This window comes from Streptomyces sp. LN549, assembly GCF_043203805.1.
GTDB lineage: Bacteria > Actinomycetota > Actinomycetes > Streptomycetales > Streptomycetaceae > Streptomyces.
In genome coordinates, this window is record NZ_JAZHRI010000002.1 from 8,185,369 (window position 1) to 8,241,799 (window position 56,431).

The 56,431-nt window shown below is 69.7% G+C and carries 54 protein-coding genes, 1 tRNA gene and 2 pseudogenes (1 of these 57 cut by a window edge); 40 read left to right on the forward strand and 17 right to left on the reverse strand.

The window, feature by feature from the left end; all coding sequences use genetic code 11:
- The 5 genes from SH922_RS36365 to SH922_RS36385 all read left to right on the forward strand — a co-directional run.
- Positions 1-1,158, forward strand: the 3' portion of a protein-coding gene (locus SH922_RS36365; protein WP_393062801.1) for an ATP-binding protein. It extends 783 nt beyond the left edge of the window; 1,158 of the gene's 1,941 nt are visible here — the last part of the coding sequence; its start codon lies off the left edge, out of view; the stop codon is at positions 1,156-1,158.
- 7 nt (positions 1,159-1,165) lie between these two features.
- Positions 1,166-1,600, forward strand: a complete 435-nt coding sequence (locus SH922_RS36370) for a roadblock/LC7 domain-containing protein (protein WP_350994283.1) — start codon at positions 1,166-1,168, stop codon at positions 1,598-1,600.
- 2 nt (positions 1,601-1,602) lie between these two features.
- The gene (locus SH922_RS36375; protein WP_148017001.1) at positions 1,603-1,974 is read left to right on the forward strand and encodes a DUF742 domain-containing protein; all 372 of its coding nucleotides are present in this window, start codon (positions 1,603-1,605) and stop codon (positions 1,972-1,974) included.
- A gap of 124 nt (positions 1,975-2,098) precedes the next feature.
- Complete coding sequence (locus SH922_RS36380) at positions 2,099-2,749, forward strand: ATP/GTP-binding protein (RefSeq protein WP_393063791.1); 651 nt, start codon at positions 2,099-2,101, stop codon at positions 2,747-2,749.
- A complete protein-coding gene (locus SH922_RS36385) occupies positions 2,746-3,336 on the forward strand; it encodes a GAF domain-containing protein (protein WP_393062802.1) in 591 nt (196 codons plus the stop codon). The genes SH922_RS36380 and SH922_RS36385 overlap by 4 nt, the downstream gene beginning before the upstream one ends.
- A 22-nt stretch (positions 3,337-3,358) precedes the next feature.
- Here the strand turns inward: SH922_RS36385 and SH922_RS36390 are convergent, their stop codons facing one another.
- The 5 genes from SH922_RS36390 to SH922_RS36410 form a co-directional block, all read right to left on the reverse strand.
- On the reverse strand, positions 3,359-5,296 hold the full coding sequence (locus SH922_RS36390; protein WP_393062803.1) for a DUF2264 domain-containing protein: 1,938 nt from the start codon (positions 5,294-5,296) through the stop codon (positions 3,359-3,361).
- Between the two features lie 33 nt (positions 5,297-5,329).
- Positions 5,330-7,741 carry a polysaccharide lyase 8 family protein gene (locus SH922_RS36395; RefSeq protein ID WP_393062804.1) on the reverse strand — a complete coding sequence of 804 codons (2,412 nt, stop codon included), beginning with the start codon at positions 7,739-7,741 and terminating at the stop codon, positions 5,330-5,332.
- Between the two features lie 21 nt (positions 7,742-7,762).
- Positions 7,763-9,112, reverse strand: a complete 1,350-nt coding sequence (locus tag SH922_RS36400) for a M60 family metallopeptidase (RefSeq protein ID WP_393062805.1) — start codon at positions 9,110-9,112, stop codon at positions 7,763-7,765.
- 158 nt (positions 9,113-9,270) lie between these two features.
- Positions 9,271-10,365, reverse strand: coding sequence for a LacI family DNA-binding transcriptional regulator (locus SH922_RS36405; protein ID WP_393063792.1), 1,095 nt, complete (start codon positions 10,363-10,365; stop codon positions 9,271-9,273).
- A gap of 62 nt (positions 10,366-10,427) precedes the next feature.
- A complete protein-coding gene (locus tag SH922_RS36410) occupies positions 10,428-11,414 on the reverse strand; it encodes a hydroxyacid dehydrogenase (RefSeq protein WP_393062806.1) in 987 nt (328 codons plus the stop codon).
- Positions 11,415-11,753: 339 nt separating this feature from the next.
- Here SH922_RS36410 and SH922_RS36415 point away from each other — a divergent pair, with 339 nt between their 5' ends.
- From SH922_RS36415 to SH922_RS36435, 5 genes are all read left to right on the forward strand, one after another.
- The gene (locus tag SH922_RS36415) at positions 11,754-12,767 is read left to right on the forward strand and encodes an ABC transporter permease (protein ID WP_393062807.1); all 1,014 of its coding nucleotides are present in this window, start codon (positions 11,754-11,756) and stop codon (positions 12,765-12,767) included.
- 82 nt (positions 12,768-12,849) lie between these two features.
- Positions 12,850-13,710: a carbohydrate ABC transporter permease gene (locus SH922_RS36420; RefSeq protein WP_393063793.1), complete on the forward strand. Its 861-nt coding sequence runs from the start codon at positions 12,850-12,852 to the stop codon at positions 13,708-13,710.
- A gap of 57 nt (positions 13,711-13,767) precedes the next feature.
- On the forward strand, positions 13,768-15,441 hold the full coding sequence (locus tag SH922_RS36425; RefSeq protein ID WP_393062808.1) for an extracellular solute-binding protein: 1,674 nt from the start codon (positions 13,768-13,770) through the stop codon (positions 15,439-15,441).
- Positions 15,441-16,916 carry a M1 family metallopeptidase gene (locus SH922_RS36430; RefSeq protein ID WP_393062809.1) on the forward strand — a complete coding sequence of 492 codons (1,476 nt, stop codon included), beginning with the start codon at positions 15,441-15,443 and terminating at the stop codon, positions 16,914-16,916. The genes SH922_RS36425 and SH922_RS36430 overlap by 1 nt, the downstream gene beginning before the upstream one ends.
- Positions 16,913-19,111 carry a right-handed parallel beta-helix repeat-containing protein gene (locus SH922_RS36435; protein WP_393062810.1) on the forward strand — a complete coding sequence of 733 codons (2,199 nt, stop codon included), beginning with the start codon at positions 16,913-16,915 and terminating at the stop codon, positions 19,109-19,111. Before SH922_RS36430 ends, SH922_RS36435 begins: the two co-directional genes overlap by 4 nt.
- A 227-nt stretch (positions 19,112-19,338) precedes the next feature.
- On the opposite strand, the gene SH922_RS36440 is transcribed toward SH922_RS36435, so the two are convergent.
- From SH922_RS36440 to SH922_RS36450, 3 genes and pseudogenes are all read right to left on the reverse strand, one after another.
- Complete coding sequence (locus tag SH922_RS36440; RefSeq protein ID WP_393062811.1) at positions 19,339-20,007, reverse strand: carbohydrate-binding protein; 669 nt, start codon at positions 20,005-20,007, stop codon at positions 19,339-19,341.
- A 159-nt stretch (positions 20,008-20,166) separates the two neighbouring features.
- A pseudogene (locus tag SH922_RS36445) lies at positions 20,167-21,071 on the reverse strand (transketolase family protein).
- A gap of 60 nt (positions 21,072-21,131) precedes the next feature.
- On the reverse strand, positions 21,132-21,833 hold the full coding sequence (locus tag SH922_RS36450) for a transketolase (RefSeq protein ID WP_393062812.1): 702 nt from the start codon (positions 21,831-21,833) through the stop codon (positions 21,132-21,134).
- A 128-nt stretch (positions 21,834-21,961) separates the two neighbouring features.
- Here SH922_RS36450 and SH922_RS36455 point away from each other — a divergent pair.
- From SH922_RS36455 to SH922_RS36540, 18 genes and pseudogenes are all read left to right on the forward strand, one after another.
- A tRNA-Pro gene (locus tag SH922_RS36455) sits at positions 21,962-22,035 on the forward strand.
- A 230-nt stretch (positions 22,036-22,265) separates the two neighbouring features.
- Positions 22,266-22,952: a HemK2/MTQ2 family protein methyltransferase gene (locus SH922_RS36460; RefSeq protein ID WP_393062813.1), complete on the forward strand. Its 687-nt coding sequence runs from the start codon at positions 22,266-22,268 to the stop codon at positions 22,950-22,952.
- Positions 22,936-23,214: a CDGSH iron-sulfur domain-containing protein gene (locus SH922_RS36465; protein WP_393062814.1), complete on the forward strand. Its 279-nt coding sequence runs from the start codon at positions 22,936-22,938 to the stop codon at positions 23,212-23,214. Before SH922_RS36460 ends, SH922_RS36465 begins: the two co-directional genes overlap by 17 nt.
- Complete coding sequence (locus tag SH922_RS36470; protein ID WP_393062815.1) at positions 23,195-24,235, forward strand: iron-containing redox enzyme family protein; 1,041 nt, start codon at positions 23,195-23,197, stop codon at positions 24,233-24,235. The genes SH922_RS36465 and SH922_RS36470 overlap by 20 nt, the downstream gene beginning before the upstream one ends.
- Positions 24,236-24,367: 132 nt before the next feature.
- Positions 24,368-24,806, forward strand: a pseudogene (locus SH922_RS36475) (VOC family protein).
- Between the two features lie 6 nt (positions 24,807-24,812).
- On the forward strand, positions 24,813-25,778 hold the full coding sequence (locus SH922_RS36480) for an LLM class F420-dependent oxidoreductase (RefSeq protein WP_393062816.1): 966 nt from the start codon (positions 24,813-24,815) through the stop codon (positions 25,776-25,778).
- A gap of 139 nt (positions 25,779-25,917) precedes the next feature.
- On the forward strand, positions 25,918-26,709 hold the full coding sequence (locus SH922_RS36485; protein WP_393062817.1) for a hypothetical protein: 792 nt from the start codon (positions 25,918-25,920) through the stop codon (positions 26,707-26,709).
- 295 nt (positions 26,710-27,004) lie between these two features.
- Positions 27,005-27,325, forward strand: coding sequence for a gas vesicle protein (locus SH922_RS36490; protein WP_393062818.1), 321 nt, complete (start codon positions 27,005-27,007; stop codon positions 27,323-27,325).
- 32 nt (positions 27,326-27,357) lie between these two features.
- A complete protein-coding gene (locus SH922_RS36495; protein WP_393062819.1) occupies positions 27,358-27,813 on the forward strand; it encodes a gas vesicle structural protein GvpA in 456 nt (151 codons plus the stop codon).
- A gap of 2 nt (positions 27,814-27,815) precedes the next feature.
- Positions 27,816-28,565: a GvpL/GvpF family gas vesicle protein gene (locus SH922_RS36500; RefSeq protein WP_393063794.1), complete on the forward strand. Its 750-nt coding sequence runs from the start codon at positions 27,816-27,818 to the stop codon at positions 28,563-28,565.
- Position 28,566: 1 nt separating this feature from the next.
- Positions 28,567-28,821 (forward strand): gas vesicle protein GvpG, encoded by a 255-nt coding sequence (locus SH922_RS36505; protein ID WP_393062820.1) that lies wholly within the window; start codon positions 28,567-28,569, stop codon positions 28,819-28,821.
- A 7-nt stretch (positions 28,822-28,828) separates the two neighbouring features.
- Positions 28,829-29,830, forward strand: coding sequence for a histone protein (locus SH922_RS36510; protein WP_393062821.1), 1,002 nt, complete (start codon positions 28,829-28,831; stop codon positions 29,828-29,830).
- A 6-nt stretch (positions 29,831-29,836) separates the two neighbouring features.
- Positions 29,837-30,967 carry an SRPBCC family protein gene (locus tag SH922_RS36515; RefSeq protein WP_393062822.1) on the forward strand — a complete coding sequence of 377 codons (1,131 nt, stop codon included), beginning with the start codon at positions 29,837-29,839 and terminating at the stop codon, positions 30,965-30,967.
- A complete protein-coding gene (locus SH922_RS36520) occupies positions 30,960-31,301 on the forward strand; it encodes a gas vesicle protein (RefSeq protein WP_393062823.1) in 342 nt (113 codons plus the stop codon). The genes SH922_RS36515 and SH922_RS36520 overlap by 8 nt, the downstream gene beginning before the upstream one ends.
- A 26-nt stretch (positions 31,302-31,327) precedes the next feature.
- Positions 31,328-32,143 carry a GvpL/GvpF family gas vesicle protein gene (locus SH922_RS36525; protein WP_393062824.1) on the forward strand — a complete coding sequence of 272 codons (816 nt, stop codon included), beginning with the start codon at positions 31,328-31,330 and terminating at the stop codon, positions 32,141-32,143.
- A 3-nt stretch (positions 32,144-32,146) separates the two neighbouring features.
- Positions 32,147-32,374: a gas vesicle protein gene (locus tag SH922_RS36530; RefSeq protein WP_393062825.1), complete on the forward strand. Its 228-nt coding sequence runs from the start codon at positions 32,147-32,149 to the stop codon at positions 32,372-32,374.
- A complete protein-coding gene (locus SH922_RS36535) occupies positions 32,371-32,649 on the forward strand; it encodes a gas vesicle protein K (protein ID WP_393062826.1) in 279 nt (92 codons plus the stop codon). The genes SH922_RS36530 and SH922_RS36535 overlap by 4 nt, the downstream gene beginning before the upstream one ends.
- A 162-nt stretch (positions 32,650-32,811) precedes the next feature.
- Complete coding sequence (locus SH922_RS36540; RefSeq protein ID WP_393062827.1) at positions 32,812-33,267, forward strand: Asp23/Gls24 family envelope stress response protein; 456 nt, start codon at positions 32,812-32,814, stop codon at positions 33,265-33,267.
- Between the two features lie 233 nt (positions 33,268-33,500).
- On the opposite strand, the gene SH922_RS36545 is transcribed toward SH922_RS36540, so the two are convergent.
- Positions 33,501-33,656 (reverse strand): DUF6131 family protein, encoded by a 156-nt coding sequence (locus SH922_RS36545; RefSeq protein WP_393062828.1) that lies wholly within the window; start codon positions 33,654-33,656, stop codon positions 33,501-33,503.
- A 210-nt stretch (positions 33,657-33,866) separates the two neighbouring features.
- On the opposite strand from SH922_RS36545, the gene SH922_RS36550 reads away from it, so the two are divergent.
- The 3 genes from SH922_RS36550 (at position 33,867) to SH922_RS36560 (ending at position 36,351) form a co-directional block, all read left to right on the forward strand.
- Positions 33,867-34,541, forward strand: a complete 675-nt coding sequence (locus SH922_RS36550) for an HAD family hydrolase (RefSeq protein ID WP_393062829.1) — start codon at positions 33,867-33,869, stop codon at positions 34,539-34,541.
- Positions 34,542-34,745: 204 nt separating this feature from the next.
- Positions 34,746-35,105 (forward strand): hypothetical protein, encoded by a 360-nt coding sequence (locus SH922_RS36555; protein WP_393062830.1) that lies wholly within the window; start codon positions 34,746-34,748, stop codon positions 35,103-35,105.
- A gap of 358 nt (positions 35,106-35,463) precedes the next feature.
- Complete coding sequence (locus SH922_RS36560; RefSeq protein WP_393062831.1) at positions 35,464-36,351, forward strand: GH25 family lysozyme; 888 nt, start codon at positions 35,464-35,466, stop codon at positions 36,349-36,351.
- Positions 36,352-36,616: 265 nt separating this feature from the next.
- On the opposite strand, the gene SH922_RS36565 is transcribed toward SH922_RS36560, so the two are convergent.
- Positions 36,617-37,555 carry an LLM class F420-dependent oxidoreductase gene (locus tag SH922_RS36565; RefSeq protein ID WP_393062832.1) on the reverse strand — a complete coding sequence of 313 codons (939 nt, stop codon included), beginning with the start codon at positions 37,553-37,555 and terminating at the stop codon, positions 36,617-36,619.
- Between the two features lie 197 nt (positions 37,556-37,752).
- Here SH922_RS36565 and SH922_RS36570 point away from each other — a divergent pair, with 197 nt between their 5' ends.
- A complete protein-coding gene (locus SH922_RS36570) occupies positions 37,753-39,198 on the forward strand; it encodes a glyceraldehyde-3-phosphate dehydrogenase (RefSeq protein ID WP_393062833.1) in 1,446 nt (481 codons plus the stop codon).
- Positions 39,199-39,265: 67 nt separating this feature from the next.
- On the opposite strand, the gene fusA is transcribed toward SH922_RS36570, so the two are convergent.
- The gene (gene fusA / locus SH922_RS36575) at positions 39,266-41,365 is read right to left on the reverse strand and encodes an elongation factor G (RefSeq protein ID WP_393063795.1); all 2,100 of its coding nucleotides are present in this window, start codon (positions 41,363-41,365) and stop codon (positions 39,266-39,268) included.
- Between the two features lie 1,087 nt (positions 41,366-42,452).
- Here fusA and SH922_RS36580 point away from each other — a divergent pair.
- Positions 42,453-43,550 carry a tetratricopeptide repeat protein gene (locus SH922_RS36580; RefSeq protein ID WP_393062834.1) on the forward strand — a complete coding sequence of 366 codons (1,098 nt, stop codon included), beginning with the start codon at positions 42,453-42,455 and terminating at the stop codon, positions 43,548-43,550.
- Here the strand turns inward: SH922_RS36580 and SH922_RS36585 are convergent.
- Complete coding sequence (locus tag SH922_RS36585; protein WP_393062835.1) at positions 43,535-43,840, reverse strand: hypothetical protein; 306 nt, start codon at positions 43,838-43,840, stop codon at positions 43,535-43,537. The genes SH922_RS36580 and SH922_RS36585 overlap by 16 nt on opposite strands.
- A 105-nt stretch (positions 43,841-43,945) precedes the next feature.
- Positions 43,946-44,851: a DUF2510 domain-containing protein gene (locus tag SH922_RS36590; protein WP_393062836.1), complete on the reverse strand. Its 906-nt coding sequence runs from the start codon at positions 44,849-44,851 to the stop codon at positions 43,946-43,948.
- A 333-nt stretch (positions 44,852-45,184) separates the two neighbouring features.
- Here SH922_RS36590 and SH922_RS36595 point away from each other — a divergent pair, with 333 nt between their 5' ends.
- The 7 genes from SH922_RS36595 to SH922_RS36625 all read left to right on the forward strand — a co-directional run bounded on the left by SH922_RS36595 (position 45,185) and on the right by SH922_RS36625 (position 51,504).
- The gene (locus tag SH922_RS36595; protein ID WP_393062837.1) at positions 45,185-45,964 is read left to right on the forward strand and encodes a crotonase/enoyl-CoA hydratase family protein; all 780 of its coding nucleotides are present in this window, start codon (positions 45,185-45,187) and stop codon (positions 45,962-45,964) included.
- A gap of 89 nt (positions 45,965-46,053) precedes the next feature.
- Positions 46,054-46,431, forward strand: coding sequence for a DUF4440 domain-containing protein (locus SH922_RS36600; RefSeq protein WP_393062838.1), 378 nt, complete (start codon positions 46,054-46,056; stop codon positions 46,429-46,431).
- 65 nt (positions 46,432-46,496) lie between these two features.
- The gene (locus SH922_RS36605) at positions 46,497-47,540 is read left to right on the forward strand and encodes a S66 peptidase family protein (protein ID WP_393062839.1); all 1,044 of its coding nucleotides are present in this window, start codon (positions 46,497-46,499) and stop codon (positions 47,538-47,540) included.
- A gap of 116 nt (positions 47,541-47,656) precedes the next feature.
- Complete coding sequence (locus SH922_RS36610; RefSeq protein WP_393062840.1) at positions 47,657-48,388, forward strand: FadR/GntR family transcriptional regulator; 732 nt, start codon at positions 47,657-47,659, stop codon at positions 48,386-48,388.
- Positions 48,389-48,572: 184 nt separating this feature from the next.
- Positions 48,573-49,340, forward strand: a complete 768-nt coding sequence (locus SH922_RS36615) for a (Fe-S)-binding protein (RefSeq protein WP_393062841.1) — start codon at positions 48,573-48,575, stop codon at positions 49,338-49,340.
- A complete protein-coding gene (locus SH922_RS36620) occupies positions 49,337-50,875 on the forward strand; it encodes a LutB/LldF family L-lactate oxidation iron-sulfur protein (RefSeq protein ID WP_393062842.1) in 1,539 nt (512 codons plus the stop codon). The genes SH922_RS36615 and SH922_RS36620 overlap by 4 nt, the downstream gene beginning before the upstream one ends.
- Entirely contained in the window at positions 50,872-51,504 is a 633-nt protein-coding gene (locus SH922_RS36625) for a lactate utilization protein C (RefSeq protein ID WP_393062843.1), read from the forward strand. The genes SH922_RS36620 and SH922_RS36625 overlap by 4 nt, the downstream gene beginning before the upstream one ends.
- A 91-nt stretch (positions 51,505-51,595) precedes the next feature.
- Here the strand turns inward: SH922_RS36625 and SH922_RS36630 are convergent, their stop codons facing one another.
- From SH922_RS36630 to SH922_RS36645, 4 genes are all read right to left on the reverse strand, one after another.
- Complete coding sequence (locus SH922_RS36630; protein ID WP_393062844.1) at positions 51,596-52,831, reverse strand: ROK family protein; 1,236 nt, start codon at positions 52,829-52,831, stop codon at positions 51,596-51,598.
- Between the two features lie 37 nt (positions 52,832-52,868).
- Positions 52,869-54,149, reverse strand: coding sequence for a sugar ABC transporter permease (locus tag SH922_RS36635; RefSeq protein WP_393062845.1), 1,281 nt, complete (start codon positions 54,147-54,149; stop codon positions 52,869-52,871).
- On the reverse strand, positions 54,146-54,922 hold the full coding sequence (locus tag SH922_RS36640; RefSeq protein ID WP_393062846.1) for an ATP-binding cassette domain-containing protein: 777 nt from the start codon (positions 54,920-54,922) through the stop codon (positions 54,146-54,148). Before SH922_RS36640 ends, SH922_RS36635 begins: the two co-directional genes overlap by 4 nt.
- 93 nt (positions 54,923-55,015) lie before the next feature.
- The gene (locus SH922_RS36645) at positions 55,016-56,110 is read right to left on the reverse strand and encodes a sugar ABC transporter substrate-binding protein (protein WP_393062847.1); all 1,095 of its coding nucleotides are present in this window, start codon (positions 56,108-56,110) and stop codon (positions 55,016-55,018) included.
- Positions 56,111-56,431 lie beyond the last annotated feature (321 nt).

Genomic DNA, 56,431 nt, shown 5'->3' on the forward strand with positions numbered 1-56,431 from the left:
GTCACCATGACGGAGGTGCTGCGCTCGGCGATCGCCGAGGTCGAGCAGTACCCGCGGGTCAAACTCGTACCCCCGATCGACGGCACGCTCCGCGGGCACGCGGTGGCCGACGTGATCCACCTGCTGGCCGAACTGGTGGAGAACGCCACCGTGTTCTCCGCCCCGCAGACCCAGGTCCTGCTCCGCGCCCAGCGCGTCACGGCAGGTCTCGCCCTGGAGGTGGAGGACCGAGGTCTCGGCATGCCGGGCGACGAGCAGAAGCGGATGAACACCCTGCTGGCCGACCCCGACCAGGTCAATGTCGCCCGTCTGCTCCAGGACGGCCGGATCGGCCTGTTCGTCGTGGCGTCCCTGGCCCGCAGGCACGGCATCGCCGTGCGGCTCCAGAGCAACATCTACGGCGGCACCCAGGCCGTGCTCGTCCTCCCGCAGTCCCTGCTCGGCGCCGACGACGACGGGTCCGGCGAGGCCACCGGCGCACCGGTCCCACCCCTCGGCCCCGTGCACCGTCCGCCACCCCCGGACGGCACCGCAGGACGCCGCAGCCCGGCCCCCGCCCCCGACCCGGAGCGTCGCCCCTACGTACCGCAGCAGCAACTCCGGCTCCACCAGGCACCGCAGCAGACGCCGCGCCAGGGCGAGGGCCCCCCGCTCCCGCTGCGCGCCGAACGCCTGGACCGGCCCACCCCCGCCGATGCCTCTTCCGGCATCCGTTCCACGGACGACGAGGTGCCCGCACTCCCTCAGGAGACCGGTGTCGTGCGCGGCACGATGGGCAGGCCCCAGCTCCCCCGGCGGGCCAACCAGGAACACCTGGTCCCGCAGCTCAGAGAGGCTCCCGCACCGCGCACCGAGGAGGAGCCCACCCTGCACGACCCGGGTCTGGTGGCGGCCTTCCGGCGCGGCATCGACCTCGCCGAGGCGCGTGAGGAGTCCGAGGCGGAGAGCGCACCGGACGCCGACCCAGGATTCGTGACGTCGCCGGACTCCGGCGGGCCCGGAGACGTGCGGACCGGCCGGGGAGCTCCGGCACCGGTCCGGGCACCGCTGGACCCGCTCCCGGTCCGCGGCGCCGCTCCCGTGGAACTCCTCCGGGCCGGCTCGTACCACAGCGATCAAGACCCACTCGAAGCGCACGTGAACACCACCAAGGAGTAGATGCACCATGGCGACCGATATGCCGTCCGGTCAGGTCTCGGACCTCGACTGGCTGCTGAGCGGGCTGGTACAGCGGGTGCCGTACACGCGCAGCGCGGTCCTGCTCTCCGCCGACGGGCTGGTGAAATCCCTCCACGGCATGGACGCCGACAGCGCCGACCACATGGCCGCGCTGGCTGCGGGCCTGTACTCGCTCGGCCGCAGTGCGGGGGCCCGGTTCGGGGACAACGGAGAGGTCCGCCAGGTGGTGGTGGAGCTCGACTCGACGCTCCTGTTCGTCGCCACCGCCGGCTCCGGCACCTGTCTGGCCGTGCTCGCCGGGCGGAACGCCGACGCCGCCGTGCTGGGTTACGAGATGACGATGCTGGTCAAGAGCGTCCGGCCCTATCTGATGACCCCGACCAGACAAGCGGCCGGGGTGCCGGGCGCCACGGGGCTGTGACCGTGCCGGCCACGCAGGACGGGCCGTTGCTCGACGATGCGGCAGGCCGCCTCATCCGCCCCTACACCGTGAGCAACGGCCGCACCCGTCCCACGACCGTGCTCGATCTGCTCTCCCTGGTGATGGCCACCGGGACCGTCCCGCAGACCCACCTCGGACCCGAGCACTCCGTGGCGCTCGGGCTGTGCGGGGGTCCCACCTCGGTGGCCGAGATCGCCGCGCACCTGCGGTTGCCCGCGGTCGTCACCAAGGTCCTGCTCTCGGACCTCGTCGACTGCGGCGCGGTCACCGCGCACCCGCCCGCCTTCCATGACATGCCCACCGACCGATCCCTGCTGGAGGCAGTGCTCGATGGCTTACGACGACAGCTCTGACGGCTTCGACGGCTCCGACCCGTACGCGGGGACCGCAAGCCCCGGACACGTCGGATACGCGGACGCCCCGGGCGGCGGATACACGGTCCCGCCGGGCGGCGGATACTCGGTCCCGCCGGGCGACATGGGGTACGGGGACCAGGCCGGCACGTCCGGATACGAGGAGGCCCCCGGCAGCCCCGAGGGATTCCCCGTCGCGCTCAAGGTGCTGGTGGCGGGGGGTTTCGGCGTCGGGAAGACGACGTTCGTCGGCGCGGTCAGCGAGATCGCGCCCCTGAGTACGGAGGAGCTGCTGACCCAGGTCAGCGCGGCGACGGACAGCCTCGAAGGCATCGAGTCCAAGACCTCCACCACGGTGGCGATGGACTTCGGCCGCATCACGCTGGACGAGCAGCATGTGCTCTATCTGTTCGGTACGCCCGGACAGGAGCGCTTCTGGTTCATGTGGGACGAACTCTCCCAGGGCGCACTCGGAGCGGTCGTGATCGCCGACACCCGGAGACTGGAGGAGTGCTTCGCGGCCGTCGACTTCTTCGAACGGCGCGGGATCGGATTCATCGTCGCCGTCAACGAGTTCGACGGTGCTTTCCGGTACGGCCCGGAGGAGGTGCGGGCGGCCCTCGACCTCGCGCCGGCGGTCCCGGTCGTCCTCTGCGACGCACGCATCGCGAGTTCGGGCACGGGCGCGCTGGTCACCCTGGTTCAGCACCTCATCAACGCCACCGCCGAACCCGCCCCGCTGACCGGCTACGGAAGTTACGGAGCCCATCCGTGACGACCCCGCACGCCCTCGGGCGGCTGCTGCTGACGCCCGTCGACAGCGACGCCCAGGTCCGGACCCAGAGGCTGCGCAGCCTCGGCCTGGGCGAGCGGTCCGACGCCTCGTTCGACAACTTCGACGCCTTCGCCGACCGGGTGGCCGAAGTGACCGAGGTGCCCTTCTCGATGGTCAACTTCATCGACGGGAACCGTCAGTTCTTCGCCGGGCTGCACACCCCGGCGGGCACCTGGAAGGGCTCCGACCTGGGGGCCGCGGCAGCCGGAAGCGGCCGCAGGGGCCGCTATGTGGCCATCGATCACGGTTTCTGCCCGCACGTCGTCGTCCGGCGCAAGGCGCTGGTCCTGGAGGACGTGTGCGACTACCCGCGCTTCGCCGGGAATCCGGTCGTCGACGACATAGGCATCCGTTCCTATCTAGGAGCGCCCCTCATCGACCGCACGGGCATCGCCCTGGGCGCCGTCTGCGCTGTCGACATCGTGCCCCGCCCGTGGGGACGGGCGGGGCTGGACACGATCAAGTCCCTGGCGCAGGAACTCGTCGGGCACATTCACCAGCGGGAGGAGAACATCCTCGGGCGCTGAACGCCCGACAACAGGTCCGCGGTCAGGCCTCGACCGTGCGGCCGTCCAGGAAGGTGAGCACGACCGAGTCGCCGTCCACCCGCACCCGCACGGCCGTGCGCAGCGCCTCGGGATGAACACTGTCGCGGGACAGCACGACGAGCGAGACATGGACGCTGCGGCCGCCCGCCTGCGGTGCGCTGCGCAGATACGGGACCGCCGAGTGCGGGCCGTGGGCATTGGACTCGACGTCGCGCGCCACCGCGGCGCCCTCCGCACCCCCGTCCCAGCCGTACAGTGCGACCAGCGCGCTGCTCAGCCCCTCCGCCGTGCGCGCGAGGGCCCAGTCGGGCCCCGACGAGGCGAACGGACTCTGCGTGTCCGCGACCGCGTGGCCGCCCTCCCTGACCACCGCTCCCTCGGGCGCCTCGACCCGGTGCACCCGGATCTCCCACGGGCCGTGCAGCACACTCGTCGTCTCGATGCGGTAGGCGCGCTCGTCACCGGGCAGCCGCGCCGCCGACCACGAGGCCGCGACGCGGTCCTCGCAGCGCAGCGGATGGATCCGGCGGCGCCGGGACGGGGTGCCGTCCGGGGCGATCAGCGCCAGATGGCCGTCGACGGTACGGGCCAGGGCGTGCGGGGCGGACTCGGGTGCCGTCGCCGTCGAGTAGGCGAACTTCGCGTAGTGCGGATCGTCCTCGCCCGCGTCCTTGTCCGGGTCGGCGCCCGCCTCGATGTCCGCGGGTCCGGGTCCGGGCGGATTGTGGTCGCTGCCGTGGTTGACGAGCCGGACGATGCCGTCGTGCCGGGTACCGTGCAGCAGCCAGCCGGGTGCGGGCAGCGCGGTGTACGTGTCGGACTCCTCCACGGGCAGCGGGAGTTCGCGCGCGGTCCACACCTCGTGGTCCGGGGGAAGCAGCAGGCCGAGGAATCCCTTGCTCGCCCAGTACGGCGACGCGGGACCGGAGTACGGCTGGGTGGAGGGCAGGAAGGTGTCGTACCAGCCGAGTGTCAGCAGTCCACGTTCGTCAGGCACCCCGCGCTCCGCGAAGTGGCGCAGGGTGCCCGAGGCGAGCCGGCGGGTCAGACCGGGCGCGAGCGGGGTGCAGTCGGACAGCGCGCCCATCCACACCGGGCCGAGTGCGGCGAACCGGTAGGCGAGGGAACGGCCCTGGTGGACGGGGGCGCCGTCGGCCCCGAAGAAGTGCTGGTAGTCCTCCAGGAAGCGGCCGAGCCGCTGCCGGTAGACCGCGGCCCGGCCGCCGTCGCCGTCCGGGCCCGCGATCCGGGCCCACAGCAGCGGGTACAGATGCATGGCCCAGCCGATGTAGTAGTCGAAGTTGCGGCCGTCCCCGTCGGTGTACCAGCCGTCACCGACGTACCAGTCCTCGATCCTGTCCAGCCCCTCCTCGATGTCCGAGGCGCTGTACGGGGCTCCCACCGAGGCGAGAAACTGCTCGGACACCACCTGGAAGAGCCGCCAGTTGTTGTCCCAGGTGCGGCCGCCGACGAATCCGGAGAACCAGTCGACGACCCGCTCCTGGACCTTCGCGTCCAGCCGGTCCCAGATCCACGGCCGGGTCTCGTGCAGCGCGACGGCGACCGACGCCGCCTCCACCATCTGCTGCGAACAGTCCGTCAGACGCGGCCAGGCCTCGCCGCTCGCGGGGTTCGTGCCGGCCGCGAGACCGGCCGCGTACCGCTCGGTCAGCGCGGGGTCGACGGCCCCGCCCGCGCCCGCGATCCGGCAGGCGGCGAGCAGGAACGACCGGGCGAACCCCTCCAGCCCGTCGGACACGACCCCGGACCAGCTGCCCCGGCCCGGCAGGCGGTACTGCGCGAATCCGGGGGTCGCGTACGGCGTCAGCGCGTCCAGCATCCGGTCGGCGGTCGCCTCCCAGTGCGCCCGGGTCCAGCCGGTACGTGACGACAGGATCCGGTCGGTCGGCGGCAGATGCAGATGCGGGGCGACGGACATGGTGGTGCTGCTCCCAGGAATCGGTGTGAGTGGTTACCGGACGAGTTCGGCGCGGTGCGTATGGCCCCGGGACCCGCCGACGGCGACGGTGAGGACGGGCCGGGGTCCCGGAGCGAGGGTCACGGTGTCGTCGGAGGACGCCACCGACCCGACATGGAAGGGGAGTTCGAACGAGACCACGGTCTGTGTCCGGCCCGGGTCGGCGACCGCGACGGACACCTGCGCGCCCCGTCGCCGCACGAGGATCGTCGCCGGACCGGATGAGGTGATCCCGGCCGCCGAACCGGCGCCCCAGAAGTGCACCGCGGTCAGTCCGGTCCTGCGGTCCTCCACAGCCTGCGCGGTGGCGTCGTTCGCGACGATCCGCACCGGCTGCGAGTGCGACCACACCGCGGTGGCCGCCGCCGACGCGCCGGGCAGCAGCACATAGGCGTAACCCGCGTCGGTGGGGGAGATCCCGTGGTCCACCCACAGCGTGACGTAGCGCCGGGTGACCGGATCGGTGCTGCCCCCGGTGTCCGCCCCGGTGTTGATCGACCGCCAGGTCCCGGTGCGCTGCTCGCGCAGGGTGCGCAGGGCGGTGGTGCCGGGGAAGACGTAGCCGCCGGTGCCCTCGAGATGCGCCCATCGGGCCGGGGCGAACGCGGCCGCGCGGCCCTGGTCCACGGGCTGCGGCACACCGTCGACCAGCAGGCGGTGGCGGCCGTCCGCGCCGAGGTTGCGGTTCTCGATGACCGTCTCGACCGTCCGGCCGTCGCTCGCGGTGATGCCCGACCCGAGGGCGACCACCGCATTGTCGAGGAGGAACCACGCCTTCCTGGTCCGCAGGGTGCTGCCCTGGGCACCCCTCACCTCCATCGCGGCGGCCCCGTACCGGCCGTCCAGCACCGCACCGCCCGCGACGGCGTTCGCCGGCCGGTAGGTGGAGGTCCCGCCGCCCGTGCCGAGGTCGGCGCGCTCACGCGTGTCGACCGTGGTGCCGGGGAGCCGGTACGGATCGACGGTCGGCCAGAACCCGTCGTTGAACTGCCCCAGGTCGTCGCCGTCGTACAGGTACGTCATGCCGTCGCCGGTGTACCAGCCGTGCAGGTTCTCGCCGTTGCCCGCCTCGTACGCGGAGATCCGCTTGGACGACAGCGACAGGGCGCAGGCCCAGCCGGGGCGGCGGTGCACCACGCGGTCCATGTCGGCGAAGACGAAGCTGCCCGTCGTACGGGTCTCGGCCGGGATGTCCGGGGCGTCGAGTACGGCCTTGGCGAGGGCGAGTTGGGGAAGTGTGGCCAGGCCGGTGAACGGGGTGGCGCGGTTGCGGGTCAGCCAGCCCTTGGCCAGCGCCCGCCAGCGGTCCGCCCGGTCGGCCGGTGCACCGGCCGCGAGGAGCAGGATCGCCGCGACGGCCGTCGCGCCGTCCCGGTGGTCGCCGGCGCGCTGCCGGGACACGGCGCGTCCGCGCACCGCGTCCATCATGAGTCCGTCGAAGATCACCGGTGCGAAGCTGCGCTCCACGGCGTCGTACATCACCGAGACCTTCGGGTCGGCGACCGCCCACGGAGAGCCGGCGAGGAGGGACAGCAGATAGGCGGCGCCGCCCAGCAGCACGGTGCCGTACGAGCCGGTGTACGCGACCACGTCGTGCTGGACGAACGAGCCGTCCTCGTAGAACCCGTCACCCGAACTTGTATAACGGAAAAGGCTGTTGCGTCCGGAGTCTCGTACGTCGGAGAGCGCGTCGCGGGCGGACGCCACCTTGGCCGCGTCCTTGCCGAGCAGCCCGCGCAGCGCGACGATCACGGCCTTGTCGGTGCGGTTCGCGCCGGTTTCGGAGAGGGTGGGGGAGTTGGTGCGGCGGTCCGCGTCCGGGCAGAAGCGGTCGACGACCGCCAGATAGTCCGTGAGGTCGCCGGCCGGCAGACGTCCGCGCAACAGGACGCAGGCGTCCATCAGCGCTCGAGGCGCGCCGATCTCCCAGAACCACCAGTTGCCGCTCTCCCGGGCACTCGGATGGTAGGCGGTGTCGTACGTGAACCGCAGCGCGGAGATCAGGGCGTCGGCCGTCTCCGTACTGCCCGACAGTGAAGTGCCGGGGGTGGCCCACGCGGTCGCGAGCGTGCGCAGCCGCGTGTAGCTCTGCCCGAAGTTCCCCGGATCGGTGAGGGGGGTGAGATCGGTCCACAGCGTGGTGCGGCCCGCGCTGCGGTCCAGGGTGTCCCAGAGTCCCTTCGCCGTGCCGTCCAATGCGGCGACGCCGGCGGTGAAGTCGGGGTCCGACGGGTCGAACGCGCCCCCGGTCAGCAGGGTTTCGGCCCGGACCAGCAAACCGTCGAAATCCACCTCGGCGCTCTGCGGCGCGCGTTCCGGCTCCGCGGCCCGCGCCGCACCCGCCGTCAGGACTCCGGACATGGTGGCGCCGCCCGCGGCCAGGAGGGTCCTTCTGCTCAGCTCCATGGTGACTCCTTCTCCGCGCGGTCAGTCGGTGAGCGTGCTCGGGTCGACGGGCGGCTGCGGCAGGTTGAGGGCCGCCAGTTCGGCCTTGCCGACGGCGTCGACCGGGAACGCCCAGGTGTTCACGAAGAAGTCGGTGAGGTCGTAGCCCGCGATCCGGCTGGAGTAGGTGGCCAGCGCCCGGTACCGCTTGGCGTTCTCCGTGTAGTCCGACTGCGGGTTCTCCTCGCGCACCAGCTTGTGCAGCCGGGGCCAGAAGTCGTCCCCGAAGGCGAGCTCCAGCTGCCGCAGCGGCACGAGCTTCTCGTACGCGCCGAAGGACTTCTCGTACGTCAGCCCGGCAGTCCCGAACTTCGCCCGTGAGGTCTGGAAGGCGGTGAGTCCTGTCACCGGGTCGACGGTGAGCAGATTGGACGGCTGCTTGAGCGTGCGCTGCGCGGCCAGCGAGTAGATGTTCACCGTGACCTCGGTCAGGCCGCCCGGCTTGTACGCCATCTGCTGGTGCAGGTGGCCCAGTTCGTGGTAGAGCCCCCAGCCGCGCGTCCGCAGACCCTCGACGGTGGTGGCCCGGTCGAGATAGGCCCTCGGGAAGCCGTTGTAGCCGTGCGTGGCGTAGGCGCCGACTCCGGTCGGGACCTTGCTGACCTCGGTGAAGTGGTACGGCCCCGCCTTGCGGCGGTGCACCGGCTTCGAGCCGTCCAGCCCGCTGATCCGGGCGTGCGAGTCGATGATCGTCTCGACCAGCCGGAGCAGCGCGGCGTGGTCCTCGCCGCGGTACAGCAGGGCGCCTTCGCGGGTCAGCGTCATGATGGTGTTCGGCCCGTGGAGCTCCACCCAGGGCGAGGCGGTCAGGGTGTCGAGCCGGTGCTGGTACTCGGCCTCGGTCGTGCGGCCCAGAGTGAAGACGGGCATGGCGGCGGTGCCGGAGCGGAAGACCACGCCCGCCCGTTCGCCGCGTCCGGTGAGCGTCAGATAGACCGGTCCGCCGTGCGGGTCGGTCACGGTGTTGGCGCCCGGAGTGAGCGGGTAGCCGCGTGGTTCGGTGATCTCGCCGTAGTAGTCCCAGGCGCCGATCCAGAGCGTGGGCACCAGATCGTCGTACGCCTGGACGGTGAGTGAGAGCGGGGCGCCGGCGGGGGCGTACAGACCGGTCGGCTGGAACTCCGAGCCGCGCAGGGCCTGCCCCAGCCGCAGCCGCTCGGCCTCGGCGGCCGGACGGGCGGTGACGGTCAGCGAGACCGGTCGGCTGCCGGCTGCGGCCTGAGCGGAGGTGGCGGTGGCGCCGAGTGCGACCACCGCTCCCGCGCCTGCGGCGAGTACGGTGCGGCGGCCTACCGAGGGGGAGACAGGGGTGGAGGAGCTGAACTTACGCATGCGGAACTCTCCCTGCAGAAACGAAATGAGGGGCGGAAGCGTGCGGAGCGGGGTGGGGCGTCCGTCAGCATGTAAGCGGTTGCTGTCGAGTCGCAAGGGAAGTCGGGAAGTTACTGCGATTTTCTATGGCCAACTGCGGACAGGAACGAAGTAACCGGTCACATACGGCTGGACCTACCTGCCCGGGGTGCCACGGAATCGCGTACCACGATGTGGGTGCCGAGCCGCAGTGCACCCGTGGTCGGCTCGCGCCAGTCGTCCTCGTCCCCGCCCGATACGGCGAGCCGCACGGCCTGGCGGCCCATCTCCTCCAGCGGCACATGCACGGTGGTCAGCCGGGGACGCAGTTCCTGGGCGACCGGGATGTCGTCGTACCCCACCAGCGAGATGTCCTTGGGCACCCGCACGCCGGCCTCCTCCAACGCCTGCGCGGCACCCGCCGCCACCATGTCGTTGGCCGCGAAGACCGCGGTGAACTCCGGCCCGTCCCGCAGTAGTTCGGCCATCCTCCGGTAGCCGAAGTTACGGCTGAAGGCGCCGGGCTGGGCCAGCTCGGGATCGATTGCGATCCCGCGCAGCTCCAGGGCGCGACGGTGGCCGGCCAGCCGGTCACGGGTGGTGGAGAGCTTGGGCGGACCGCCGAGGTAGAGGATCCGCTCGTGGCCCTGCATCAGCAGATGGTCGGTGATGGCGAAGGCGCCGCCCTCGTTGTCGTACTCGACGGCCGCGGTCGGGGCACCCTCACCCAGGGGAGGCCGTCCGCACAGCACCAGTTTGGAGCCGCCCGCGTCCAGCTCGCGGGCCCGGCGGGCCAGCTCGGAGGTGTAGCCACGGTCGGCGATGGACCCGCCGACCACCACCACCGCGTCCGCCCTGCGCTCGTGCATGAGGTCGATGAAGGCCAGCTCGCGCTGGGGGTCGCCCTGGGTGCAGCAGACCAGGCAGAGCCGTCCGCCGAGCGCCGCCTCCCGCTCCACACCGCGGGCGATGTAGGCGTAGAAGGGGTCGATGACCTCGTTGACGATGATGCCGACGGTGCGGTTGGAGACGCCGGCCAGCGCGCGGGCGTGCGCGTTGACCACGTAGCCGAGCTCGCGCATGGCCGACTCGACCCGTTCCCGAGTCGCCTCCGCGACGGGGTAGTTGCGGTTCAGGACGCGGGAGACGGTGGCCGTCGAGACGCCTGCGCGCCGTGCGACGTCGGTGACCGTCGCCCGCCGCTGTCCGTCCGCGGCCGTGCTCTGCCGGCGCATCCGGCTCACCCCCTGGTGGCTGTTGTGTGACGCCGAGCCTAGAGCCTGCCCGGGGACGGTGTTCATGCGATCCTCCCCAGGTCCGCCCGGTGCACCGGATGGCCGAACGGCTCGCCCCGTGCGTACCGCGCGAGCTCGTCGACGGCGAGCGCCCCGAGCCGGCCCACCTCGTTGCCCTGGGCGCCCGCGAGATGCGGGGTGAGGAAGACGTTGGGCAGGTCCCACAGGGGGTGGCCCGGGGGCAGGGGTTCGGGAGACGTGACGTCCAGGACTGCGTCGAGCCGCCCGCTGACCAGGTGGCCGGTCAGCGCCTCGGTGTCCACCAGGGTGCCGCGTGCCGTGTTGACGAGCAGCGTGCCGGGGCGCATCAGGCCGATCCGGCGCGCGTCGATGATGCCCCGGGTCTCGGGGGTGTCCGGGGCGTGGACGGTCACCACGTCGCTGGTCGCCACGAGGGTGTCCAGGTCCGTGCGCGTCACCCCGAGGAGCTCGGCCTCGGCTGCGCTCACATACGGGTCGTACAGCAGCACCTGGGCGTCCAGGACCCGCAGCAGCTCGATCACCCGGCGGCCGATCCGGGACGCGCCCACGACTCCTACGGTCAGCCCGTGAGTGCCGAGCCAGTGCTGCCGGTCGAGGTCGGCCCCGGTGCGGTGGGTGCGGCGGGCACGGTAGAGCCCCGCCAGCGGGAACACCCGCTTCGCGCCCATGATGATCGCGGCCAGGGTGAACTCGGCCACCGGCACGGCGTTGGCCGCGGCGGCCGAGGAGACCACGATCCCGCGGTCGAACGCGGCCGGTGACAGAAACGTTTTCACCGTGCCGGCCGCATGGATCACGGCCCGCAGTCGCGGTGTCCGGTCCAACAGGCAGGCGTCCACAGGCGGGCACCCCCAGCCGGTGAGCAGTACCTCTGCTTCGGCCAGTGCCCGCACGGCGCCGGGGGAGTCGAACTCGCTGATCAGGGACGGATCGAGGAGCTCTGCGGTCTCCTCGAGGCGTGCCCGGACAGAGGGCGGGAAGACGTCGTCCAGCAGCCCGTGGCTCATGACCAGGACCGTGCGCGGGCGCCTTTCGGGCGGGGCCGCAGCATCGGTACCGGAACGAGCCGGCGCCTCTTCGGTGGTTCGCACCCTGCCTCCGGACAGTAATCGCGTTCTATGGAATGACCGGCACGCTAAGGAGCGTGATGGGTGACCGTCAAGCTCTCTCGCTGCAGAACTGCACCATTTGCGTAGATGTGCAGGCCTTCGTGGGCCCGGATTTCCTCTCCGAGGGAACGCGTAACAAAGACGTTCGCCCGGATCTCTTGACGCTTGGGTTAACCGCTTACTAACTTGCGGCCGCAGAAGGCTCACCACGCGCCACCCAGCCGAACAGGACGCACCATGGCTGACACAGCACCCCCGCTGCCGCGGGAAAAGCGGCGGAAGCGGGTCGACGAACCCGCTCCGCCGGTCGACCGGGCCCTTGTCGCCCCACGCCGGCTGACGCTCGGGCAGCGGATCAAGCGCGACCGGGTGATGCTGCTGCTCACCCTGCCCGGCCTGCTCTACTTCGTCGTCTTCCACTACGTCCCGCTGCTCGGGTACGTGGTGGCGTTCCAGGACTACCAGCCGTACCTCGGATACATGCACAGCGTCTGGGTGGGCTTCGCCAACTTCTCCGCGGCCTTCAGCGAACCCGCCTTCTGGAGCGCGACGTTCAACACGCTGGAGATCGCACTCGTCCAGCTGGTCTTCTTCTTCCCGGTGCCCATCGCCCTGGCCCTGCTGCTCAACAGCATCGCCAGTGACCGCATCAGGCGCTTCGTGCAGAGCGTCGTCTATCTGCCGCACTTCATCGGCTGGGTGATCATCGTCTCGATCTTCCAGCAGATCCTGGGCGGCGCCGGTGTGCTGCCCGACGTCCTGGGCGGTCTGGGGCTGCCGCGTTACGACATGATGAGCGATCCCGACGCCTTCCCCTGGCTGCTGACCCTCCAGGTGGCCTGGAAGGACGCCGGCTGGGGCACGATCATCATCCTCGCCGCGCTGCTCAACATCGACCGGCAGCAGTACGAGGCCGCCGCGATCGACGGCGCCGGACCCCGGCGCCGCCTGTGGCACGTGACGCTGCCGGGCATCGCCCCCGTACTCATCCTGCTGCTGATCCTCAACCTCGGGCAGATCCTCTCCGTCGGCTTCGAGCAGATCCTGCTCCAGCGCGACGCGGTCGGCCCGGACGCCGGTGAAGTCCTCGACACCTACGTCTACTACCACGGCATCAAGGACAACGACTGGGGCGTCGCCGCCGCCGTCGGACTCGTCAAGGCGGTCATCGGCACCGCACTCGTGCTGGGCGCGAACAAGTTCGCCCACCGGCTCGGCCACGAAGGGGTGTACCGCGGTGCTGACCGCTGAGAAGACGCGCGCCAAGACCCGGAGCACCGCACCGGCGCCCCGCCCCGCTCCCGTACGCAAGTCCGACGGCCGGCCCCCGTGGATGGAGCGTCCGACCCGCATCGGCCAGACCGCCAAGGCGGTCGCCGTCGTGGTGGTCGTCCTCGCCGTCGCCTACCCGCTCGTCGGCGTCATCGGCACGAGCTTCGCCTCGCAGACCGACATCATCAAGAGCTCCGGCCTCGTCCTGTGGCCGGACCACCCCACCCTGGACGCATACCGCACGATCTTCACCGGGGGCGTCGTCACCCGGGCGCTGCTCGTCTCCGTCGGCATCACCGTGTTCGGCACCCTCGCCAGCCTGCTCGTCACCGTAGGCATGGCCTACGGCCTCTCCCGCCGGGACGTCACCGGGTCCCGCTTCATCCTGATGACCGCCCTGTTCACGATGCTGTTCAACGCGGGCATCATTCCGAACTTCCTGCTGGTCAAGGGACTCGGCCTGTACGACACGTACGCGGCACTCGTCATGCCCACCCTGGTCAGCGCCTTCAACCTGGTGGTCCTGCGGTCCTTCTTCATGAACCTGCCGGAGGAGCTGTACGACGCGGCGAAGGTCGACGGAGCCGGTGACTTCCGCATCCTGGTGCGGATCGTCCTGCCGCTGTCCAAGGCAGTCCTAGCCGTGATCAGCCTCTTCTACGCGGTGACGTACTGGAACGCCTTCTTCAATTCGCTCCTGTACCTCAATGACACCGACAAATGGCCGCTGCCGATGGTGCTGCGCACCTACGTCCTCCAGGGACAGAGCCTGAACGCCGCATCCGCCGGCGAGGTGCTCGCCCCGCAGCAGGCCGTCCAGATGGCGGTTCTCGTGATCGCCGTCGTCCCGATCCTCTGTGTCTACCCGTTCCTCCAGCGCTACTTCACCAAGGGCGTGCTCACGGGCGCCGTCAAGGGCTGAGCGCAGCCACCGCCCCCCACTCCTTCCTTCCCCTCTCCCACTTCCAAGGAGATTCAGGTGTCGAGCTCCACCCCCATCAATCGCAGAGCACTGTTCCGCATGGGCGCGGGCGTCGGTCTGGGACTGGCCGCCGCCCCGCTGCTCGCCGCCTGCGGCGACGGCGGCACGACGGCCAAGGCGGAGGCCAAGAGCGCCTCGCTGCTCCCGGACAGCGCGGTCCGCAACATCGGCCTCAAGCCCGATCTGGCCGGCACGGCCGCCGGTGTCCCGCAGGGTTTCTTCAGCTACCCGGCCAAGCCGCTGCGAGCCACCGGGAACACCCCGCTCAAGGGTGCGAAGCCGATCAGCGCGACGATGGAGACCTTCTCCCCGCCGCCGCCCTCGCGGGGCAAGAACGCCGCCTGGCAGGAGATCGAGAAGCTCCTCGGCGGTCAGGTGAACATCACCGCCGTGCCCGCCGACGACTACGGCACCAAGTTCTCCACCATGGTGGCCAGCGACAGCCTTCCCGACCTCTTCATGTACCCCGAGGTCGGCGGCGTCGACAACAAGTCCGGCTTCCTCCAGGCCACGTGCGCCGACCTGACCCCGTACCTCGCCGGTGACAAGGTCAAGGACTACCCGAACCTGGCCGCGATCCCCAAGGGCGCCTGGCAGGCGGCGATCTTCGGCGGAAAGCTCTACGGCATCCCGATCGCGCGCACCGGCACCGGCGGCGCCGGTTTCTACCGGCACGACCTGTTCGAGGAGATCGGCATCACGAGCCTCGACCAGATCACCGGCCTCGACCGGTTCGTCGAGGCGTGCAAGGAGCTGACCCGGCCCAAGAAGGACCAGTACGCGATCATCGCGGGCGCCACCAACGTCCTCGCCATGTCGGCCGGCGCACCGTACTCCTGGCGGATGGACGCCACGACCGGGAAGTTCACCACCGACCTGGAGACACCGGAGTTCCGCAAGGCGGTGGAGACCGCCCGGTCGCTCTACAAGGCGGGCTGCTTCTACCCGGGCACCCTCCAGATGTCCGGGGCACAGAAGGCCCAGTACACGGACATGTTCAAGAACGGCAAGGGCGCGTACGTCTACGACGGCATGCCCACCTATCTGGCACCCGGTGTCGGCTACATCGCCGCCATGAAGGCGATCGACAAGAAGTACGACCCGAGGCCCTTCGTGCCGTTCGGCTCGGCGCCCGTCGCCTGGATGGACAACGTCAAGCTGGAGAACACCCACATCAAGAAGGCGTCCGCAGACCGTGTGAAGCAGGTCCTCGCGCTGGCCGACTTCGCCGCCTCGCCGTTCGGCAGCGAGGAGTACACCCTCATCAACTACGGAGTCGAGGGCAAGGACTTCACCCGCGACGCCAAGGGCAACCCCGCGCTCACCAAGCAGGGCACCCAGGACGTCACCGTGCCCTGGAAGTTCATGGCCTCCGCCGTTCCCGCGATCTTCAGCGCCGACTCGGAGCAGGGCGTCCGCCATGTGCACGAGGCCTTCACCAAGATGATCCCGATCATGGAGCCGGACCCGACGCTCCAGTACTCCTCGCCCACCTGGGACTCCAAGGGTTACGGCAGCCTCTACACGTTCAAGCTGGACGGGCTCAAGGACATCATCGCCGGCCGCAAGTCCATGTCGGCCTACGACCAGCTCGTCAAGGACTACCTGGCCAAGGGCGGCGAGCAGGCCCGCGGCGAGTTCGAGGAAGCCTTCCAGAAGGGCAAGAAGTGATGACCGCTCCCACCAGCAGGCGCACGGCGCTCAGACTCGGCGGGGCGGCGGTCGCCGCGGCCGTCGCGGTCCCCGTACTCGGCTCGTCCGCCTTCGCGCAGCCGCACGGATTCGACCCGAAGCCCGGCGCGGACGGCGTGGGCGACCCGCTCTTCCCGACGCTCGGGAACGGCGGCTACCAGGTCGTCCACTACGACCTGACCTTCGACTTCACCCCGGTCACGTACGACTTCACCGCGACGGTGAAGATCAGCGCCAAGGCCACCCAGGACCTCTCCGCGTTCAACCTCGACACCGACGGTCACACCATCGACTCCGTCACCGTCGCCGGCCGCCCAGCGACCTGGGCGCTCACGCCCGGCAAGAGCGGCCAGGAGCTGACCGTCACGCCCGCCCGGCCGCTCCACAGCGGGCAGGCGTTCACCACCGAGATCCACTACCGGGGCAACGGCAAGGCGCCCCGACTGGGCCTCACCGGCTGGAAGTTCGGCACCGACGGCGGCTTCGCCTCGGCCGCCCAGTCCTCCCGCGCCGACACCTTCCTGCCGTGCAACGACACCCCGTCCGACAAGGCGACGTGGACCTTCCACATCAGCGCCCCCGAGGGCTTCGTCGCCACCGCCAACGGCGAGCTGACGCACAGGACCCCGCGCTCCGACGGCTCCACCGTCTGGCACTTCGCCCTCCGCGAGCGCATGGCGACCGAACTCATCGGGATCGCCGTCGTCAAGGGCACCTACCTGTACGGCAGCAGCCACCGCGGCCTGCCGCTGCGGCACATCGTTCCGCAGGGCCAGGAGGACAAGTACGGCCCGATCGTGGCCCGTACCGCCGACCATCTCGCCTGGCTGGAGGCGAAGTTCGACCGCTATCCGTTCTCCGTCTACGGACTCCACATCTACGACGGGTACACCGACGCCCTGGAGAACCAGACCCTCTCCCTCTTCTCCACCAACTGGTTCAAACTCAACGCCGGCGGACAGCCGGGCTACGAGACCACCATGGTCCACGAGCTCGTCCACCAGTGGTTCGGCGACTCCGTCACCCCGGACGACTGGCAGCAGGCCTGGCTCAACGAGGGCCCCGCGGTGTACTACGCCGGCCTGTACGGCGAGGAGCGCGGCTGGTCCGTCTTCGCCGACAAGATGAAGGCGACGTACGAGAAGCTCGACGCGGTCCGCGCAGCCGACGGCCCGCCCGGACTGCCCAAGGCGCTCGGCGGCACCAACATCTACGACGGCGGCGCGCTCGTCCTGTACGCACTGAACCAGCGGATCGGCGGGCGGGCGTTCGACAAGGTCATGCGCGCGTGGGTGAAGAGGTTCAAGGACTCCACCTACACCAGCGAGGCCTTCATCCGCCACACCGTCGACGTCACCGGCGACCGGTCCGTCGACCCGTTCCTGCGTGACTGGCTCTTCGGAGCCGTCAACCCTCCCATGCCCGGCCACCCCGACTGGAAGGCCTCTGCGTGAACCGCCCCATGAACGTCGTACGAGGAACCGCCGCTGCCGCCACCGCCGCCGTCCTGACCGCCCTCCTCGCGGCCCCGACCGCCCAGGCCGCGACCGGCACCCGCATGCTGTACGCGGCACCGGACGGCCACGGCACCTCCTGCACCGTCGCCCGCCCCTGCACCCCGGAAGGGGCCCGCGACCTGGCCCGCACCGTGACAGGACGCGAGGTCCGCGTACTCCTCAAGGACGGTACGTACCGGCTGGACGAACCCCTGAGGCTCGGCGCCGCCGACTCCGGCGTCTCCTGGGCCGCGGCCCCCGGCGCCCGTCCCGTCCTCTCCGGCGGGCAGGACATCACGGGCTGGCGGCAGAACACCGACGGCACCTGGAGCGCCGACGTCCCCGCCGGTGTCACCCCGCGTCAGCTCTTCGTCGACGGCAAGCGCGCGACCCGCGCCCGCGGGGAGGCCTGCGCGGCAGCCACGTGCGACGCGACCAAGACCGGCATGACGGGCGCCACCGCCACCGGAATCGACCAGTGGCAGCGCCCCACCGACGCCGAGGCCGTCATCCGGGTCCGCTGGCGCAACTACCACTGCAGGATCGCGGGCGTCAGCGGCGACACCATGACCTTCGCTCAGCCCTGCTGGACCAACTCGGCCAGCGGCACCGAGCGCACCGGACCCGCCTGGGACTCCACCACGGTCGACTCCAACCGCTACAGCGGCGTCGCCTTCTTCGAGAACGTCCCCGAACTCCTCGACGAGCCAGGCGAGTTCGTGTGGAACTCGAAGGACCGCACCGTCACCTACCTGCCGCGCAAGGGCGAGAACATGCGCCACGCGCAGGCCCTCACTCCGCACACCGAACAGCTGCTCGTCGTCGACGGCGCCCACGACGTCACCGTCGGCGGGATCGGCTTCGCGTATGCGGCGTACCGCCAGCCCGGCACCGACGAGGGCTATGCGGGAATGCAGGCCGGTCTCACCCTGACCGGAGCCACCGGCCCCGTCGACCACGCGGGCCGTTACTACACCAAGCCGTCCGCCGCGGTCACCGTCCGCGGCGGACGGGGGGTGAGCATCGACAGCACCCGGTTCACCCATCTCGGCGGGGCCGGCGCGATCCTGGAAGCCGGCACGAAGGACAGCTCCGTGACCCGCTCGTCCTTCACCGACCTGTCCTCGGGCGCGGTGTACGTCGGCGACACCGAGCCGATGCCCGGGGCGCAACTCACCGGGGAGCGCAACACCGTCGCGTACAACACCATCAGCCGCACCGGCGTCGAGTACACCGACGCGGTGGGCATCTGGGCCGGTTACGAGGCGGAGCTGACCGTCGACCACAACAGCCTGGACCACCTCCCGTACTCCGGGATCTCCGTCGGCTGGGGCTGGAACCAGACCGTGGCCCAGAAGTCCGTGCTGCGCGACAACAAGGTGACGAACAACCGCATCACCGACGTGATGGAGGTGGCGCAGGAGCAGCACGACGGCGGCGCGATCTATACCCAGGGGGCCCAGCCCGGCACCGTCCTGAGCGGCAACTACATCAACCGTTCCGCGTACGGCAACACCGAGCGCGACGGCAACGGCATCTACCTCGACGAGCAGTCCTCGCACATCACCGTCGAGAAGAACGTCATCACCCGCATCGGCTACAAGTGGGTCTCCAACTGGGCGGACTACGGCGTCGAGAACACCGCGCGGGGCAACTGGACCGACACCGCCGCACCCGCACTCGCCGGCCGCGGCTCCGTCATGACGGACAACCTCACCGGGCTGGACCGGCTGCCCGCCGAAGCGCTCGCCGTAGCAGCCGGGGCGGGTTCTCACGGCGGCCCGGTCGAGCAGCTGCGCACCGACCTCGCGCGCACCGGCACGGCCACCCAGTCCTCCACCGAGGGCACGGCCACGGCGGCACTCGCCCTGGACGCCGACACCAACACGGACACCCGCACGCTCTCCGAGGCGGGTGCCTGGTGGCAGGTGGACCTCGGCATTGTCCGGCACATCCGGCAGGTGGAGGTCTGGAACAACTCCGCCTCCGCCACGGCCGACTTCGACATCGTGACGGACGACGGCACGGTGCACGTCAGCGGGAAGGCGCTGCGTCCCACGCTGGTGAACCTGGACAGCCGGACCCGAACGGTGAGGATCGTGGCCTCCGGCACGGGCCGGGTGGCTCTCGCGCAGGTGCTCATCCACTCCTGACACCTGCACGGCACACGGAAGCCGGACCGCCATTCAGGCCGGTCCGGCTTCCGGCGTTTCGCCGCGCGCCCCGGCTCACGCGAACGTGATCGCGAACGCGTCCGCCGGCATTCCGGTCTGCGCGGCCGGCAGCGTGTCCCCGTCGTGGCCCGTCCCCGTGAACCGACCCGCCGCTTTCAGGCACACCGAGCCGTGCGGCCAGGGCCTCTCGTCTGGATCAGGCCGGATCAGGGAGCGGGCTGATCCGAACGAAAGAGCCTAGGCCCACGGGACGCCGTCCATCCGCCGCCGTCCGTCGGGCCGTCGAAGCGGAACCAGTCGATGGCGAACAGGTCTGCCGCCCCCGCCCGCCATGCCGGATTGGTGAACACGACGAACAGCCGTACCCCGCCCCCGCCCCCGGCACCCGTCAGCCTGGCTGTCGGCGACGCGGGGTGGTCCCAACCGCCGGTGAACGGGACGGCGAGGCTCCCCAGGAGCGGCCCGGCCGGTGACCCTGCCCGGAACTCGACGGCGCCGCCGATGCCGCCGGAGGCGGCGCGGACCGTCACCGAGTCGACGTTTCCGGCTGATATCGCGCCGAGATCGATCCAGTCGCCGTCCTCGATCTCCGTGATCCGCCTCCCGCCGGAGTCGTCGGCGCGGTTCTCCGCCACCGCCCCGCCGTGTGCCCCGCCGGTGGTGGTGAACCACTCCGCCTCGCGGAAGGCGGGCTGTGGCCAGGTGACCGGGACCAGGACAGGGGCCCGAGAGGGGGCGGCGTGCGCCTGGGGAGGCGAGCTCGCCAGAAAGCAGAGGGTGAGTGCCGGACAGAGGGCGAGGGCGGCCAGCGGAATCAGGTCGCGCGGAGGGAACAGGCTCCGTAAGACACCACGGATCAAGGGGCGGCAGTTCATTGGGCGCTCCCTGTGCGGTAGGTTCCGAGGGGGGTAGAAAGCGCTTTCCAGATGCGTTGCTCAGCGTAGGTTCACGCCCTCCGCGGGTCAATGGGCCGGTACGGCCCACGCCCCCCGCCTCACCCGCCCCGTGCCGCCTCCCGCCCCTCCCGTGCCGCCTCACCCGCCCAGCAGGAAGCCACCGATCCGCTCCCGCAGACCGCGCGGGTCCAGACCGTGCGCCACCAGGTGCTCGTCCATCTGCCCGTACCGCCGCAGCTCCTCGCGGGCCACGCCGAGTCCCAGGATCCGGTGGGGGACGGCGGCGAGTGCGTCATTGGCGGCGCGCGTCGAGGTGCCGGCCAGATACGGCTCGACGATCACGACATCGGCGGCGGTCCGGTCACCGACCGCCCGGCGCAGTCCGCCGCCGTCGAACGGCCGAACGGTGGTCGCGTACAGCACCGTCACGTCGAGTCCCTCCGTCGCCGTGAGCACGTTGTCGAGCATCGGTCCGACGGCGATCACCACGCCGCCCGTTCCCTCGCGCACGCTGGTGAACCCGCCCGCCCCGCCCACCGGGCGTCCCCTGTCGTTGGACTGCAACGACAGGCGCACATAGACCCTGCCGTCCCCGGCGGCCGCCTCCCGCAGCAGCGTCTCGGCTTCGTCGGGATGGCCCGGAACGTGCACGGTCCAGCCGTCCAGGGTGTCCATGAGAGCCACGTCCCCGGGCGCCATGTGCGTGAATCCGCCGGCCGGCCAGTCGTACGATGCCCCGGCGCTCACCAGCACCCCGCCGACCCCTGGTGGCCGAAGTCCAGCTTCACCTGCTCGAACGGCCGCTCCACCAGGAAGCTCGCGAAGGTGTGCAGGACAGGCCGCATCCCCGTGAGCGCCATCCCGGCCCCGGCCCCGATGAGCAACTGCTCCCGGATGCCCACGTTCACGACCCGGTCGGGATGGGCCCGCTCGGCCCGGTCGAATCCGTCCCGGCTGATCTCCGCGAGTACGAGCGCCAGGCGGGGGTCCTCGTCGAGCAGCCGTGTGGTGGTGGCGATGAAGCGGTCACGCATCGTGTCCATGGAGGTCTTCCTCTTCTGCTTCGTTCAGGGGGTTTCGGTGGGCGCTTCGTGACGCTTCGCTCAGCGTTTGGGGGTAACCCGCGCCACCACGGCCCGGGGCTGTCCGGGGTGCGGTGCGGTGAAAGCCGCGTACAGCGCAGCGTGATCCCGCCCGTCAACCTCCTCGACCGACCAGCCCGCGGTGGTGAACCGGTCGGCGATCCCGCCGGGGCGGCCGTACGTCGCCGAGGCGTTGTCGATCACCACGGTGTGCAGTTGCTCCAGGCCGGCCGGACCGGCGTAGGCGATCGCCTCGTGGTTGCTGCCCTCGTCCAGTTCGGCGTCGCCCGTCAGCACCCACACCCGCGGCCCGGTCAGCCCCTGGGCCCGCAGCCCGAGCACGCTGCCCACGGCCAGTGGGAGCCCGTGCCCCAGGGACCCGCTGCCGATCTCGGCGCCGGGCACCAGCAACCGGTCGGGGTGGTGGCCGAGCGGCGACCCGTACGAGCCGAAGCCCGCCAGTAGCTCTTCGTCGAGAAATCCGTGCGCGGCGAGGACCGCGTAGTACGCCATCGGCCCGTGCCCCTTCGACAGCAGGAAGCGGTCGCGGTCCGGCGCGTCGACGGTCCCCGGTGTCACCCGCAGCACGCGGTCGTACAGCACCCACAGGGCGTCCAGCGTCGAGGTGGCGGCGGGGCCGTGCTTCTCGTCGCCGGTCATCAGGCTCATCAGCCGGGGAAGATCGCGGTACGTGCGCGCCGGTGCGGCAGTCGTGTTGGTCATGTCGCCCAGCGTTCAACATCAAGTGCGCTTGAGGTCAAGGACGGAAAGGTGTTCGTGACCACCCGTTGAAGTGCGGTATTGTTCTCATGCGCGTTCGGCCAGGGGGAAACCCCAGGTCAGGCGGGTATCGGGACGTGGCGCAGCTTGGTAGCGCACTTGACTGGGGGTCAAGGGGTCGCAGGTTCAAATCCTGTCGTCCCGACTGGAGACAGTCGTAGATCAGGGCGGGTTTCGGAGTCATCCGAAACCCGCCCTGATCGTTTTTCGGGGCCTGTCCGTGACCGGCGTCCCGACAATGTGGCGTCGGCCACCGGGTAGAAGGTCGGTGCCCCCACTCGAGTGGCGAGCGGCGGCGGGTGCGCGGAGTCTGGATGAGGTGGGATCCGCGTTGTCGAGGTGATGAGTCCGTTCGTGTCTGCACGGAGGTTCCGGATGACGACCGCCGCAACACAGCCCGCTGACCTCGGGACGGTGTGGGCCCTGCCGGGCGTCTACGCCCCTCAGGCCGACACCCGTCTGCTCGCCCGGGCGCTCAGGGCGGAGGGGATCACGGCGGGCATGGACGTCCTCGACGTCTGCACCGGAAGTGGCGCGCTGGCCCTGCTGGCCGCGCGGAGAGGGGCTCGGGTGTGGGCGACCGACATCTCCTGGCGGGCGGTGATGACCGCTTGGATGAATGCGGCACGGGCCGGGCACCGTGTGCGGGTGAGGCAGGGCGATCTCACCGGACCGGTCGGCGAGCAGCGTTTCGACCTCGTGATGAGCAACCCTCCGTACATGCCCACCCCTCGCGCGCGCAGCCGGAACAGCCGGCGTTCCGAGGTCGCCTGGAACGCCGGGTACAGGGGACGGGAGACGGTCGATCGGATCTGCGCCCATGCCTATGGGGTATTGCGACCGCGCGGTGTGCTCCTTCTGGTGCAGTCCAGCCTGTGCGGTGTCGGCGCGACGCTGGCACAGCTGACCGAGGCAGGGTTGTCATGCTCGGTCATCGACCGGTCCTACGTCCCCTTCGGCCCCGTCATCACCGAGCGGCTGGCGTGGCTGCGCGCTCAAGGTCTGGTCGGCGCCGACCAGGACGAAGAGGAACTGGTGGTCATCCGTGCCACACGAGACTGAACGCCCCAGGCGGGTCCACGTCGAGCGGGACGGGCCGGTGCTGATCGAGGGGCCGGTCGAGATCGTGGGGGAGGACGGCACGATCACCACCTCGAGCCGGTTCGTCGTAGCTGTCTGTACCTGTCGGCGCAGCCGCACCTACCCGTTGTGCGACACGAGCCACCGAGGGCACAAAAGGCCCCCGGACGTCGAGCGCGGAGCACATGACGGCCGACGTGCCGGCAACGATCCGGAGGTCACCCATGACGGCGACCAGCGCTGACCGAGATCGCACCGGCCCGGCTCTGCCGGCAGCCAGGGGACCGCTCTCCGGCGGCCTGCTCACCGCACTTACCGCACCGCACCCGGCGGCTGCGCCCCTGCCCGGCACGAGTGCAGCAGCATCGGCAGATCCGTACGGGGAGGACCTGCACCTGGCCCTCTACACGCTCTACGAACTGCACTACCGCGGATTCGACGGCGTCGGGGACGACCGGGAGTGGGACCCCGCGATCATGCCGCTGCGCCACGCGCTCGAGCAACGCTTCCTCGCCGCGCTGCACGCCGATGCGCCCTCGGGCAGATGCGCGGGAGAGGTGTTCGACGATCTGCTACTGGAGTCGACCGACCACGGCGGAAGTGTCGCGCACCATCTCGAGCACGAGGGGGAGTTGTGGCAGATCAGGGAGTACGCGGCGCTGCGCTCGCTCTATCACCTCAAGGAGGCAGATCCGCATGTATGGGTCATTCCTCGCCTGAGCGGCCGGGCGAAGGCCGGCATGGCTGCCATCGAGTACGACGAATTCGGCGCCGGCCGAGCCGAGAACGTACACGCCCGGCTCTTCGCCGATCTGATGGCCGGCCTGGGGCTTGAGACGCGGTACGGCCACTATCTCGACGCGGCGCCGGCGCCGGCACTCGCCGTTGTCAACGTGATGACACTGTTCGGGCTGCACAGGGCGCTGCGGGGCGCTCTGGTCGGTCACTTCGCCTGCGTCGAGGTGACCTCGTCCCCCGGCTCGCGCCGACTGGCCGCGGCCATGCGGCGAACCGGGGCGGGCGGGGCCGCCGAGAGGTTCTACACGGAGCACGTGGAGGCGGACGCCGTGCATGAACAGGTCGTACGCCGAGAGGTGATCGCCGGCCTGCTGGCCGACGAGCCCCATCTGGATGCGGACGTGGCTTTCGGCGCGGAGGCGACGGTGTACTTGGAGGACCGGTTGGCCGCTCACGCCCTGAAGGCGTGGCGTGCAGGGGAGTCAGCGCTGCGTGACGCCTCCGGGCCCCTGACCTCTGACCTTTGACGCCGAGCGTCGTCCGCCTGCTCATCCGTTTGGCCGCCGTGTGCTCGCACCCTGTGGAGCCCCCGCATCAGATGAGACCAACGGATCCACGCCGCCTGGTGGCGGCCGACTGCGCAGAGGCACGCACACGCAATGCTGAAACTCGGGTTCCCCGTCATCGGTGTAGCCGATCTTCCCCGAGCTGTGGCCTTCCGGACCGCGGCTCCGAACCTCGTTCCCACCGAGGAGTGGCACAGCGGGACATGGCGGACCCTCAACCACGCCGACGGCTCCGGCCGGGCCCCTCGGCCTGATGCGCAGCGGCTCTGCGCCCGAGCCGCGGCCTCGCCTCCACTTGGATCTGTTCACGGATTCGGCGGAGGAACAACAGGCGGAGGTTCGACGCCTGACCTGCCTCGGCGCCAGGGTCGACGGCTGGGACCTGGATCCGGACGACCCGGACTTCGTCGTCATGGCCGACCCGGGCAGCAACGTCTTCCGTGTCGTGGATCTGAGCCACGCGCCCAGCGGTGGCCCTAGCCGAAGCCGTACTGACGGGCTTCCCGAACGCGGTCTCCGCCGCGAGGAGTAGAGCGACATGCTGCACATCGGATACACGATGATGACCGAGCAAGCCGGGCCACGTGAGCTCGTTGCCCATGTGGTGGGGGCGGAGCGGGCCGGCTTCGACTTCTCCGTCACCTCGGACCACTACTTCCCCTGGCTGGGTTCCCAGGGACACGCCCCCTATGCCTGGAGCGTGCTCGGGGCCGCAGCCCAGGCCACCGAACGCATCCCGCTGATGACCTACGTGACCTGCCCGACCAAGCGCTACCACCCGGCAGTCGTCGCTCAGAAGGCGGCCACGATGCAACTCCTCTCGCAGGGGCGCTTCCGTCTGGGACTCGGTTCCGGGGAAAACCTCAACGAACACGTCACCGGCGATGGCTGGCCTGCCGCACAGATCCGTCTCGAGATGCTGGAAGAGGCACTGGAGATCATCCGTGCCCTCCTCGCCGGGGAGAGTGTCAACCACCACGGCACTCACTTCGACGTGACGAATGCCAAACTGTGGGATCTTCCCGATTCGGCCCCGCCGATCGGCGTCGCCGTTTCCGGGGACCGCTCCTGCGAGCTCGCCGGTCACTACGCCGACCTGCTGATCGCGACCGAACCCAAGCAGGAGCTGATCACCGCCTTCGAGCGACACGGTGGCGGTGGTAAGCCCAAGGTCGCTCAGCTGCCCATCTGTTACGACACCGACCGCGAGGCGGCGATCGCACGCGCCCACGACCAGTTCCGTTGGTTCGGCGGCGGATGGCCGGTCAACTCGGAGCTGCCGTGCCCGACAGCGTTCGCCGGTGCCACGCAGTTCGTTCGGCCCGAGGACGTGGCCGAGTCCATTCCGTGTGGCGAAGACGTCGAAGCAGTCGTGGAGGCGGTACGGCCTTACGCCGAGGCCGGCTTCACCGAAGTCGCCCTCATTCAGATCGGCGGCGATCAACAAGAACCGTATCTGAGGTGGGCGGAGCGCAAGCTGCTGCCTGCTCTCCGGGAACTGTGAAGAGGTTCCGGGGCCGGCAGAAGGCAGTCCGTGGGCAGACGGGTGCAGAATGATGTGCCGCGCCCCGTGTGAGCAGCAGCTTTCCGGGAAGCGGCACTGAGGCGATTTCAACCACCTCAGCCGCCTCGGGAGTACCACGGTGACGTTCAAGGAAGACCGCGCGCAGCAAATGAGGGACGACCTCGAAGCGGCCATAGGTCACTACATGGTGGCTGTCGCGAACAAGCTTCTCGGCGAAGGCCTCCCAGTGGCCTCCATTTCCTCGTACGGCGCGTACGACGACGCCGGCCAGGACGCGTTCGGCGGGGATGTGGAGGGGAGCGTGGAGTTCGCGAGCGCTTTCAGGCGAAGACTGTTCGGCGACAGCCGGGACGCGGGCCTTCTCTGGTGTGGAGTCTCGGGGTGGTGCTTCTTCTGCATACCTGAGGAATCCGGTCAGACGCTGCTGCAATCGGCCCGCTGGATGGGGGGCGGGCTGATGCCCGACCCCGGCCGGGTTGCCGCGTTTCGCTCCGAGGTTCAGCTGGACGCGGATGACGCGGGTAGCGACGAGCGACCGTTCTATCGCGCTCCGCACAGGGCACCGGGGGCACTGCTCCAACGGCTCGCCGTCTTCGACGTCGACGACGAGACCGCGGAATCGTGGGACTACGAGAGCCGATTCGCCTGCTTGAGGAACGACGCCTATCAGAGGCGTGTCGTGAATGCGTTGACAGCGGACAAGCAGGACGTCGTCGAGGTGGCCCTGCACAGTGGTGAACTACGGGCTTTGACGGAACTTCTGGAGTACGTCGAGGGTGCGGCGCCGCGCGATGACGCACGAGAGCTGGCACGGAGGCTGTCCTCGGACCTGTCGTCGAGGGCACGGGACGGCCGGGGAAGTCTCCACGAGCACCGCGAGGCGTATACGTACGCGTGCGAAAGGCGCTAAAGGGCTGTCCCGCCGGGAATTGTGGGACAGCGACAGCCACCAGATGCTGTTCTCGATCCAGTACTGCCGGGATGCACCCCGAATCCGGTATCCGCGTCGGCGATGACGCGGAAGGACCGGAGATGCCAGTCGCCTGACGGCTTCGGTTCACGCCGGCCTCCACGTCGCTCCCGGGGCTCGGCGACAGGTCGGCACCGACCTGCCTGCGACCTCTGCGGACTTGCCGGGTGACTGCCATGCGCTCCGATGGCACCGCTCAAGATGCGCGGCGGACAGGAGTCGCGAAACTGGCTTTATGGCAGAACAACGTCGCACACACGCCGGGAACTCGAAGACGGCGACCGCTCACCGCGCCCGATCGGCGCGGGGACCGGAGCACGCGGCCCGTGCTGCCTGCAAGAGTCTGGAAGGGCTGATCGGCCACCCCGCTGAGGGCGTGTCCGCGGTCCGGCGCGAGGACGACGGTTGGTCTGTCGTGGTGGATGTCCTCGAAGTGCCACGGATTCCCGATACCACAAGCCTCCTCGCTTCCTACGAGGTGCAGCTTGACCAAGCCGGTGAACTCCTGGAATACCGCAGGGTCCGGCGCTACCGCCGTGGTGCAGCCGACGAGTGAGTCGCGCTTCGCCCCTGCTGGAAGGACGTTTCATGACCGCGACCACCTACTCGGACGAAGTAGTGGCCTGCCCGCCCCGCGCCGGCACGTTGTACGACGTGCTGGAGCTCATCCTTGACCGTGGCATGGTCATCGACGTGTTCATCCGGGTCTCGCTGGTCGGCATCGAGATCCTCAAGATCGATGCGCGCATCGTCGTCGCGAGCGTGGACACCTACCTGCGGTTCGCGGAGGCGTGCAACCGGCTCGACCTGGAGCGTGACTCCGGCAGCACCACCATCCCCGAGCTGCTCGGTGGCGGTGCGGCGAAGGCCGTGGGCAAGCGCAAGGTGCGAAGCGCCGCCGAGAACGTGGGAGACACAGTCCGCAAGGCGGTGGGCGGTGGTGACGACAAGTCCGATGAAGAGGACGAGCAGCACGAACGGCCGAAGAAGCGGCGTGCCCCGGCTCGCAGCAGCGAGAGTCGGCGACGACGCGTGGAGGCATGAGCGTGGCAGCCGACGGTGTCTACGTCTACGCGATCGTGCGGGCCGGAACGGCGCTCCCGAAGGATGTCGGCGGCGTGGGAACACCGCCCGCGGCCGTCAGGACCATCGGACAGGGCCTGCTCGACGTGGTCATCAGCGATGCGCCGCCTCAGCTGCGCGCACGCCGCCGGGATCTGCTGGCCCACCAAGAGCTTCTGATGCGCCTGGCTGACGAAGGACCGGTCATTCCCATGAGGTTCGCGATGGTCGCGCCGGACGAGCAGACGGTCCTCGCGCAGCTGGCCGCTGACGAATCCGGGTATGCCGACACTCTGGACCGGCTCGCCGGCCGCATCGAGATCAACGTCAAGGCGCTTCCCGCGCAGAACGCGCTGGCGGCACTCGTCGCCGAGGAGAAGAGCGTGCGGCAGCTCCGTGAAGCCGCGCGGCGGAACCCGGGCTACGAGGCCAGCGTACGGCTGGGCGAAGCCATCGCCGGTGCTCTCACCCGGCGGGCGGCCGCGGCAGGGCAGCGAATCCAGCGCGAGCTCGCGCCCCGGGCCCGCGCGGTGGCCGCAGGGCCCGCGGTCTCGGGGTGCGCGCTGAACTTGTCGTTCCTCGTCGACCGCACCGAGAGCGACGCCTTCCTCTCCCGCGCCCAGACCTTTGCGCAGGCTCACCGGGAACATGCGGAGATCCGGCTCGCCGGCCCGCTTCCCTGCTACAGCTTCGTCTCGTTCGGTTCCCGTCCCGTAGCCGTAGGCCGGAACTGACATGGGACTGATCACCAGCTTGCTCACGCTTCCGATCGCGCCCGTGCGCGGGGTGGTCTGGGTGGCGGAGAAGCTCAATGACGCTGCCGAGCGCGAGCTGCACGATCCCGCCGTGCTGCGCGCGCAGTTGGCGGTGCTCAACCAGGAACTCGAGTCCGGAGACATCACTCTGGAGGAGTTCGAACGTGAAGAGGAGCGGCTGCTCGAGCGGCTGCACGCCGCGCGGGTCAGCTCGGCGCAGATCGATCGAAGGTGACGTGCTCATGGAAGACCAGACGAAGTTGACCCTAGCGGTAGCAGTAGTCGGCGGCTATGTACTGGGTCGGACCAAGAAGGGGCGAGTGGCTCTCAGCGTCGCCACCTATCTGGCCGGGCGCCGATTCGGACTCGAACCGCGTCAGCTCGCCGCGGAAGGCATGCGTCGTCTCGGTGAGGTCCCCCAGGTTGCCGAGCTGCAGGAGCAGCTCCGGGGTGAGGTTCTCGAAGCGGGCCGCAAGGCCCTGACCGCAGCCGCCGACCGCAGCATGAGCACGCTGGCCGGTTCGATCAGCGAGCGCACTGCCCGCCTCCTCGAGCCGCCGAGTGATGAGCACGAGGACGAGGACGAGGACGAGTACGAGGACGAGTACGAAGACGAGTACGAGGACGAAGAGCCGGAAGAAGAGGAAGGCGACGAGCGCGAAGACGAGGGGGAACCCGCGGAGGAGGACGAGGAGTACGAGGACGAGCAGCCGGTAGACGAGGAAGAGGAAGAGGAAGAGCCCGAGGAGGAGCCCGAGGAAGAGGAAGAGCCCGAGGAGGAGCCCGAGGAAGAGGAAGAGCCCGAGGAGGAGCCCGAGGAAGAGGAAGAGCCGGAGGAGGAGCCGGAAGAGAGGCAGCCGAGGAGGCGTTCTTCCCGGCGGACTGAGTCGGGCACCGCCAAGAGAGACGGGGACAGTAAGTCGTCCCGGACCGGCAAGGCTCCCGCGAAGAAGTCCACTCCGGCCAAGAAGTCTGCGGCGAAGAAGACCGCTCCGGCCAAGAAGTCCACCCCGGCCAAGAAGTCTCCGGCCAAGAAGTCTCCGGCCAAGAAGTCTGCGGCCAAGAAGTCCACCCCGGCCAAGAAGACTGCCGCCAAGAAGTCTGCGGCGAAGAAGACCGCTCCGGCCAAGAAGTCTGCGGCCAAGAAGACCGCCCCGGCCAAGAAGGCCGCAGCCAAGAAGACGGCAACAGGCAAGTCAGCGTCGAAGCGGACCGCATCCAAGCGCACCAGTGGTCGGAGGTAGCGAGTCATGGCCAGGACGGAAAACGCAGAGCCCGAAGCGGAAGAGGCTGAAGAGGCGGAAGAGTCCGGAATGGACAAACTCCGTGGGGAGTTGTCCAACTTCCTCAGCACGCAGGTGGAGAAGCTCGCTGAGAAGGCGGGGGACAAACTGACCGATGTCACTGGTCAGCTGAACGGCGTCGCGGAGAACGGCGGCTCCTTGCCGGCCATCGGTTCTCGCATCCTCGGGGGTGAATCCCCGGTGAAGGCGTTCGTTTCGGAGAAGGCCAAGGGTGTCAAGGACAACGTCGTGGACAAAGCCAAGGAGGCGTTCGGCGGCGGTAAGGGCAAGCGCAAGGCAAGTGGCGGCAAGGTCATGAACATCATCGAGGTGCTCGATGTGGGCGTACCTCTTCGCACCGCTTATGACCACTGGACCCAGTACGACCAGTTCAGCAGTTTCGCCAAGGGCGTGCGCGACGTCTCGATGGACGAAGAGACGTCCAGCGACTGGAAGGTCAAGGTAGGGCCGTCCTCCCGCAGCTTCAAGGCGACCGTCCAGGAGCAGGTCCCCGATGAACGCATTGTCTGGACGTCCGAGGGTGCCAAGGGAACAACGCGCGGCGCGGTGAGCTTCCACGAGCTGGCGCCCTCCCTCACTCGCATCGTTCTGGTCATCGAGTACTACCCGTCCGGCTTCTTCGAGAAGACGGGCAACCTCTGGCGTGCTCAAGGGCGCCGGGTCCGGCTCGACTTCAAGCACTTCCAGCGTTACGTCACGCTCACCGAGGAGGAGCCTGAGGCGTGGCGTGGCGAGATCCGCGACGGAGAAGTCGTCGTGTCGCACGAAGACGCCATGGAAGAGGAAGAAGCCGAGAACGAGGAAGACGGGGAGGGGGAGGAGGACGAGGACAGTGAGTACGACGACGAGGATGAGGATGGCGACGAGGACGAAGAGGAATGGGACGACGAGGACGGTGAGGACGAGGACTCGCTGACGGACGAGGAAGAGGGCGGCGACGAAGAAGAAGACGAGGAAGACGAGGAAGACGAGGAAGACGAGGAAGACGAGGAAGACGAGGAAGACGAGGAAGAGGCGCCCCGCAGAAGGCGGGCCGCGCCCGCGAAGCAGCGATCGCGGAGGGCACGCAGTGACTGATCTCGACTTCCGGCAGGAGGCTTCCTATCCCGTCGCCGGGCCGCAGAACACCAACCTCGCTGACATCCTTGAGCGCGTCCTCGACAAGGGCATCGTGATCGCCGGGGACATCAAGATCGACCTCCTCGACATTGAGCTGCTCACCATTCGCCTGCGGCTCTTCGTAGCCTCCGTGGACACCGCGAAGAAAGCCGGAATCGATTGGTGGGAGACCGATCCGGCGCTCAGTTCCCATGCGGCGAGGAACGCGCTCAAGGATGAGAACCGCGAGCTGCGCGCACGGCTGGAAGCACTCGAATCCCGTACCGAAGAAGCGTCGTCGGACTCGCAATGATTCAGGGAGAGGAACGTCGGAGGCTGATGATGGAACGCAGCGGAGAGGCTTCGGAGACGAATGCCGTCTACGTGTACGCGGTCTGCCGCGCGGATGAGGAGCCGTCCCTGGGCGGCCTCACCGGAGTCAGTGGGGACGAGCCCGTTCGCTCCCTCTCCATCGGCTCGCTCACGGCGATCGTGCAGACCGTTCGGGCGGCCGACTTCACGGACGAGGTCTGGCAGGAGAGGCTGACCGACGAGAACGAACTCGAACTCTACGCGCGCGCCCACCATGAGGTCGTCTCGGCGGTCGCTGCCCGCTTTCCCACCGTCCCTCTGCCGCTGGCCACGCTGTACAACGGGGACGAAAGAGCCGGACTTGCGCTGGCCAATGAGTCGCCTCGTTTTCGTACGGCGCTGAAGCGCATCGCGCACCATGCCGAATGGGGCGTCAAGGTCTACGCGCCTGTGGCACAGAGTGCGGCCCGTCGCGCTCCGGAGGAGCGACCGGCCGAGCCGGGAGACCGGGCGCGCCCGGCACCTGGAGCGGGCCGGGCCTATCTGGAACGTAAGCGCAACCTGCAGTCACAGCGTGAGCAGAGGCAGGCGGATTCCCTGCGCGTCGCGGATGCCGTGGATGCGGACGTGAGCCGCATTGCCGCGGCATCGCGCCGGCTTCGCCCGCACGGCAGCGGAGCCGCCGGCGGCCAAAGGGTTCAGGTGCTGAACGCGACCTATCTGGTCGCCGAACATCGGGCCGCCGAGTTGGCTCTGCTGGCCGCGGGCTTGCGGGAACGGACCGGTGCGGAGATCGAGGTCTCCGGCCCCTGGGTGCCCTACTCCTTCGTGGGCGAGGTGTAGGCCGTGACGCGGGAAGCGGTTCCGTGGGACAGCCCTGGCGCCCTGAGCGGCCCGATCGGAGTGCCGCTGGTCGATCTGCTGGACAGGGTCCTGGCGACCGGGGTTGTCGTGAGCGGTGACCTGGTCATCGCTATCGCCGACGTCCCGCTCGTTCGTGTCTCGTTGCATGCGCTGCTGTCGTCGGTCAATGAGCGTGTTCCTGCGCCCTGGGCCGACAGCGGGCCGCTGTGACGACCTCACGAGTGGACCTGGACTCCCAGCAGATGGGGCGAGATCTGGTCACCCTGGTACTCACTGTGGTCGAGCTCCTCCGGCAGTTGATGGAGCGACAAGCCCTGCGGCGCATCGACGAGGGGGACCTGACCGATGACCAGACCGATGAGATCGGCACGACCCTGATGATGCTGGATCAGCGCATGGGGGAGCTCTGTGAGCAGCACGGTGTACGCCCGGAGGACCTCAACCTCGACCTCGGCCCCCTGGGCTCCCTGTTGCCCCGGAACTGATGGACGGGACCCGGCCGGCCCTCTCACGGACGCGCTGCGCATTCAGGTACTCGAATGGCGGATGCCCGGATCTCGGAGGAGTGTGGAAGAGGGGCACGGGCGGCGGAAGACATCCGCCGATTCCGGTTCGGCCCCCCGGAGAACACTCGCTGCGAGGTGCTCATGGCGACGAACGGTAGCGGAAGCGGAACGGCACTTGGGAACGACGAGACGGGCGGTACCCGGGGGACGACGGTCATCGCGGATTCTGTCGTCGCGACGATCGCAGGTATAGCGGTACGTGAGACCGACGGGATCTATTCTCTCGGCGGGGGAGCCACCCGGGCAGTGGGAGCGATGAAGGACAAGGTGTCCCGCTCCAATGACCCAGGCCGTGGCGTGAAGGTCGAGGTGGGGGAGAGGCAGACCGCCATCGACGTCGACATCGTGGTGGAGTACGGCACCTTGATCCTGGAGGCCGCGAAGAAGATACGCATCCATGTCACTGATGCCGTCGAGACGATGACCGGGTTGGAAGTCGTCGAGATCAATATCAAGGTTCTCGACGTCCATGTACCCGGCGCGGACGACGGTGACGAGGAGAAGGAGGCACCGGAGAAGGCCCGCCGTGTTCAGTGACGAGAGCTTACGGCCGACGTGGGCAAGGCACACGTGAGACGTCGTGACGCGTTCAGAACATGGAGTCTCCTGCGGGCTCCCTTGAGCGTCGACCGCCGTGTACACCTGTACACGCGGCACGCCAGAGCCAGGGGGCGCTTCGGAGATACTCCGGACGCCCCCTGGCTCTGCCGCAGTCATGCCGCTGCCCTCACGCCTCACGACGAAAGCGCGGCAGTGGACAACTTGAGACGCTACCAATAGTGCCGACGGCCTCCTACCGCGTGACCGACAGAACCCAGGACCCAGAGAATGACGCCGATGACGGCGAGAATTATTCCGATGGTCCATAGGATGGATACGCCTGCAATCAATCCGATGACCAGCAGAATGACGCCGAGGACGATCATGGCCCCTCCAAAGGGAGGAAGTGATGTGTTCATTATGCGTCGTCCGTAATTTCCTGGCAATTGACACCGGAATTTGGTATAGGGCTGCTGGAGTTTCCCGCGACTCGGCCTGGACGCCGTATCTCAGGGCGATTCGCCGTAGCTGTCGTCGGGCGCCCGCCAGGGATCACGGGACAGCCCTTGGGTCAGTGCCGACACGAAAGGACCCGCATGACGCGCGCTGCTCTGTTTGATGTGGACGGAACTCTCGTCGACACCAACTATCTTCACGTAACCGCGTGGTGGGAGGCGTTTCGGCAGGCGGGCCACAGGGTGTCGATGCCCGCGGTGCACAAGGCCATCGGACTCGGCTCCGGTGACCTCGTCGAGCATCTTCTGGGGCGCGACCGGGACCAGGAGCAGGATGCGCGGATCGAGGCAGCTCACTCGGCTCTGTATGCCACGTACTTCGATCGGCTGCCCCCGCTGGAGGGGGCGGCCGATCTGTTGCGTGCCCTGTCCGCGCAGGGTTGGACCGTGGTTCTGGTCACGTCCGCGTCCGGTCCCGAGCTCAAGGCTCTACGGCGAGCGCTCGACGCCGACGACGTCATCGCCCACACGGCGAGTTCCGACGACGTGGACGAGGGGAAACCGGCGCCGGAGCCGATCCTGCACGCAATGGAACTGGTCGGTGCGACCAGCGACGAGACCGTGTATGTGGGCGATTCCGTTTGGGACATGAGGGCGGCAACCAGGGCGTCAGTGGCCGCAGTGGGTCTGCTCTCGGGCGGAATCCCTCGGGCGGATCTGGAGACCGCCGGGGCGGTGGAGGTCTACCGCTCCCCGGCGGACCTTCTGGCCCACCTCGACTCCGGCATCATCGCGGGCATCGGCGCGGGCCGCTGAGGCCCGGCCGGCGAGCCGGCCACGGTGCGCCGGGACGAGGGGCGTGCGACAAGGTCGCGATCAGTTCACTGCGCAGCGATCGGATGCGACCCGCACGTGCGGGCCGAAGGGCTGTCACGGCGCAGGAGCCGGGCCGGCGAGGGGCGGCGAGTGCCGAGTCGGTAGCCGGCGGGCGCCAGGGCGGGCCTGGGTATCGCGGTCTCCGTGATCGCTGTCCTGGCGTTCTTCGGCATCACGAGTTTCGATGACCTGTTGAACGACAAGGACTCTGCCCGGCGGTCCAAAGCCTGCGTCCTGGCGGTCGCTGCTCGCAATGTCCAGACGATCACTGTGACGTCAGAGGAACGGCAAGCGGCTGCTCTGGCGTATGCCGAGAGGTTGCTCACGGCTGCGGAGGCAACCGATGGGCCGGAGCTCCTTGGCAGGTTGCGCGAGTCGGCATACGCCCGCCAGGGCGGGGCGGCCATGCTGCGCAGAGAACAGAACGGCGCAGCAGCGCTGGAGAAGGTGCACGAGGCCGAGCGAAAGCGGACAGCACTCTGCAAAGTCCGCTATTCGAACTGAGATTGGGTGTTCGCCGCACCGCTGAAGTGCCTGACGAGTCGAGTGCGGTCGCCGCGTGTGGCGGGTGCGGGCGGGCCGCAAGAAGTTTCACGGCAGTGAAAGTTCTCCGCAGCGAGGTCCCATCGCCGCAGCTACGTGACCTCCTGGCTGGACTAGACCATGGAGGCGAGGGCGTGCCCCCTTTACGCGGGGAGCGGGCTCGTGCGTCACTCATGGCGTGTCCCCGCCAAGTCGTTCCGCTGATCCGGAATGACCTGGCTCTCCATGACTCCGTAACTCCGTCGCGGCGATATCGATGGGCGCCCCCATCCTGCTACGCGAGTAGACCCATCGGCCGCACCCCACCAGGAGGATTGCCTTGTTATCTCGAATCCACAGCCCCAGACCCGCCCTGCGTACGTGGGCGGTGGCCGGAGCGCTCGGCCTGATCACCGCGCTCGTCCCGCTCGCCTCGGCGGGTACGGCGGCGGCGCAGCCGGTCCCCGCGGGCCGCACCATTCCGCTCGGCGACGGCTATATGGGCGCCGGCTACCTCGCGGACGGCCAGGGCTTCGCAGCGGACACGCGGCAGACCGGAGCCGAAGCCGGGGGTGACGTCTCCACACAGGCGACCCAGATCCCGGGCATCGACGTCTCGCACTACCAAGGCACGATCAACTGGGCGTCGGTGAGGGCGGCCGGCATACAGTTCGCCTACATCAAGGCCACGGAGTCCACCACCTACAAGGACCCCAACTTCAGCGCCAACTACCTTCACGCGTACAACGCCCAGGTGATCCGGGGCGCCTATCACTTCGCGCGCCCCAACCTCTCCAGCGGCGCCTCGCAGGCCGGCTACTTCGCGAGCAACGGCGGCGCCTGGTCGCGGGACAATCTGACGCTCCCCGGAATGCTCGACCTCGAAGGCGGCTGCTACGGCAAGTCCGCCTCGGCCATGCAGGCGTGGATCCTGGACTTCTACAACACGTACAAGGCGAGGACCGGCCGGGACGTCGTCATCTACACCAGCGCGAGCTGGTGGAACTCCTGCACCGGCGGGTGGAGCGGCATGTCCGCCCGCAGTCCTCTCTTTGCGGCGCACTGGACCAGCGCCTCCGCCCCGTCGATCCCGGCGGGCTTCCCGTACTGGACCTTCTGGCAGTACACCGACTCCGGTTCGGTGAGCGGCATCTCGGGCGCCGTGGACCGCGACCGGTTCAGCGGTGACCGAAGCCGCCTGCTGGCCCTGGCCAACAACACCCCCTGACGGGAAGGGGCTTCGATCCGGCACGCGCGCGTGTGACGGGTGTCGCGGTTCGTCCGCGACACCCGTCGAGCCGTAACGCCTCGCGCTGCCTCACGCGTCGGATCCCACCGGGTCCATCCGCTCACGGCAGCTCGGGCCTCAGTGCCGTGGAAGTGCTGCCGTACCGGCCTGCGGAACATTCCGTGCAGCGCCAGGTGCCGCGCGACCGCCTCGGTCAGGGGGAACCCTGTCGTTCCGGCGAGGTCGAGCTGCCGTTCGTCCGCGTTCAGGCCCCCTCGCGGCCGCCCGCCAGCTCCCCGAGCAGTTCCCACGTCCGGCGCCGGTCCGCCTCCCCGGCCAGGTCCGTCCCCGAGAACACCACCTCGGTCGCCCCCGCGTCCCGGTACCGCCGGACCTCGGCGGCCACCGTCTTCTCGTCGCCGATCACGGCCACGTCGCCCGCTCGTGCGGCGCCGGAGAGCTCCACGACGCGCGCGTACGAGGGGAACTGTTCGTAGAACGCGAGCTGCTCGGTGGCCGTCTCGCGCGCGCTGTCGGGGTCGCCGGTCACCACTCCGTGCACCAGCGCCACGATCCGGGGCGCGGGGCGGCCCGCGGCCTCGGCGGCGGCGTGGACGGCCGGGACGATGTGCTCGGCCAAGGCCCGGGGGCCCGCGAGGTAGGGCAGGATCCCGTCCGCCAGCTCGCCGCTGACCCGGAGGGCCTGCGGGCCCATCGCGGCCACGAGCAGGGGGACGCCGCCCTCGGCCCCGGGAACGCGGGCGGGGAGCGGGGTGGACGCGGTGATCAGCTCGCCGTGGAAGTCGGCACTGCCCGTCTCGGTGAGCTGGCGCAGCGCGGTGAGGAACTCGCGAAGGCGGGCGATCGGGCGCTCGTAGGGGATGCCGAAGCCGGCCTCGGTCAGTGGCTTCGTGCCGAGGGCGAGCCCGAGGTGATAGCGGCCGTGGGTGGCCGCCTGTGCCGTCTGGGCCTGGCTGGAGACGATCAGCGGGTGGCGTCCGAAGACGGGGATCGCGGACGTTCCCACCTGCAGCTCCGGCACCTCGCGCCCGACGATCGCCGCCAGCTGCGGGGAATCGGCACCGAAGGTCTGCCCGAACCAGGCGGACCGCAGCCCGGCGGCGGCGGCCTCCCGGGCGAGCTGCACGGTGGCGTCGATCTGGTTGGCGGATCCGGTCGCGCTGAGCGCTACTCCTACAGTCATGTCAGGGAAAACCAAAGGCAGTTGGATGCGCATTCCGGCTCCCGCATGACAGCTTCGTGTCCGCTGTGTGAACCCGTTCGAGCCGCTTGTGGGCTGGTGCGGTCCGCACCCCTCCATGACCTCCGGTGGCACCGTTTGAATGATCAAAAGAGCGACGGGTTACCATATGAGCGCCGCCTAGCTCGAAAGATAAACCTGTGACTGTCAATGACGACTCGTTCACCAACTGGATGCACCGCGAGGAGATCGCGGAGTCGATGATCCCGATCATCGGGAAGCTGCACCGCGAGAGGGACGTCACCGTCCTTCTGCACAGCCGCTCCCTGGTGAACAAGTCGGTGGTGAGCATCCTCAAGACCCATCGATTCGCCCGGCAGATCGACGGCGAGGAGCTCTCGGTCACCGAGACCCTGCCGTTCCTCCAGGCCCTCACCACGCTCGATCTCGGCCCCTCCCAGATCGACATCGGCATGCTCGCCGCGACGTACAAGGCCGATGACCGCGGTCTTTCCGAGGCGGAGTTCACCGCCGGTGCCGTCGCCGGCGCCACGGGTGCCAACAAGATCGAGCGCCGCGAGTCGCGCGACGTCGTGCTGTACGGCTTCGGCCGCATCGGCCGGCTGCTGGCCCGGCTGCTCATCGAGAAGGCCGGCTCCGGCAACGGTCTGCGACTGCGTGCCATCGTCGTCCGCAAGGGGGCGGGCCAGGACATCGTCAAGCGCGCCTCGCTGCTGCGGCGCGACTCCATCCATGGTCAGTTCCAGGGCACGATCACCGTCGACGAGGCGAACAACAAGATCATCGCCAATGGCAACGAGATCCAGGTGATCTACTCCGACGACCCGACGTCGGTGGACTACACGGCGTACGGCATCAACGACGCCATCCTGATCGACAACACCGGCAAGTGGCGCGACCGCGAGGGCCTCTCGAACCACCTGCGCCCGGGTGTCGCCAAGGTCGTCCTGACCGCGCCGGGCAAGGGCGACGTCCTCAACGTCGTGCACGGCGTCAACCACGAGATGATCAAGCCGGACGAGCAGATCATCTCGTGCGCCTCCTGCACCACGAACGCGATCGTCCCGCCGCTCAAGGCCATGGCGGACGAGTACGGCGTCCTGCGCGGGCACGTGGAGACCATCCACTCGTTCACCAACGACCAGAACCTGCTGGACAATTACCACAACTCCGACCGCCGAGGCCGCTCCGCGCCGCTCAACATGGTCATCACCGAGACCGGCGCCGCCTCCGCCGTCGCCAAGGCGCTTCCCGACCTCGAGGCGACGATCACGGGCAGTTCCATCCGGGTGCCGGTGCCGGACGTCTCGATAGCCATCCTCAGCCTGAAACTCGGTCGCGAGACCACGCGGGAGGAGGTCCTGGACCACCTCCGCGACGTGTCGCTGACCTCGCCGCTCAAGCGGCAGATCGACTTCACGACCGCTCCCGACGCGGTGTCGAGCGACTTCATCGGCTCGCGCCACGCCTCCATCGTCGACGCGGGCCCCACCCAGGTCGACGGCGACAACGCGATCCTCTACCTCTGGTACGACAACGAGTTCGGCTACTCCTGCCAGGTCATCCGGGTCGTGCAGCACGTCTCCGGGGTGGAGTACCCGACGTACCCCGTGCCCGTTCACTGATCCACCAGTCGCCTGAAGCCACGGGGGCCGGTCCCACCCACTGACGGGTGGGGCCGGCCCCCGTGCGCTAGCGGGCCGACGTCGCGCCGGACATCGATGCGGGTGCAGGTGTGTAGCCGGTGGCCCGGGTGGTGAACGTCCCCCGGCCCTGCGTCCGGCTGCGCAGCCGCGTCGCGTAGCCGAACAGCTCGGCCAGCGGCACGGTCGCGGTGATCACCGCCGCGCCGGCCCGCGCGGTGGAGCCGGACACCCGGCCGCGCCGTGCGGCCAGATCACCGAGCACCCCGCCGACGGCGTCGTCGGGCACGGTCGCCGTGAGTTCGACGACCGGTTCCAGCAGCACCATCGCACAGGTGCGCAGCGCCTCGCGCAGCGCGAACCGTCCGGCGGTACGGAACGCCATCTCCGAGGAGTCCTTCGGATGAGTGGCGCCATCGGTCAGCGTCACCCGCACCCCGGTCACCGGATGCCCGCCGATGGGACCCTCCACCAGCGCGTCCCGGCAGCCGGCCTCGACCGCCCGGATGTACTCCTGCGGCACCCGGCCGCCGACGACGGCCGAGCGGAACACGAACTCCACCGCTCCCGTGCCGCTGTCGCCCTCCGGGTCCTCCCACGGCTCGACGTCGATGACGACATGGGCGAACTGCCCGGCCCCGCCGTCCTGTTTGACATGCCGGTAGACCAGGCCGGACACACCGCGGGCGACCGTCTCCCGGTAAGCGACCTGTGGCCGGCCGACCCGGACGTCCAGGCCGTGGGCGCGACGGATCTTCTCCGCCGCCACCTCCAGATGCAGCTCGCCCATGCCCGAGAGCACCGTCTGGCCCGTCTCGGAGTCCGTCCGTACCGCGAGCGACGGATCCTCCTCGACCAGCCGTACGAGCGCCGCCATCAGCCGCTCCGTGTCGGTGCTCCGCCGGGCCTCGACCGCTACCGAGACGACCGGATCGGCCACCGTCGGCGGTTCGAGGACCAGTGGGGCGTCCGGCGCGCACAGGGTGGCGCCGGCCCGGGCTGCCTTGGGGCCGATGACCGCGACGATGTCCCCGGCCACCGCCGTGTCGACGTCGACATGCCGGTCCGCCTGTACCCGCAGGATCCGGCCGATGCGTTCGCTGCGTCGCGCGCCTACGTCAAGCACTGTTTCCCCCTTCCTGACCGTTCCCGAATACACCCGCAGATAGGTCAGCCGGCCGGTCGCCGTCGCGTTGACCTTGAACGCGAGCGCGGCGAACGGCGCCGCCGGATCGGCGGCCCGCTCCTGCACCGCATCGCCGAGCATGCCGCGCACGGGCGGCACGTCGAGCGGGGAGGGCAGATAGGCCACGACGGCCTCCAGTAGCGGCTCGACACCGCGGTTGCGGTAGGCCGAACCGCAGAGCACCACGACACCCTCGCCGGTACGGGTCAGATCGCGCAGCGCCCCGGCCAGCGTCCGCTCGGAGAGCTCCGACTGCGCGCAGAACTCCTCCAGCGCGGCCGGATGGAGCTCCGCCACCGTCTCCTCCAGCAGCCGTCGGCGCCGCCGTGCCTCGTCCCGCAACTCATCGGGGACCTCCCCTTCCTCGTACGTGTCGCGGCCATCGGCCCAGACAAGTGCCCGCATGCGCAGCAGATCGACCACTCCGCCGAACTGTTCCTCCCGGCCGATCGGCATCTGCACCACGAGCGGAATCACGTGCAGCCGTTCCCGGATCGACGCGACCGCCGTGTCGAGGTCGGCGCCTGCCCGGTCGAGCTTGTTGACGAACGCGATGCGCGGCACGGCGTGCCGGTCGGCCTGGCGCCACACGGACTCGCTCTGCGGTTCCACTCCGGCGACCGCGTCGAACACGGCGATCGCACCGTCGAGCACCCGCAGCGAACGCTCGACCTCGTCGGCGAAGTCGACGTGCCCGGGGGTGTCGATCAGGTTGATCCGGTGGCCCGCCCAGGTGCAGCTCACGGCCGCGGCGAAGATGGTGATGCCGCGGTCGCGTTCCTGGGAGTCGAAGTCGGTGATGGTGGTCCCGTCGTGGACCTCGCCGCGCTTGTGGGTGGTGCCGGTGGTGTAGAGGATCCGCTCGGTGACGGTGGTCTTGCCGGCGTCGACGTGGGCGAGGATGCCCAGATTGCGAACGTCGGTCAGTGCACTGGTGAGTTGACGGTGCAGTTCGGTACGCACGTCCGTGGCCTTTCGGGTGATCCGGAAGAAGACGGCGCGATGCCCGGACGAAGCGGCCCGTTCATGGGCGCGGCGGAACCCTCGGCGTCCATCGGCGTGGTGCACGGGGACGGTCCGTCAGGAAGCGGACAGGGTTCAGGCGTTCGTCGCGGATGTCCGGGGCCGGCCGCGCAGCCGGCGCCGGGCGGAGGTAGACACCAGGATCACCTCGTACCGCGACAGGGGAACGACGACAGCGGTGCGGTAGCGCACGACAGGTCTCCCCTCGATGGTCACGGTGCGCGCGCCGCGTCGGAGAGCCGGCGCGCGATTTCGTGGTGAGTCTAGGGAAGCGGCCCGGCCGGGGGAACCGGTTTTCCGGGCCGTGGCGACGCTGTGGCCGACCAGGGACGCATTCGTGCCGATCGGAGTGCAACCATGCGGCGTCCTCGGCTGTCACCCCTACGATCGCCGAGTGCCGAGGGGGAGCGCATGGGAGCTGTCCGGATGCTGTTGCCGGTGCTGCGTCCGGCCGTCGGCCGCGACGGACACCGGCCGGGCGGGAGGCTGCTCGTGGTCGCGCTGCTCCGCTGTTCGTCGCCCCACTGGGTGTTCGTGCGTCCGCAGCCGCTGGAGCGCCGGATCGCCTGGGGCGCCGAGGCCGTGGCCCTGTGCCGGGCCGCGATGCTCCGCGAGCGCCCCGGAGCCCCTGACCTGCTGGCCCGTTCGCTCGTGCTCCAGGCCCAACTACTGCTCCATTCGGGCAGATACGAGGAGGCGCGCGCGGCGGCAGAGGAGTCCCTGACCGTCCCGGATGCTCATGCCTCGTCGAGTCGGACCGCCTACTGCCACCTGATGCGAGCCCTGGCGCTGGCCTGGCTGGACCGATCGGACGAGGCATTGGTGACGGTCCGTCACAGCGTCGCCGCCTACCGGTCCGTGATGCCCGGGCACGCCGACCGCTCCCTGGGCAGCCCCGCCGCCGCGCTGCGCGCGCACGCATGGGTCCTCGACCGGGCCGGGCACACGGCCGAGTCCGTCGAGGTGTACCTCCAGTGTGTCGAGCTGCTGCGGGGGTTGTCCTTGTGGCAGCAGTCCCTGCCTGGCCGTGTTCCACACCAGAGTGCTGGCCGAACTGGCAGGCGGGCTGCGGGTGCTCGGCCGGTTCCCGGAGGCGGTCGAGGCGGGCAACGACGCCAGGGAGCGCGTCGGCCCCCTCGTCCCGAGGCTCTACCCGGAAACCCAGGTGATGCGAGCCCAGTTGCTCATCGATCTGGCATGGTGCCTCGGCGCCACCGAGGACCTTCCCCGGGCGCGTGCCACGGCCGAGGAGGCCGTGGCACGCTGCCGGGACCTGCCAGTCGACGCCGAGGCCCCTGCCGAGACCCTGCTCGCGCTCGCCCTGGACTGTCTGGCCCACCACCTCGAACTGCTGGACGCACACACCGAGGAGCGGGCCGTGCGCGAGGAACTCGTCATCCTCTGCGCGCGGTTGGCCATCGCAGGTCCGGAGGCCCACGAGCCCCGGCTCGCCGTCGCCCTCGACGCCCTCGCCCGCTGTCACACGCGCGACGGCGAGGGCTCAGAAGCCGTGACCGCCACCGAACGATCCGTGGAGCTCTACCGCCGCGCCGTCGGGCGCGACCCCCGCCCCTACGAGCCGGAGCTGGCCCGGACACTCGCCAACCTCAGCGTCCGGCTGCGCCTGAGGGGCGAGTTCGAGGGTGCGGTGGCCGCCGGGGACGAGGCGCTGGCGATCACCCGTCGCCTCGCGGGGGCCGACGGGGAGGACGGCCGGTCACCGGTCGCCGACCGCCTGCGGATTCTTGGCCGGGCCCGGTACCGGGCCGAGGACGACGAAGGGGCTGCGGCCTGCTTCGAAGAGGCCGAGACTCTGCTGCGGGAACTCATGAAGGCGGGCGGCCCGGGAACGCATGCGGCCGGACTCGCCGCCGCACAGTCGGCGCTCGCCCGGGCCTTGGGCGCGGCCGCCGACGGGCATCTCGACGCCGGCCGCACGGACGATGCGGCAGTCGCCCTCCGGCGCCTCAAGGAGCTCACCGCTCGCTCCCCGCTGACCGATGTCCACGCGGCCTGTGTCTCCACCTTCGCCCGGGCACGCGACCGGGACGCCGAAGGGACCGTGCGTGCCTGGCAGCGGACCACGGGAGAGTCGTGGCCCACCTTCGTCTACCGGCTCGGCTGAGCCGGGTTGCGGCCCGCGCCGGCGGTTCGGCGGGCACCGTGCCGCGCCAGTGGCTTCCAGGTCCTGCACCGTCGCAGTGCGCTCCGGCCGCAGCCGCGCCACTCGGCGGGGGAGACGCCCGTCCCCTGGCCGGTGCGGGTGATCAGCGCGTTCACCGGGGTCAGCGGGTCCAGGGCCATCGTGGTGCGGGCCAGCAGGACCCCGATCACCAGCGGGGCCAGCGTGACGGCCAGTGTGGTGCCGGTGCTGGTCATCTGCTGCATGCGGGGGCGCGGTGCGTCGGGAGCCATGACTCCATTCCAGCAACGGCGGACCGAAGCGGGATCGGGCGACGTACTCAGTCCGGGCGGCCCGGGTACTCACCCGGGCCGCTGCGGCACCCCGCGCAGGACGGGCTACGCCGTGGTGCCCGGACCGGAACCCGTGCCCGAGGCGGCCTTGATGCCCTTGGTGATGTCGTCCAGGACGGACAGGGCGGGAGCCTTGGCGTTGATGTCGAATCCGGAACGGACGACGATCAGCATGTCCTTGGCCTGCGGTGAGGGGAAGGCCAGGGATTCGACGTACCCGTCGTCGCCGTTCTTCGTGACCACCTTCCAGCGCACCCGGTAGCCCTGCTGGCCGGCCACCGTGACCGCCTCGGACTTCAGTTGCTGGTGCGAGGTGATCCCGCCGTAGATCTTCTCGCCGTAACTCTCCTCGGCATTGGTCGCGATGTCCTTCTCGGCCGTGGCCCTGGCGGTGGTGGTGCTCAGCTTCAGCGCCATGGCGGGGGCGGAGAACACACCGCCGCGCACGCACTTCTCCCCGCTGTCCCCGGGGCAGGTGTACGAGCCGGTGGTCACCCCGGCACCCATGCCCGACTCGCCCTTCCAGCCGTCCGGGACCGGGATGCTGATGCCGCTGGCCATGTCCGTCGCGTAGCCGTCCTCGGTCTGGGGCAGCTGCTGCTCGGGGCTCTGGTTCCCGTTGCCGTTCCCGTCGCCGTTGCCTCCGCTGCCGCCGGGTGCGCCGGGCTGCCGGCTGGGGGCCGGGGAGGGCGAGGTGGAGGGGGCCGTAGCGGTGTTGTCCGTCTTCCCGGAATCATCCGACAGGAGGTACACGCCGCCGCCGATGGCGGCGAGGACCACCACCGCCGCGGTGATGCCGGCGCCGATCCGTATCCGGCGGCTGCGGAGCGTGGCCGGCGGGACCCGGAGCTGATCGGTCCACTGAGTGCCGTCCCACCAGCGTTCCTGAATGGGGCCAAATCCTGTGTACCCGGGGTCTGGATGCCAGCCGGGCGGGCTCGTCTGCGTCACGGCAGCAACCGTAGCCGCGCTGCGTGAGAATCCTATGAACCGGGTGGGAGCCGACCGCCCGACATGTGAGGCTTGGGCGGGCTTGGGTTGCTTCCTGTGATCAATGTCTTCGGCATTCCGCTCTGTGGTGTTGCTGTCAATGTCTGATCGTGGGCATGCCTCGTTCATCGCCGACGGGCTACCGGTACCTGCCGCTGATCCTGCTGCCCGCCGAGGTCGCGGCGACTGTGTGACGTACGACCCGACCCTCCCGTACGGTTCGCGGGAGGGGCGGGGCACGGTGGGCGCACGGCCCACCGCCGGGCCCGGCCGGCACCCGTGGGAAGGCGAACGATGAGCGAGAGTCCCGCCGTACGGATCGAGCGCGACGGACCCGTCTTCACAGTGGTCCTGGCCCGGCCCGACGTCCGCAACGCGGTGGACGGCCCGACCGCCCGCCAACTGGCGGACGCCTTCCGCACCTTCGACGCGGATCCGGATGCGGCGGTGGCCGTGCTGTGGGGTGAGGGCGGCACGTTCTGTGCCGGCGCCGACCTCAAGTCGATCGGTACCGGACGCGGTAACACCGTCACCGCGGAGGGTGACGGGCCGATGGGCCCCACCCGCATGCGGCTCGGCAAACCGGTCATCGCCGCGATCGCCGGGCACGCGGTGGCCGGCGGTCTGGAGCTGGCCGCCTGGTGCGATCTGCGGGTCGCCGAACAGGACGCGGTCTTCGGGGTGTTCTGCCGGCGATGGGGAGTGCCGCTGGTGGACGGCGGCACGGTACGGCTGCCGCGCCTCATCGGTGAGAGCCGGGCCATGGACATGATCCTCACCGGCCGGCCCGTCCCGGCCGACGAGGCGTACGGCATGGGGCTCGTCAACCGGCTCGTCCCCACGGGGCAGTCCCGGAGTGCGGCGGAGCAACTCGCCCGGGAGATCGCCGGGTTCCCCCAGCTGTGCCTGCGCCACGACCGGCTCTCCGTGCGCGAGCAGCACGATATGAGCGAGCCGGAAGCGCTGGCCGCGGAGTACCGGCACGGTCTGGTGCCGCTGACGGCGGGGGAGACGCAGGAGGGCGCCGACCGGTTCGGCCGCGGGGCCGGCCGGCACGGCGCCTTCACCGACTGAGGCGACAGGACGGCGAGTGGAGGGTCCTGCCGGTCCGGGCCGGGGGTGGGTCACGTGCGTGTGAGCTCGTGTTCGCCTAGGGTCCACGCATGAGCGCAAGCAACGAGGAGGAACGGTCCGTGCGGGCCGCCGTCGAGGGTGAACTGAGGCTGCTGGATCCGGGCGTGCGGGCGTCGCCCGACGCGGTGACCGCACTCCTCGACCCGGAGTTCATCGAGTTCGGGGCCTCGGGGCGGCGCTACGACAGGACGTCGATCCTGGCCGTCACCTCCGCCGTCGACGAGGGCGCCCCCGGCCCGAGCGTCGTCACCGAGATGTCGGGCGTGCTGCTGGCCCCGGCCCTCGTCCACCTGACGTACGTCTCGGAGGGCAACGGTCGTCGCGTCAGGCGCAGTTCAATCTGGCGGCGGTCGGAGTCGGGCTGGCGGATGTACTTCCACCAGGGCACGCCGACCGGCCCGGCGTAGCCTCACCTGCGAACACCGGCGAATACCCGGCGGACAGTCCGCAGACGGTTGACTAGGCTCATCGGATGACGGCATCCCGCTATCCCACGAAGCCCCGGCCCGGCGACCGCGTCGCCGTGCTGTCCCCCTCGTCCGGGCTTCCCGGCATCCTTCCGCTGCCGTACGAACTGGGCCTGCGCAGGCTTCGTGACGACTTCGGGCTGGAGCCCGTGGAGTATCCGGCGACCCGGAAGATGGGCTCCACTCCGCAGGAGCGCGCCGCTGACATCCATGCCGCCTTCGCCGACCCGGCGATCAAGGCAGTCATCGCCAGCATCGGCGGGGACGACCAGATCACCGTGCTCCCCCACCTGGACCGTGAACTGCTGCGCGCCCACCCCAAGCCGTTCTTCGGGTACAGCGACAACACCAACCTGCTGGTGTTCCTCGACAGCCTCGGCATCGTCGGCTACCACGGCGGATCGGTGATGGTCGAACTCGGCCGCCCCGGCGCCCTGCACCCGCAGACGGCCGAGTCGCTGCGGGCGGCGCTGTTCACCCACGAGGAGTACGAACTGCCCCAGGCGAAGGAGACCGGCAGCGTCAACAGATCCTGGGAGGACCCGCGGACGTTCGACCACGAACCCGGCCTGCTGCCCGCCGACGACTGGACCTGGCACAACGCCGGCCGGGTGGTCGAGGGGGCGAGCTGGGGTGGCAACCTGGAGATCCTGTCCTGGCTGCTGATGGCCGACCGGGAGATCCGTCCGGCCGCCGAGTACGAGGGCCGGGTGCTGTTCCTCGAAACCTCCGAGGAGATGCCGAGCGCCGACGAGGTGTACCGGATCCTGCGGTGTATGGGGGAGCGCGGGCTCCTGCGCCGGTTCCCGGCGCTGCTGATGGGCCGGGCCAAGAACTGGTCCTTCGAGCAGCCCCTCGATGCCGGGGCCGGGGAGCAGTACCGGGAACGGCAGCGGGAGGCGGTGCTGCGTGCGCTGAACGAGTACGCCCCCGAGACCATGGCCGTCCTCGACGTCGACCTCGGCCACACGGACCCGCAGTTGATCGTCCCGTTCGGCGGGCAGGTGCGGGTGGACGGCGTGGACCGTCGCATCGTGGTGACGTACTAGCGGTGCGGCTGTCCGCCGCCTTTCTGGTCCGACCACATGCAGTGTGTGACATAGTGGGAGATTCGGACAAGAGTGGTCGGCAAGGGAACGGCTCCGGCCGGGGCAGGGGGTGGCGGATGCCCGTCGAATGGCAGCCCGTACGGCAGTCGCGGACACATGAACTGGTGCTCCAGAGCATCGAGCAGCGGGTGTTCGCCGGTGACCTCAAGGCCGGTGACCGGCTGCCGCCCGAACGCGAGCTCGCCCCGGTCCTCGGGGTCAGCCGGTCGGCCCTGCGTGAGGCGCTGCGGGTGCTGGAGACCATCGGCGTCCTGGTGGCCCAGCCGGGCCGGGGCCCGGACGCCGGGGCGCGCATCGTCCGCAATCCCGACGACGCTCTCGGGCGTCTGCTACGGCTCCACTTCGCCCTCGGCAGCTACAGCCTGGAGGACGTGCTGGAGGCGCGCGTCACCCTGGAGCGGTCCAGCTTCGAGGCCGCCGCGCGGCACGCGTCCGCAGCGGATCTGGACGAGGCCGAGGCCCTGCTCGTACGGATGGGGGAGCCGGGGGTCGACGTGCCCGAGTTCAACGACCTGGACACCCGCTTCCATGTCCAGATCGCCCGCAGTTCCGGCAACGAGCTGACCTCCACGCTCACCTCCGCCGTCCGCGAGTCGGTCCGGCCGCTGATCCTGCGGGCCCTGGAGGCGGCCGAGGACTGGCCGGCCACCGCCGCCGCACTCAACGCGGACCACACCGAACTGCTCCGCCTGGTGCGGGCGGGAGAGGGTGCGCGGGCCGCCGATGTGGTCGAGGCGCACATCCGGGGGCTGCACGGAAAGCTGGTCGACGAGAAGACCACTGCCTGAGCCACGGACGGAGCCGTCGCCGTGCCCCCTGCCAGGGGCGCCGCGACGGCTTTTGTGTGCGCGGGTACCGGTGGGTGTCACCCGGCCGCCGATGTCGCACCCTTTCCTGTTTCGGCTGGAGGATAGTATGGTCGGACCATAAAGCTCCTTGAGCATCATGCAGAGAATTGATCGGGGAGACCCCATGCGCATCGGACTCTTCGCCACCTGTCTGGGAGACACGCTCTTCCCCGAGGCGGTGAAATCCACCGCGGTGCTGCTGGCCCGCCTGGGCCATGAAGTGGTGTTCCCGCCGGGCCAGACCTGCTGCGGTCAGATGCACGTCAACACCGGCTACCAGCGCGAGCCCGTCCCCCTGGTGCGCAACTTCGCCGAACAGTTCGGTGACGCCTCCATCGACGCGGTCGTCATGCCGTCCGGCTCCTGCGCGGGCTCGGTGCGCCACCAGCACGAGATCGTCGCGGAACGGTACGGGGACGCGGAGCTGCGCGCGGGCGTCGCCACGGTGAAGGCCAAGACGTACGAGCTCTCCGAGTTCCTCGTCGACGTGCTGGACGCCACCGACGTCGGCGCGTACTTCCCGCACCGAGTCACGTACCACCCCACCTGCCACTCCCTGCGCATGCTCCGGGTCGGCGACAAACCGCTGCGACTGCTGCGGGCGGTCGACTCGATCGATCTGGTCGAACTGCCTGAGGCCGACGCCTGCTGCGGATTCGGCGGCACCTTCGCCATGAAGAACGCCGACACGTCGACCGCGATGCTCCAGGACAAGATGCGCAACATCGCCACCACCGGCGCCGCCGTGTGCACCGCCGGAGACTCGTCCTGTCTGATGCACATCGGCGGCGGGCTCTCCCGGATCAAGTCCGGCACCCGGACCCTGCACCTGGCCCAGGTCCTCTCCTCCACCCGCACCTTGCCGCACGTCCTGACGGAGGCCGCCCGATGAGCAGCACCTTCCTCGGCATGCCCGCGACCCCGCCCCGCTCCCCGTACGGCACGGGCAACCTGCGCGGCGACCGGAAGTTCCCCGCGGCCGCGCACGACGATCTGGGCAACGGGCAACTGCGCCGCAACCTCGGCAAGGCCACCCACACGATCCGCGCCAAACGCCTCAACGTCACCGGCGAGCTGCCCGACTGGGAGGAGCTGCGCGACGCGGGATCAGCCATCAAGACCGACACCATGAACCGGCTCCCCGAACTCCTGGAGGAGCTGGAGCGCAAGGTCACCGAACGCGGCGGCATCGTCCACTGGGCACGGGACGGCGGCGAGGCCAACGAGATCGTCGCGCGGCTGATCAAGGAGACCGGCAGCAAGGAGGTCATCAAGGTCAAGTCGATGGCCACCCAGGAGATCGGCCTCAACGAGCACCTCGAATCGATTGGCATCACCCCGTACGAGACGGACCTCGCCGAGCTCATCGTGCAGCTCGCCCACGACAAGCCGTCGCACATCCTGGTACCCGCGATCCACCGCAACCGGGACGAGATCCGGGAGATCTTCCTCAAGGAGATCCCGGGCGTCGACCCGTCCCTGGACAACGTCCCCGCCCACCTGGCGGCAGCGGCCCGCGCCTATCTGCGCGAGAAGTTCATGACGACGAAGGTCGCCGTCTCGGGAGCCAACTTCGGCATCGCCGAGACCGGCACCCTGTCCGTCGTCGAGTCGGAGGGCAACGGCCGCATGTGCCTGACGCTGCCCGACACCCTGATCACTGTCATGGGCATCGAGAAGGTGCTGCCGCGCTACCAGGACCTGGAAGTCTTCCTGCAGTTGCTGCCGCGTTCCTCCACCGGTGAGCGGATGAACCCGTACACGTCGATGTGGACGGGAGTCACCCCCGGCGACGGGCCGCAGACCTTCCACCTGGTGCTGCTCGACAACGGACGCACCGCGGCCCTCGCGGACCGGATCGGCCGGGAGGCGCTCAACTGCATCCGCTGCTCCGCGTGTCTCAACGTCTGCCCGGTGTACGAACGGGCCGGCGGCCACGCCTACGGATCGACGTACCCCGGACCGATCGGCGCCGTCCTCACCCCGCAGCTCGCCGGCATGAACGCAGCCAAGGACGACCCCAACAGCTCACTGCCGTACGCCTCCAGCCTCTGCGGCGCCTGCTTCGATGCCTGCCCCGTCAAGATCGACATCCCTTCCCTGCTGGTCGAGCTGCGCCACCAGCACACCGAACAGTCCGGCACCACGGCCGAGAAGCTCGCCATGAAGGCGGCGGCCGGAGTGATGAAGAGCCCGAAGCTGTTCACGGCCGCACAGAAGGCGTCAGGGCTCGGCCGCGTACTCGCCGGACGGGACGGGAAGATCTCGCACCTGCCCCCGCCGTTCAACGGCTGGAGCGACAGCCGCGACACCCCCGCCCCGCCCAAGGAGACCTTCCGCTCCTGGCTGGCCTCGGCCGAGGGCGCGGCGACGATGCGGGCCGCCGCCGACGAGTACGCGCAGAACCAGCAGCAGGAGGAGAAGTGACGACCGCTCGCGAAACCGTGCTCGGCCGTGTCCGGGACGCCCTGGCCCTGGCACCGGCTGCCGACACCCCGGTCCCGCGCGCCTACCGCACCGGGCGCACCCTCCCGGACGAGGAGCGCCTGGCGCTGTTCACCGACCGGCTCGTCGACTACAAGGCCCAGGTCCACCCCTGCACCGCCGACCGCACGGCCGAAGTCGTCGCCGAGGTGCTGCGGGAGCAGGGAGCGGGCCGGATCGGCGTGCCCGCCGGCCTCGACCCGCAGTGGCTCACCGCCTACGACGGAGAGGTCCAGCAGGACTCCGCCGACATCCCCGCCCCGCGGCTTGACGCCCTCGACGGGGTCGTCACCGGCTCGGCCGCCGGCTGCGCCGAGACCGGCACGATCTTTCTGGACGGCTCGCCCGACCAGGGGCGGCGGGCGCTGTCCCTGGTGCCCGACCTGCACGTCTGTGTCGTCGATCTGTCGACCGTGGAGGCGGGCGTGCCGGAGGCGGTGGCCCGGCTGGTGCCGGAGCGGCCGACGACGCTGATCAGCGGCCCGTCGGCCACCTCCGACATCGAACTCGAACGAGTGGAGGGCGTACACGGCCCGCGCACCCTGGCGGTCGTGATCCGCACGGACGCGTAGAGAACTGTGAGGGCCGCGGTTCACCAGGGCGGTCCGGCGATCCGAATCCAGGACGTGCGGCGATCGCCGCACGGGCGGTCGCGAACCGGCGTTACCTGGGCGACGGTGGGACCGGTTGTTCTGCAGGAGTGTCGGCCAGGATCACCATGGGATCGGCCAGCAATGCGGAGAAGCCCAGTTCGGCGGCGCCCACGAGGACGGCATCGTCGCCGAGTGCGCTCACGCGCAGCCGGAGGTTCTCGCGGGAGGCGGCGAGTGTGCTGATGTTGATGCGGCTGCGGATCTGTGCGGCAGCGCCGAGGAACACGTCGCGAAGCATGCCACCGAAGATGACGACGCTGGGGTTGAAGAGGGTGACCAGGTTGGCGACACCGACGCCGAGCCAGTCGCCGACCTGGTGCAGCGCGGCGCGCGCGACGATGTCTCCGCGGTCGGCGGCGGAGACGACGGCGTGCACCTCCTCCTTGCCGGTGGCCTGTGGGTCACGGCCGGCGGCGGCGAGCAGCGCTCGTTCGCCGGCCTCGGCTTCCAGACAGCCGCGAGCGCCGCATCCGCAGAGGGTGCCGCCCCGCGGGTTGACGATCATGTGGCCGACCTCGCCACCGTAGCCGTCCGCGCCGCGCAGCAGGCGGCCGTCAGTGACCAGGCCGCCGCCGATACCGATGTCCCCGTGGAGGTAGACGACGTTGTCACTGCCGAGTCCGGCGCCCCGCAGGTGTTCGGCGAGGGCGCCGAGGTTCGCTTCGTTGTCCACCTCGACGGGGACGCCGAGGTCGAGCCGGCGGGTGAGTTCCGTGCAGAAGTCCTGATCGGTCCAGCCCATGTTCGGCGCGCGCCGCACCAGGCCGTCGGGGTGACGGACTATTCCCCGTACCGCCACGCCGACGCCGACGCAGCGGCTGCCGGGTTCTGCGGTCGCCAGCATCTGCCGGGCGAAACCGGTGAGAGCGTCGGCGACCTCTCCGGGATCGTCGGGTTCGTCCAGGGGCCAGGGACTCTCACGGCGGTCGAGGAAGATACCGCCGAGTCCGATGCGGGCGGCCGCGAGGCGGTCCACCCCGACGTCATACGCGAGGACGTACACGTGTGACGATTCGGGCCGAACGACCAGTGAGGGCCGTCCCGCCCGGCCGGTGTCGCGCGGAAGTTCCTCAAGGACGAGCCCGGCTGTGGTCAGATCGGTGACCAGTCCCAGGATGGTGCTGCGGTTGAGCCCCATGCGGTCGGCGAGGACCGCCCGGGAGACGGGTCCCTCGATATGTACGTGACGGAGAAGGGTACTGAGGTTGTGCCGTCGGATCTCCTCTTGGGAATGACCGGCTTTCATGGCGCGGGGACCTCATTGTCGCGGGGGCGCGGAGCGGTCATCGCTGTACGGCTCGGCGTCGGGACAGCGCGTCCACGCCCGCGGCCACCAGCAGTACCGAACCCGTGACAGCGTACTTGACGCCTGAGCTGTACCCCATGAGTCCCATGCCGTTCTGGATGACGGCCACCAGCATTCCGCCCAGGACGGCGTCGATGACCCGGCCCCGCCCGCCGAAGAGACTGGTGCCGCCGATGACGGCGGCACCGACCGCGAGCAGCAGGACGTTGCTGCCGCCGGTGTTGGGGTCGACGGAGTTGCCCCGGGAGGCCGCGATGATGCCACCGACCGCCGCCATGGCCGAGCAGATGACGAATGCGGCGATCCGTATGAACGCGACGTTGATGCCGGCCCGTCGGGCCGCCTCGGCGTTGCCGCCGACGGAGTAGATGTGGAGACCGAACGGTGTGCGCTGGAGGACGAACGTGCCGAGCACGAGCAGGACGCCGATGAGAGGCACGACGATCGGTACGCCCTGCAGAGAGACGACCACCGCATTGCGGCTGCGTTCCTGGTTGAGCAGGTGCACGGCCAGGGCGCCGAGCACCGTCGGCACGCCGAGGCGGACGGCGATCAGCATCGGCGGGGGTGTCGTCAGGCCCCGGCGGCGGCGGTTGTGGTGACGGCGGAGCAGGATCGCCGCGTACGCCGCGACGCCGCCGGCCAGCAGAAGCCATCCGGCCGTGGGTGAGAGGTTGTTGTTGGCGACGGCGAGGAGGGTCTTGTCCTCGATGGAGATGTTCGTGCCCTCCTTCAGCAGGATCAGCACGATGCCCTGGAAGCCCAGGAACGCGGCCAGCGTGACCACGAACGACGGAATGCCCACCTTCGCGACCAGCGTGCCCAGGAGGAGGCCGATGACCACGCCGGTCAGCATGGCCGCGACGACGGCGCCGTACCACGGCCATCCGTGGTTGGTCAGGAGGATGGCCAGGACGGCGGCGCAGACGCCGCTGGCGTATCCGGCGGACAGGTCGATCTCCCCGAGCAGGAGCACGAAGACCAGCCCCATGGCAATCGCGATGCTGCCTGCTCCCTGGGTGAGCAGGTTGGCGAAGTTGAGGTCGGAGAAGAAGACCGGGCTCAGGATCCCGAAGAAGACGCAGAGTACGGCCAGGCCGAGCACTGCGGGCAGGGCCCCGAGTTCGCCGCCGCGCAGCCGGTCGCGGTAGCCGCTGGCCAGGGAACGAAGACCGGCGGCGGTGGTGCCGGTCTGCTTGCCGGACGGGGCAGGGCCTTCGGGCTGCTCCGGCTTCTCGGGGACGACGGCGGTGGTCATGCGGCTGCTCCGTTGGTTTCGGCGAGGCCCAGGTTCCCGCTGCGGCCCGAGGTGATCAGTTCGACGAGTTGGGTGTGTGTCACGTCCGAGGTCCTTACCTGGGCGGCCGTCCGGCCCAGGTAGAGGGCGGCGATCTGGTCGGACACCGCGAAGACGTCGTTCATGTTGTGCGAGATGAGCACCACGGCCAGGCCGTTGTCGGCCAGCCGCCGTACCAGTTCCAGGACCTGGGCGGTCTGGGCGACGCCCAGCGCGGCGGTCGGCTCGTCGAGGATGACGAGCTTGCTGTTCCACAGCACGGCCTTGGCGATGGCGACGGTCTGGCGCTGGCCGCCGGAGAGGCTGGAGACCCGCTGCCTGAGGGACTTGACGGTCCTGACCGAGAGCCCGGCGAGGGTCTTGGCGGCCATCTCCTCCATGGTCGCGTCGTCGAGGACCAGGCCACTGCGCTTCTCCCGGCCCAGGAACATGTTCTGGACGATGTCGAGGTTGTCGCACAGGGCCAGGTCCTGGTACACGATCTCCACGCCCAGCCCGGCGGCGTCCCGTGGGCTGTGCATCTGTACCTGCTCGCCGCCGAACCAGTACTCGCCGGCGTCGATGGAGTGGATCCCCCCGATGCACTTCACCAGGGTGGACTTGCCGGCGCCGTTGTCGCCCACGAGGGCGGTCACTTCGCCCGGGTGGGCGCTGAAGGCCACGTCGTGCAGCACCTGCACCGCGCCGAAACTCTTGTTGATTCCGCGCAGTTGGAGGATGGGGGTCGCTGTCATGGAGGACGGCTCCTGAAGTCGTGGACCGCGGGTCCCGGGCGGGTGCGGTGTTCCCGGGACCCGCGGCCGGCGGGTCGGGTCCGGCTGGAGGGGTTACTGGATGCCGGACTCGGTGCACAGGTCGGCGTACTTGCCGGTGCACAGTTCGGCCTTGGTCACGAATCCGTCGTTCACGACGTCCTTGACGTTGTCCTTGTAGATGGCGACCGGGGCGAGCAGCACAGCCGGCACGTCACGCTTGCCCTCGGGGTCCTGGACACTCGCGGTGGTCTTCCCCTTCTGGCCCTTGGCCAGGGCGACGGCCAGCTCGGAGGTCGCGTCGGCCTCCTTCTTGACCGCCTTGTAGACGGTCATGCACTGGTCGCCGGCCAGGATGTTCTGCAGACCCTGCACGGTGGCGTCCTGTCCGGTCACCGGTACCTGGCCGTTGCGGTGGTTCTTGCGCAGCACCGCGATGGCCGCGTTGCCGAGACCGTCGTTGGCGGCCAGCACCCCGCCGATCCTGGACTGGCTGGTGAGCATCTGCTCGAAGATGGTGCCTGCCTGGGCGTTGTCCCAGTCGGGCACGGACTGGTTGGGACCCTTGACGTAGTCGCCGGAGGCGTACTTGGGGTCGAGGACGCCGTTGTAGCCGTCGGCGAAGAGTGTGGCGTTGTTGTCGGTGGGCGAGCCGTTCAGCTCGGCGATGACCGGCTTCTTCACCTTCTTGTCCGCCAGGCACTTGCCCAGGCCCTCGCCCTGCAGCTTGCCGACCGCGGTGTTGTCGAAGCTCACGTAGTACTGGGCGGAGCCGCCGAGCGTCAGCCGGTCGTAGTCGATGGTGGCCACGCCCTGGGCCTTGGCCTTGTCCAGGACGGCCTTGCCGGTGCCGCTGTCGAGGTTGACGATCACCAGCACGTTCACGCCGCTGCTGATCATCTGGTCCGCGATCGTCTGGAACGCCTGCTTGTCGCCCTGAGCGTTCTGGATGTCGTAGTCCACCCCCGCCGCTTTGAACGCCTTGGTGAGGAACGGGCGGTCGGCCGTCTCCCAGCGGGCGGACGACTTGCTGTCCGGGAGGATCACGCCGATCTTCGACTTCTTGCCGCCGGAATCCGACGAGGCGCTGCCGGACGAAGAGTTCCCGCAGGCGGTGAGAGTCGTCAGCAGCGCCACGGAGGCGGTGGTGAGGAGCAGTCCCTTGCGCATGGGCGGGGTCCTTTCTGGGAGTGCGGCCGGGGGTGCACCGGCCCACGGATGGTTCACACAGGGATGCGGGAGACGGAAGCGCACGCTTGACCGGCTTCGGCGGGGTATCGATGTATCCGCCGCGCTGAATGTTGTGGGCGACAACATATGACTCTTCCCGGCCTCCCGGCCAGCCCCGCGCAACCCCGGGATCGACGAAATGCGATAACGAATAGGCCACTTGCCGAAATCTCGAGAGCCGGCCCGGGCTCCGACCGCGCCAACCGGCGGAACGCGAAGCGCTCCAGGGCCGGCAGCGCAGGGCGGCCGGCAACCGCAGAC

What these genes read in the sequence shown, in the direction of transcription:
- SH922_RS36565 (WP_393062832.1), bottom strand. Translation starts at nt 37,555, where the DNA reads ATGACTGTAGGAGTAGCGCTCAGCGCGACCGGATCCGCCAACCAGATC.
- SH922_RS36635 (WP_393062845.1), bottom strand. Translation starts at nt 54,149, where the DNA reads ATGACCACCGCCGTCGTCCCCGAGAAGCCGGAGCAGCCCGAAGGCCCT.
- SH922_RS36450 (WP_393062812.1), bottom strand. Translation starts at nt 21,833, where the DNA reads ATGACCAACACGACTGCCGCACCGGCGCGCACGTACCGCGATCTTCCC.
- SH922_RS36620 (WP_393062842.1), top strand. Translation starts at nt 49,337, where the DNA reads ATGAGCAGCACCTTCCTCGGCATGCCCGCGACCCCGCCCCGCTCCCCG.
- SH922_RS36405 (WP_393063792.1), bottom strand. Translation starts at nt 10,365, where the DNA reads ATGCGCCGGCAGAGCACGGCCGCGGACGGACAGCGGCGGGCGACGGTC.
- SH922_RS36430 (WP_393062809.1), top strand. Translation starts at nt 15,441, where the DNA reads ATGACCGCTCCCACCAGCAGGCGCACGGCGCTCAGACTCGGCGGGGCG.
- SH922_RS36415 (WP_393062807.1), top strand. Translation starts at nt 11,754, where the DNA reads ATGGCTGACACAGCACCCCCGCTGCCGCGGGAAAAGCGGCGGAAGCGG.
- SH922_RS36470 (WP_393062815.1), top strand. Translation starts at nt 23,195, where the DNA reads ATGACGGCGACCAGCGCTGACCGAGATCGCACCGGCCCGGCTCTGCCG.
- SH922_RS36540 (WP_393062827.1), top strand. Translation starts at nt 32,812, where the DNA reads ATGGCGACGAACGGTAGCGGAAGCGGAACGGCACTTGGGAACGACGAG.
- SH922_RS36630 (WP_393062844.1), bottom strand. Translation starts at nt 52,831, where the DNA reads ATGAAAGCCGGTCATTCCCAAGAGGAGATCCGACGGCACAACCTCAGT.
- SH922_RS36380 (WP_393063791.1), top strand. Translation starts at nt 2,099, where the DNA reads ATGGGGTACGGGGACCAGGCCGGCACGTCCGGATACGAGGAGGCCCCC.
- SH922_RS36605 (WP_393062839.1), top strand. Translation starts at nt 46,497, where the DNA reads ATGACGGCATCCCGCTATCCCACGAAGCCCCGGCCCGGCGACCGCGTC.
- SH922_RS36545 (WP_393062828.1), bottom strand. Translation starts at nt 33,656, where the DNA reads ATGATCGTCCTCGGCGTCATTCTGCTGGTCATCGGATTGATTGCAGGC.
- SH922_RS36600 (WP_393062838.1), top strand. Translation starts at nt 46,054, where the DNA reads ATGAGCGCAAGCAACGAGGAGGAACGGTCCGTGCGGGCCGCCGTCGAG.
- SH922_RS36370 (WP_350994283.1), top strand. Translation starts at nt 1,166, where the DNA reads ATGGCGACCGATATGCCGTCCGGTCAGGTCTCGGACCTCGACTGGCTG.
- SH922_RS36640 (WP_393062846.1), bottom strand. Translation starts at nt 54,922, where the DNA reads ATGACAGCGACCCCCATCCTCCAACTGCGCGGAATCAACAAGAGTTTC.
- SH922_RS36410 (WP_393062806.1), bottom strand. Translation starts at nt 11,414, where the DNA reads ATGAGCCACGGGCTGCTGGACGACGTCTTCCCGCCCTCTGTCCGGGCA.
- SH922_RS36495 (WP_393062819.1), top strand. Translation starts at nt 27,358, where the DNA reads ATGACCGCGACCACCTACTCGGACGAAGTAGTGGCCTGCCCGCCCCGC.
- SH922_RS36420 (WP_393063793.1), top strand. Translation starts at nt 12,850, where the DNA reads ATGGAGCGTCCGACCCGCATCGGCCAGACCGCCAAGGCGGTCGCCGTC.
- SH922_RS36480 (WP_393062816.1), top strand. Translation starts at nt 24,813, where the DNA reads ATGCTGCACATCGGATACACGATGATGACCGAGCAAGCCGGGCCACGT.
- SH922_RS36550 (WP_393062829.1), top strand. Translation starts at nt 33,867, where the DNA reads ATGACGCGCGCTGCTCTGTTTGATGTGGACGGAACTCTCGTCGACACC.
- SH922_RS36400 (WP_393062805.1), bottom strand. Translation starts at nt 9,112, where the DNA reads ATGCGTAAGTTCAGCTCCTCCACCCCTGTCTCCCCCTCGGTAGGCCGC.
- SH922_RS36585 (WP_393062835.1), bottom strand. Translation starts at nt 43,840, where the DNA reads ATGGCTCCCGACGCACCGCGCCCCCGCATGCAGCAGATGACCAGCACC.
- SH922_RS36395 (WP_393062804.1), bottom strand. Translation starts at nt 7,741, where the DNA reads ATGGAGCTGAGCAGAAGGACCCTCCTGGCCGCGGGCGGCGCCACCATG.
- SH922_RS36515 (WP_393062822.1), top strand. Translation starts at nt 29,837, where the DNA reads ATGGCCAGGACGGAAAACGCAGAGCCCGAAGCGGAAGAGGCTGAAGAG.
- SH922_RS36525 (WP_393062824.1), top strand. Translation starts at nt 31,328, where the DNA reads ATGATGGAACGCAGCGGAGAGGCTTCGGAGACGAATGCCGTCTACGTG.
- SH922_RS36490 (WP_393062818.1), top strand. Translation starts at nt 27,005, where the DNA reads ATGGCAGAACAACGTCGCACACACGCCGGGAACTCGAAGACGGCGACC.
- SH922_RS36460 (WP_393062813.1), top strand. Translation starts at nt 22,266, where the DNA reads ATGACGACCGCCGCAACACAGCCCGCTGACCTCGGGACGGTGTGGGCC.
- SH922_RS36510 (WP_393062821.1), top strand. Translation starts at nt 28,829, where the DNA reads ATGGAAGACCAGACGAAGTTGACCCTAGCGGTAGCAGTAGTCGGCGGC.
- SH922_RS36645 (WP_393062847.1), bottom strand. Translation starts at nt 56,110, where the DNA reads ATGCGCAAGGGACTGCTCCTCACCACCGCCTCCGTGGCGCTGCTGACG.
- SH922_RS36505 (WP_393062820.1), top strand. Translation starts at nt 28,567, where the DNA reads ATGGGACTGATCACCAGCTTGCTCACGCTTCCGATCGCGCCCGTGCGC.
- SH922_RS36440 (WP_393062811.1), bottom strand. Translation starts at nt 20,007, where the DNA reads ATGAACTGCCGCCCCTTGATCCGTGGTGTCTTACGGAGCCTGTTCCCT.
- SH922_RS36610 (WP_393062840.1), top strand. Translation starts at nt 47,657, where the DNA reads ATGCCCGTCGAATGGCAGCCCGTACGGCAGTCGCGGACACATGAACTG.
- SH922_RS36390 (WP_393062803.1), bottom strand. Translation starts at nt 5,296, where the DNA reads ATGTCCGTCGCCCCGCATCTGCATCTGCCGCCGACCGACCGGATCCTG.
- SH922_RS36615 (WP_393062841.1), top strand. Translation starts at nt 48,573, where the DNA reads ATGCGCATCGGACTCTTCGCCACCTGTCTGGGAGACACGCTCTTCCCC.
- SH922_RS36595 (WP_393062837.1), top strand. Translation starts at nt 45,185, where the DNA reads ATGAGCGAGAGTCCCGCCGTACGGATCGAGCGCGACGGACCCGTCTTC.